This is a genomic window from Planococcus sp. BI3, assembly GCF_056680115.1.
The window spans coordinates 2,905,640-2,963,310 of record NZ_CM155266.1 but is presented as its reverse complement, the minus strand read 5'-3'; the positions used below and the strand labels follow the sequence as shown (position 1 = coordinate 2,963,310).

Annotated in this window: 49 protein-coding genes and 1 riboswitch (2 of these 50 running past the window's edge); of the genes, 13 read left to right on the top strand and 36 right to left on the bottom strand. The window is 44.8% G+C overall.

Going from position 1 to position 57,671, the window contains the following annotated elements; translation table 11 throughout:
* From AC1MEO_RS14865 to AC1MEO_RS14840, 6 genes are all read right to left on the bottom strand, one after another.
* Positions 1 to 1,456, bottom strand: the 5' portion of a protein-coding gene (locus AC1MEO_RS14865; RefSeq protein ID WP_480331674.1) for a DUF2357 domain-containing protein. 233 nt of this gene lie to the left of the window's left edge; only the first 1,456 of its 1,689 coding nucleotides appear in the window; the start codon lies at positions 1,454 to 1,456; its stop codon lies beyond the left edge, outside the window.
* A complete protein-coding gene (locus AC1MEO_RS14860) occupies positions 1,440 to 3,392 on the bottom strand; it encodes an McrB family protein (RefSeq protein WP_480331672.1) in 1,953 nt (650 codons plus the stop codon). The genes AC1MEO_RS14865 and AC1MEO_RS14860 overlap by 17 nt, the downstream gene beginning before the upstream one ends.
* Entirely contained in the window at positions 3,382 to 4,542 is a 1,161-nt protein-coding gene (locus tag AC1MEO_RS14855; protein ID WP_480331670.1) for a hypothetical protein, read from the bottom strand. The genes AC1MEO_RS14860 and AC1MEO_RS14855 overlap by 11 nt, the downstream gene beginning before the upstream one ends.
* 197 nt (positions 4,543 to 4,739) lie before the next feature.
* The gene (locus AC1MEO_RS14850) at positions 4,740 to 5,216 is read right to left on the bottom strand and encodes a methionine sulfoxide reductase (protein ID WP_480331668.1); all 477 of its coding nucleotides are present in this window, start codon (positions 5,214 to 5,216) and stop codon (positions 4,740 to 4,742) included.
* A 134-nt stretch (positions 5,217 to 5,350) separates the two neighbouring features.
* Positions 5,351 to 8,275: a DEAD/DEAH box helicase gene (locus AC1MEO_RS14845; protein WP_480331666.1), complete on the bottom strand. Its 2,925-nt coding sequence runs from the start codon at positions 8,273 to 8,275 to the stop codon at positions 5,351 to 5,353.
* Between the two features lie 33 nt (positions 8,276 to 8,308).
* On the bottom strand, positions 8,309 to 8,713 hold the full coding sequence (locus AC1MEO_RS14840) for a (deoxy)nucleoside triphosphate pyrophosphohydrolase (protein WP_480331664.1): 405 nt from the start codon (positions 8,711 to 8,713) through the stop codon (positions 8,309 to 8,311).
* 287 nt (positions 8,714 to 9,000) lie between these two features.
* Between AC1MEO_RS14840 and AC1MEO_RS14835 the strand changes: the two genes are divergently transcribed.
* Positions 9,001 to 9,378, top strand: coding sequence for a hypothetical protein (locus AC1MEO_RS14835; RefSeq protein WP_480331663.1), 378 nt, complete (start codon positions 9,001 to 9,003; stop codon positions 9,376 to 9,378).
* Positions 9,379 to 9,480: 102 nt separating this feature from the next.
* Here AC1MEO_RS14835 and AC1MEO_RS14830 read toward each other — a convergent pair whose 3' ends face one another.
* Complete coding sequence (locus tag AC1MEO_RS14830) at positions 9,481 to 10,467, bottom strand: 2-hydroxyacid dehydrogenase (RefSeq protein WP_480331662.1); 987 nt, start codon at positions 10,465 to 10,467, stop codon at positions 9,481 to 9,483.
* Positions 10,468 to 10,579: 112 nt separating this feature from the next.
* Here AC1MEO_RS14830 and AC1MEO_RS14825 point away from each other — a divergent pair, with 112 nt between their 5' ends.
* Complete coding sequence (locus tag AC1MEO_RS14825; protein WP_480331660.1) at positions 10,580 to 11,530, top strand: carbon-nitrogen hydrolase family protein; 951 nt, start codon at positions 10,580 to 10,582, stop codon at positions 11,528 to 11,530.
* Positions 11,531 to 11,595: 65 nt separating this feature from the next.
* Here AC1MEO_RS14825 and AC1MEO_RS14820 read toward each other — a convergent pair whose 3' ends face one another.
* From AC1MEO_RS14820 to AC1MEO_RS14785, 8 genes are all read right to left on the bottom strand, one after another.
* Positions 11,596 to 12,681, bottom strand: a complete 1,086-nt coding sequence (locus tag AC1MEO_RS14820) for an acyltransferase family protein (RefSeq protein ID WP_480331658.1) — start codon at positions 12,679 to 12,681, stop codon at positions 11,596 to 11,598.
* 32 nt (positions 12,682 to 12,713) lie between these two features.
* A complete protein-coding gene (locus tag AC1MEO_RS14815) occupies positions 12,714 to 13,436 on the bottom strand; it encodes a glycerophosphodiester phosphodiesterase (protein WP_480331656.1) in 723 nt (240 codons plus the stop codon).
* A gap of 16 nt (positions 13,437 to 13,452) precedes the next feature.
* Positions 13,453 to 14,277, bottom strand: coding sequence for a carbohydrate ABC transporter permease (locus tag AC1MEO_RS14810; protein ID WP_480331654.1), 825 nt, complete (start codon positions 14,275 to 14,277; stop codon positions 13,453 to 13,455).
* Between the two features lie 18 nt (positions 14,278 to 14,295).
* Positions 14,296 to 15,225 carry a carbohydrate ABC transporter permease gene (locus AC1MEO_RS14805; protein ID WP_480331652.1) on the bottom strand — a complete coding sequence of 310 codons (930 nt, stop codon included), beginning with the start codon at positions 15,223 to 15,225 and terminating at the stop codon, positions 14,296 to 14,298.
* Entirely contained in the window at positions 15,212 to 16,291 is a 1,080-nt protein-coding gene (locus AC1MEO_RS14800) for an ABC transporter ATP-binding protein (RefSeq protein WP_480331650.1), read from the bottom strand. Before AC1MEO_RS14800 ends, AC1MEO_RS14805 begins: the two co-directional genes overlap by 14 nt.
* A complete protein-coding gene (locus AC1MEO_RS14795; RefSeq protein ID WP_480331648.1) occupies positions 16,284 to 17,132 on the bottom strand; it encodes an HAD family hydrolase in 849 nt (282 codons plus the stop codon). Before AC1MEO_RS14795 ends, AC1MEO_RS14800 begins: the two co-directional genes overlap by 8 nt.
* Positions 17,133 to 17,192: 60 nt before the next feature.
* Positions 17,193 to 18,494 (bottom strand): ABC transporter substrate-binding protein, encoded by a 1,302-nt coding sequence (locus AC1MEO_RS14790; protein ID WP_480331646.1) that lies wholly within the window; start codon positions 18,492 to 18,494, stop codon positions 17,193 to 17,195.
* A gap of 186 nt (positions 18,495 to 18,680) precedes the next feature.
* Positions 18,681 to 19,295, bottom strand: a complete 615-nt coding sequence (locus AC1MEO_RS14785; protein WP_480331645.1) for a glycerol-3-phosphate responsive antiterminator — start codon at positions 19,293 to 19,295, stop codon at positions 18,681 to 18,683.
* 153 nt (positions 19,296 to 19,448) lie between these two features.
* On the opposite strand from AC1MEO_RS14785, the gene AC1MEO_RS14780 reads away from it, so the two are divergent.
* Both AC1MEO_RS14780 and AC1MEO_RS14775 read left to right on the top strand, forming a co-directional pair.
* A complete protein-coding gene (locus AC1MEO_RS14780) occupies positions 19,449 to 20,303 on the top strand; it encodes a metallophosphoesterase family protein (RefSeq protein ID WP_480331643.1) in 855 nt (284 codons plus the stop codon).
* Between the two features lie 461 nt (positions 20,304 to 20,764).
* A complete protein-coding gene (locus AC1MEO_RS14775) occupies positions 20,765 to 22,120 on the top strand; it encodes a hypothetical protein (protein ID WP_480331642.1) in 1,356 nt (451 codons plus the stop codon).
* 81 nt (positions 22,121 to 22,201) lie between these two features.
* Here AC1MEO_RS14775 and AC1MEO_RS14770 read toward each other — a convergent pair whose 3' ends face one another.
* On the bottom strand, positions 22,202 to 22,738 hold the full coding sequence (locus AC1MEO_RS14770; protein ID WP_480331641.1) for a glutathione peroxidase: 537 nt from the start codon (positions 22,736 to 22,738) through the stop codon (positions 22,202 to 22,204).
* A gap of 337 nt (positions 22,739 to 23,075) precedes the next feature.
* Here AC1MEO_RS14770 and AC1MEO_RS14765 point away from each other — a divergent pair, with 337 nt between their 5' ends.
* Positions 23,076 to 25,466, top strand: coding sequence for a putative bifunctional diguanylate cyclase/phosphodiesterase (locus tag AC1MEO_RS14765; RefSeq protein WP_480331640.1), 2,391 nt, complete (start codon positions 23,076 to 23,078; stop codon positions 25,464 to 25,466).
* A gap of 264 nt (positions 25,467 to 25,730) precedes the next feature.
* On the top strand, positions 25,731 to 28,121 hold the full coding sequence (locus tag AC1MEO_RS14760) for a putative bifunctional diguanylate cyclase/phosphodiesterase (protein ID WP_480331639.1): 2,391 nt from the start codon (positions 25,731 to 25,733) through the stop codon (positions 28,119 to 28,121).
* Positions 28,122 to 28,187: 66 nt separating this feature from the next.
* On the opposite strand, the gene AC1MEO_RS14755 is transcribed toward AC1MEO_RS14760, so the two are convergent.
* From AC1MEO_RS14755 to zwf, 8 genes are all read right to left on the bottom strand, one after another.
* Positions 28,188 to 28,793 carry a flavin reductase family protein gene (locus tag AC1MEO_RS14755; protein WP_480331638.1) on the bottom strand — a complete coding sequence of 202 codons (606 nt, stop codon included), beginning with the start codon at positions 28,791 to 28,793 and terminating at the stop codon, positions 28,188 to 28,190.
* A gap of 449 nt (positions 28,794 to 29,242) precedes the next feature.
* Positions 29,243 to 29,848 carry an NADPH-dependent FMN reductase gene (locus tag AC1MEO_RS14750; protein WP_480331637.1) on the bottom strand — a complete coding sequence of 202 codons (606 nt, stop codon included), beginning with the start codon at positions 29,846 to 29,848 and terminating at the stop codon, positions 29,243 to 29,245.
* 15 nt (positions 29,849 to 29,863) lie between these two features.
* Positions 29,864 to 30,847: a ring-cleaving dioxygenase gene (locus AC1MEO_RS14745; RefSeq protein WP_480331635.1), complete on the bottom strand. Its 984-nt coding sequence runs from the start codon at positions 30,845 to 30,847 to the stop codon at positions 29,864 to 29,866.
* A 68-nt stretch (positions 30,848 to 30,915) separates the two neighbouring features.
* The gene (locus AC1MEO_RS14740) at positions 30,916 to 31,350 is read right to left on the bottom strand and encodes a MarR family winged helix-turn-helix transcriptional regulator (protein WP_480331633.1); all 435 of its coding nucleotides are present in this window, start codon (positions 31,348 to 31,350) and stop codon (positions 30,916 to 30,918) included.
* A 245-nt stretch (positions 31,351 to 31,595) separates the two neighbouring features.
* Positions 31,596 to 31,934 carry an ArsR/SmtB family transcription factor gene (locus tag AC1MEO_RS14735; RefSeq protein WP_480331631.1) on the bottom strand — a complete coding sequence of 113 codons (339 nt, stop codon included), beginning with the start codon at positions 31,932 to 31,934 and terminating at the stop codon, positions 31,596 to 31,598.
* A 17-nt stretch (positions 31,935 to 31,951) separates the two neighbouring features.
* On the bottom strand, positions 31,952 to 33,727 hold the full coding sequence (locus tag AC1MEO_RS14730; RefSeq protein ID WP_480331629.1) for a SulP family inorganic anion transporter: 1,776 nt from the start codon (positions 33,725 to 33,727) through the stop codon (positions 31,952 to 31,954).
* Between the two features lie 193 nt (positions 33,728 to 33,920).
* The gene (locus AC1MEO_RS14725) at positions 33,921 to 34,484 is read right to left on the bottom strand and encodes an NADPH-dependent FMN reductase (protein ID WP_480331628.1); all 564 of its coding nucleotides are present in this window, start codon (positions 34,482 to 34,484) and stop codon (positions 33,921 to 33,923) included.
* Between the two features lie 157 nt (positions 34,485 to 34,641).
* A complete protein-coding gene (zwf, locus tag AC1MEO_RS14720) occupies positions 34,642 to 36,159 on the bottom strand; it encodes a glucose-6-phosphate dehydrogenase (protein ID WP_480331627.1) in 1,518 nt (505 codons plus the stop codon).
* Between the two features lie 380 nt (positions 36,160 to 36,539).
* On the opposite strand from zwf, the gene hxlA reads away from it, so the two are divergent.
* The 5 genes from hxlA (at position 36,540) to AC1MEO_RS14695 (ending at position 39,758) form a co-directional block, all read left to right on the top strand.
* A complete protein-coding gene (gene hxlA, locus AC1MEO_RS14715) occupies positions 36,540 to 37,181 on the top strand; it encodes a 3-hexulose-6-phosphate synthase (RefSeq protein WP_480331625.1) in 642 nt (213 codons plus the stop codon).
* 1 nt (position 37,182) lies between these two features.
* Entirely contained in the window at positions 37,183 to 37,737 is a 555-nt protein-coding gene (gene hxlB / locus AC1MEO_RS14710) for a 6-phospho-3-hexuloisomerase (RefSeq protein WP_480331624.1), read from the top strand.
* A gap of 170 nt (positions 37,738 to 37,907) precedes the next feature.
* A complete protein-coding gene (locus AC1MEO_RS14705) occupies positions 37,908 to 38,528 on the top strand; it encodes a cyclase family protein (RefSeq protein WP_480331623.1) in 621 nt (206 codons plus the stop codon).
* Between the two features lie 44 nt (positions 38,529 to 38,572).
* Positions 38,573 to 39,433 carry a Cof-type HAD-IIB family hydrolase gene (locus AC1MEO_RS14700; protein WP_480331622.1) on the top strand — a complete coding sequence of 287 codons (861 nt, stop codon included), beginning with the start codon at positions 38,573 to 38,575 and terminating at the stop codon, positions 39,431 to 39,433.
* Positions 39,405 to 39,758, top strand: coding sequence for a winged helix-turn-helix transcriptional regulator (locus AC1MEO_RS14695; RefSeq protein ID WP_480331620.1), 354 nt, complete (start codon positions 39,405 to 39,407; stop codon positions 39,756 to 39,758). Before AC1MEO_RS14700 ends, AC1MEO_RS14695 begins: the two co-directional genes overlap by 29 nt.
* Positions 39,759 to 39,887: 129 nt before the next feature.
* Here the strand turns inward: AC1MEO_RS14695 and AC1MEO_RS14690 are convergent, their stop codons facing one another.
* The 10 genes from AC1MEO_RS14690 to AC1MEO_RS14645 all read right to left on the bottom strand — a co-directional run bounded on the left by AC1MEO_RS14690 (position 39,888) and on the right by AC1MEO_RS14645 (position 51,068).
* Positions 39,888 to 40,733, bottom strand: coding sequence for an ABC transporter permease (locus AC1MEO_RS14690; protein WP_480331619.1), 846 nt, complete (start codon positions 40,731 to 40,733; stop codon positions 39,888 to 39,890).
* On the bottom strand, positions 40,730 to 41,728 hold the full coding sequence (locus tag AC1MEO_RS14685; RefSeq protein ID WP_480331618.1) for an ATP-binding cassette domain-containing protein: 999 nt from the start codon (positions 41,726 to 41,728) through the stop codon (positions 40,730 to 40,732). Before AC1MEO_RS14685 ends, AC1MEO_RS14690 begins: the two co-directional genes overlap by 4 nt.
* A 424-nt stretch (positions 41,729 to 42,152) precedes the next feature.
* Positions 42,153 to 43,343, bottom strand: coding sequence for a macrolide family glycosyltransferase (locus AC1MEO_RS14680; RefSeq protein ID WP_480331617.1), 1,191 nt, complete (start codon positions 43,341 to 43,343; stop codon positions 42,153 to 42,155).
* Between the two features lie 307 nt (positions 43,344 to 43,650).
* On the bottom strand, positions 43,651 to 44,394 hold the full coding sequence (locus AC1MEO_RS14675) for an SDR family NAD(P)-dependent oxidoreductase (RefSeq protein WP_480331615.1): 744 nt from the start codon (positions 44,392 to 44,394) through the stop codon (positions 43,651 to 43,653).
* Positions 44,395 to 44,625: 231 nt separating this feature from the next.
* Positions 44,626 to 45,675, bottom strand: a complete 1,050-nt coding sequence (cobT, locus tag AC1MEO_RS14670) for a nicotinate-nucleotide--dimethylbenzimidazole phosphoribosyltransferase (protein ID WP_480331613.1) — start codon at positions 45,673 to 45,675, stop codon at positions 44,626 to 44,628.
* 86 nt (positions 45,676 to 45,761) lie between these two features.
* Positions 45,762 to 45,935: riboswitch (cobalamin riboswitch) on the bottom strand.
* Positions 45,936 to 46,073: 138 nt separating this feature from the next.
* On the bottom strand, positions 46,074 to 46,484 hold the full coding sequence (locus AC1MEO_RS14665; RefSeq protein WP_480331611.1) for a hypothetical protein: 411 nt from the start codon (positions 46,482 to 46,484) through the stop codon (positions 46,074 to 46,076).
* A gap of 410 nt (positions 46,485 to 46,894) precedes the next feature.
* Complete coding sequence (locus AC1MEO_RS14660) at positions 46,895 to 47,251, bottom strand: ArsR/SmtB family transcription factor (RefSeq protein ID WP_480331609.1); 357 nt, start codon at positions 47,249 to 47,251, stop codon at positions 46,895 to 46,897.
* A 772-nt stretch (positions 47,252 to 48,023) separates the two neighbouring features.
* Positions 48,024 to 48,950, bottom strand: a complete 927-nt coding sequence (locus AC1MEO_RS14655; protein ID WP_480331607.1) for a glycine betaine ABC transporter substrate-binding protein — start codon at positions 48,948 to 48,950, stop codon at positions 48,024 to 48,026.
* A 65-nt stretch (positions 48,951 to 49,015) separates the two neighbouring features.
* A complete protein-coding gene (locus AC1MEO_RS14650) occupies positions 49,016 to 49,876 on the bottom strand; it encodes an ABC transporter permease (protein ID WP_480331605.1) in 861 nt (286 codons plus the stop codon).
* Complete coding sequence (locus AC1MEO_RS14645) at positions 49,869 to 51,068, bottom strand: quaternary amine ABC transporter ATP-binding protein (RefSeq protein WP_480331603.1); 1,200 nt, start codon at positions 51,066 to 51,068, stop codon at positions 49,869 to 49,871. Before AC1MEO_RS14645 ends, AC1MEO_RS14650 begins: the two co-directional genes overlap by 8 nt.
* 807 nt (positions 51,069 to 51,875) lie before the next feature.
* Here AC1MEO_RS14645 and AC1MEO_RS14640 point away from each other — a divergent pair.
* Both AC1MEO_RS14640 and AC1MEO_RS14635 read left to right on the top strand, forming a co-directional pair.
* The gene (locus AC1MEO_RS14640; RefSeq protein ID WP_480331601.1) at positions 51,876 to 52,295 is read left to right on the top strand and encodes a hypothetical protein; all 420 of its coding nucleotides are present in this window, start codon (positions 51,876 to 51,878) and stop codon (positions 52,293 to 52,295) included.
* A gap of 56 nt (positions 52,296 to 52,351) precedes the next feature.
* Complete coding sequence (locus tag AC1MEO_RS14635; RefSeq protein WP_480331599.1) at positions 52,352 to 54,391, top strand: putative bifunctional diguanylate cyclase/phosphodiesterase; 2,040 nt, start codon at positions 52,352 to 52,354, stop codon at positions 54,389 to 54,391.
* A 145-nt stretch (positions 54,392 to 54,536) separates the two neighbouring features.
* Here AC1MEO_RS14635 and bglA read toward each other — a convergent pair whose 3' ends face one another.
* Positions 54,537 to 55,970, bottom strand: coding sequence for a 6-phospho-beta-glucosidase BglA (gene bglA, locus AC1MEO_RS14630; protein WP_480331597.1), 1,434 nt, complete (start codon positions 55,968 to 55,970; stop codon positions 54,537 to 54,539).
* Between the two features lie 13 nt (positions 55,971 to 55,983).
* Positions 55,984 to 57,671: the 3' portion of a beta-glucoside-specific PTS transporter subunit IIABC gene (locus AC1MEO_RS14625; protein ID WP_480331595.1), read on the bottom strand. It continues 199 nt past the right edge of the window; 1,688 of the gene's 1,887 nt are visible here — the last part of the coding sequence; the start codon falls outside the window, past its right edge — the gene reads right to left on this strand; it ends in the stop codon at positions 55,984 to 55,986.

Here is a 57,671-nt window from a genome sequence, read left to right as displayed (position 1 = left end):
CATACGATGCTAACTGCTTCATAACCTTTGAAGCTTCTTTACCATCGCTGAGTAAAAAATCATCCCATAAAGTGTATCTTTTGCGATATTTAAAATCTATTACTAGTGCCCCTTTAAATTTCCCCTCTTGCCATACATCAATTCTACAATCCGGACGGTTATGGTGTAGATTGTATAAAGTCTGATGAAGATTTATATCTTTCTTGACCTTCGGCAGAATTTCATCGTAGTATATCCGTAAAATTATTTTGTCTTTTTGCAGCTCAATGACATCAAAATCCTCAGATTTCGGTGCAATAATATCATCCAATAAGGAACGATTTAACTTAAACCAATTTTTCTTCATTTGGTAGCCATCTTTGCTTATGAGAGATTCCACTACTTTCAAATAACCCCATGTTTCATATAAAACATCCGACCTCTTATAATGAAATTGTTTAGAAGCTCCTGCAGTTAGCTCTACTTCTTTTCCATTCAAAAAACGATATACCTTATAAAAGAAATTATAATTACCTAAAGTGAAAAATGCCATCGGCACAGCCTTTGATGTTTCCATTTTAACATTCAACATCCATTTCTCATTCAAGAATTGAAGTAGATGAAAATGTAAATCATTGACTTCCTTTTTTAAATCTCCATAGTCTGTTTTAAAATTAATATCACAAACAACTTTCATATCGGCTACGTATTTCAAAATAGTTAAAACTATATTTTTAAGCCAACTATTTTCATTCGTTTGATATGAAATTATAGATTGCGGGACCTGAATTGTGGACTGCTGTTCAGGATGTGCAGCAAGATATCTCATTGATTTATGGTCAGTTCTCTTTGCTTTTGCTTTCGGTACGATGGGATAGGATTTTTCTATTGAATATCTGCGATTCTTTGAAATATTACGCAACCCATTTATTATTTTACTTTTATTACTCAATAGAAATGAGTATTTCTCAACACTTTCTCTGCCAAATAACTCGGCTGCTTGATAATAATAAATACTTCTCTTTTCAGAAAAATCCATTGATAGCCCTTTTAGAAAAGATTCAATTTCACCAATCATTAACTGATGCTGATTTTCACTTACTTGCTTAGATGCCACTTTTACCCGGGCGTCATATTCTTTACCTTCAGAGGTTATAACTGTTAAGAAATAAGTTCCTGGGATAAAAGGATAACTTGAATTTTTCAAATCATAATCATAAAGTTCATATGGATTGCTTGATGGCACTATGTAAGTACCTTTTAAATCATCGTTAACCTGATTACTCGGAAGATTATCAATTCCATCCATATATAGCCTGTAACCGGGAGGCGCTTCAAATATCAAAGATAAGTTAGTATTCTCCATTAGATCGGTTGCTTCTTTTAAATAATCTGGATCAGAGGCTGAAAGAAAATATTCGCAAAATATTTTCTTTTTTTTATTTTCAATGAATGCCACATTAAACTGTGTATCCATGTCTCATTAGCTCCTTAGATTTATTCAATAGTTTCTTTCTGGTTCGTTCAAATTTAGAAACAGAGCTGTATTGATCTAAAAGATTGATAATCTGAGATTGAACGATAGAATCTGTTTCTAATTCATACGTTCCAACCAGTGTTTTTATAACATCTTCAGATCCACGGAGTTTTGGCAAAATCCGCTGAATAAGTTGGATATCGATTGCATCGCCGCGAGATATAGGAGAATTCGACAAAGGTGAAAGATTCTTTATGTAACGGTCAATATGCTTTACCACACGAGGCCCTATTCCCATATCTTCTGACACTTTGTTGAGCAGCAAGTGAATTTTCCACAGTAATTCAAGTTCATCCATATTCAGTAAAACTCTTTTATCCACTTGGACAAACTGTTGAATATCATAGGCAGGTTTATTAATTTCTGCTTTTTCTCCAGGCTTTTCTGACTCATTAAGCAGATTCATAAACGGCTCTACTTTTAATTGAATTAAATTTGAACGATCCAATACTTTATCACTAAAATGATGCGTACTTTCATCAAAATTCACAGTGCCAACAAAAATAACATTGTCTCCTATAAGAACTTCCGGCGTATAATCGATTCCATTATAAAACCTGTTCTGTAAATCAGAGTTGTATAATCTCAAGCGCCTCTTTCCTTTCTCCATCTCCAGTACAGATAGAAACTGAGAAAAATAGTGTTCAACTTTAGCTAGATTCATTTCATCAAAACATACCAAAAATGTGTTAGTTGGATTATTCTGCGCTTCAACAAGTAATTTCACTAATCCTGTGTCGGCTGCTCTATAAACATTGTTTATAATGTCCGGATAACCAATCAAGTCTGAATCGTCTGCCCATGTAGGAGATACTGGAACCATCAGGAAATTTCCCACATCTAAATTCAAGGCTTTTTGATAGGCATTTACTAATTGTGATTTCCCCGTTCCACTCATACCTGCTAATATCACAAGTCCGCCAGCTTTTACTGATGTATGGAAATTATATATATCTTCTAAATTGTAATCTAAGGTCATTTTTTTCGCTTCAGCTATAAACTGGTTTAGGAATTCATTTTCCATCTGGTCTTCTACTATACCAGAATCAATGGCCAGCTCAGGAACCAAGGAGACGATTTCCGTTTCCGGTTTTGGATAGGATTCTTTCTGAGCCTCATTCTGAAAACCGGTTTCTGTCGTCCCTCTTAAGAGCTGCATAATTTCATACTCTAAATCTACAGAAAGAAATGCCACTTCTTTATGAAAGTATATTTCTTTTACTATTTCCGCTGGGAGTACAGCATTATTTAATATTGTGTCTCTTTTGTAGAAACTAAAGCCACCGTGTGCATACCTGTGCGTTTCAAATTCACCAAAAGCGATATATTCGTTGTCTTTGGTTTTGTACAATACCATTCTTGGCGTATCATCAGCTTCTTGGGAAACAAACTCATTGCGTCCTATAAATTTGTCCTCTTGCAATAATCGAATAAATTCATCTTTTGAATAATCCTGCGCAGATTTCTTTTCGTTCTTTTCAGTGTATAGCGGAATAGGGAAAAAACTCATCTCTTTTGCAAAAGAAGTTTTCTTTAATAACAGTTCAATATTTTTTGTCGTGAAAAACTCATCCGTTGGAGTAGATTTTTTTTCAACTTGAAATACGACTAAACTTTCTTCCAAAAAATCTTCCAAATTGGTGGTCCGCCGTAAATCCTCTAAAAATTCATCTTCAAAACCATGATTTATCAAATCACTTCCATAACTAGTGATTTCCTTTTGACTATTAGGAAAACTATGGGGAGGATTCGATAAGATCTTCAGGTAAAACTGCAGATCATTATTGTTATTCACAAAAATGTCTCTGCCAGAATAACGATCTGTACCATTTGATAGAACTCCTAAAATATATGGACTCCAAAGTTTAGTTGACATTTGCTGGTCCCTCCAATGTTTTTCTCAATTCCATAAATGTTTCTATCGGTTTTATAATTCTCAATATTTCTATAGGTGCTTTTTTCTCAAATTCCTCATATGAAAACCTCCATTTCAATAAATAAATCGATGTAAATTCTTCAACGCTATCAAATAATTCCTGAAAACTTTCATGATTGAAAACCACTACATCATATAATGTGTTAGCCATAATTTTTTTGTTTTTCGGGTCTCCTAAGAGCGCAATTTTTTCTTTTTTAATCTCTTTTTCTTGTTTTTGGGTTGTTAATCCACCATTACTGGATAGATTAAATTTGTCGTTCTCTTCTTTCAATAAGTTTACTTCATCAATTATTCTCTCCCTCTCCTTTACTTCATCGGTGATAGCCTCTTCCTTCGCCTTTTTTTCCGTTATGAGAAGACCATTCAACCTATTTATTTCATTTTGTTTTAAAGTGAGTTTTTCTTTCATTTCCTTATCGACAACCTCTTCTTTCATCTTTTTTTCATTTAGAAGAAGGCCATTCAACCTGTTTATTTCGCTTTGTTTTAAAGCGAGCTTCTCTTTCATTTCCTTTTGCAGCAACCTGAGATTATTCGATAACTTTTCTTTTTCAACTTCCAAATTGGCAAGTTTCTGTGTCAGCTTTTTCTCTAATTTTTTCACTTCTTTATTTTCCGGATTCAGTTCTTTTGGAGTTTCAGCCTTTTCATCGCTCAATATTTCTTTAGTTGAAAACGAGATTTCAGGCCCTCCCCCATTCCTTTTTTCATATAATTCAAAAGCTCTTTCATAATGATTCTGCAAGAAAAGAGAAAGAGCTTTTTCTTTTTTGGGTATCTGTTCATCATCAGAAAAACTAATTAAGTTTTCTTCTGTAAGATCTCCTTCAATCTTCATAATCCATTCGAATGGAGGAAAAATTTCGCTGTCTCTTAGTTTGATTCTTGTAGGTTTGATTAATAACTTATTTTTTAAAAATAATTTCGGGAGCTTCTTCCCCTTTATCCTCCTTATTTCCATCCCAATTCCGTCTAGAATAAATAACATTTGATCGGACGACAGATTTTCTATCATCCATTCAATAAACTCTTTTTCCGCTAACATCTCTAACCTTGATTCTTTATAGTCCTCTGTCGATTTATTCAAAATAATACATCTCCTTTATGAGATTTTACCTTTTTTATACATTTTTTGATACAGAAGAAAATAAAAATTTAGTTAATTAGTATCTATAAAGTATCTAAAAAATAGTTATATTAGCATAAAACATAAAAAACCCCAACAGATTTCAGTAGCATCTGCTGGGGGTTACTCACCATTAAATTATTACATGATGATCCTCTTCATACAGTGATATCCTCACTGAAAAAATCATGTTCCCTCTTATATTCTTTCCAGTCATGCGACCCGCGGACCCAGCCGCCGATCACCGCGCCCATCGCCATCATCGGCGAATCGAACTCGGTGTCTTCCATCAGCAGGAATTGATGCTCGAATGGCACAAGCAGCCTATCCAGCACCAAATTCTCCCGCAGCTTCATGTATTTTGGGGGGCATTTCGGTGAAGTCGAAACCGCAAACTTGGAGCCCCGCTGCACCACGAATTTCTCTCCTCGGTAAAACCCCGTCGCATCCGCTCCGCGTTTGGAGGTGATGGAAAAGATTTCAGGGGCTGGCTCCTTCTCCGCATAGAGCTGCAGCATCCCCGCTTCAAACGGATCGATGGTCTGTTCTTCACCGGTTTGGACATCCAACTCCAGGAATTGATAAAGCTCGCCTTCTTGGGGGTGCTGGATCTTCTTAATGTAGTACTCCTTCATTTTTCGTCCTCCTCTATAGTAATCCTGGACTCTCGCTGGGATAGCGGGTGTCTGGTTACTATAGAGATAGAGTAAGAGATTGAAAAAGGATACATTTGCAGCAAAATAAATCGATCCACCATCCAAAGACTAACTCAATTTTCTTCACTTGCAATATAGTGATACAACTTCCCTTCCACCGTGTTTTCCAAAGCTAAATGCATATGAACTACCGGGATGTCTTTCAGGTTTTTATCTTTCATTAACGCTTGCTCTACACTTGTCTTCTCTGGAAGACCTTGTCCAAGATAGTAAAAATCTCCGCCTTCGTCATCATCTTTTTTGATGAATAAATGAAGCTCAACATTGTTTTCTGCAGCGTTAATAATGGTTTGTACTTCTGCAGACGCTAATGTACGGTTACTCCGTGTCGACCACTTGAAGATTTCTGGACTGATAAAACCTTCTGTATAGGCAACACTCGATTCTACTTCGCCGTTTTTATGGTAGGTTACGAAAATCGGACATGTGCCATGTTTCGTTTTGTATCCATACATTGTTGAGCTTTCATCACTGGCCCAATTCAATAAGCGACACGCGTCTTTTCGGGTATATTTTTTAAAGAGCGTCAAGGATTGATCACATCTGTAGCTTTTGCTTAGTTCTTTCGCACTCATGACGATATCCATTAGCATTGCCTTGAAGCTTGTATTCCGATTCAAGCTCTCTTGAATTTCTTCATTGAATTGAATGGTATTGGTATCAAAGACCACAAGTGGCTTATTGCCGTATTTTTTTCGAGGGCCTTGATTGAAGAAACTCAAGTCCATGACCCGCTGCACCGAAGCTAAGGTTTCTGGATCAGTAGAGCAGTTATGGGAGATTATGTAGTGTTTATAAGCTTCCATAGTGACTTTTTCATTTTTCAGCAATAATTCGAGCAGCAGGATTTCATGTAGGCGCTTCCCGTTTAGGATTTCCTGAGACAACATAGTTAGTACTTGATCTTCATAACTATTTAACACTGGTTCTATTTCTTTTAATTTTAGTAAAAATCGATAATAATTTAAAAAGAGATTGTAGCTTTTTTTATTATTTTTATGAGTTTTTACGATAATCATAGGATCAATAGAGTTATGTAGAAGAAAGTCCTCGAATCTAGGAATTTTCCCCAGTCTATTTTTCAATTCAAAATAAGCTTCTCTTAAAACTTTAATGTTAACCAGCTTACCCTGACTAATCGAAGTGAATATTCGGTTTTTCGCAATCTCTTCAAAATTCACAGTAGAAATCCCTTTGATATAGCTCGTGTCTTTCATTCGGCGACGAATATTGTCTTTGTTTTGCGAACGTTCACCGGACAAAGCTACAGGAATCAGGTAATTATTTTTGTAGTTTCCGATAAAATCGATGATTGTCACAAACTCTTTGGATCCATGTTTTCGAAGTCCTCGCCCAAGCTGTTGGATAAAGATAATGCTCGACTGCGTTTGTCTCAGCATGACCACTTGGTTGACGCTTGGGATATCGATTCCTTCATTGAAGATATCAACAGTCAAAATATAGTCAATGACGCCATTTTCTAGCCGTTCAACTTGTAGAATGCGCTCTTCCTGAGAATCCTGACCGGTCAATGCGACCGTTTTTAATCCACGTCGATTCAGTTCTTCTGAAAGTTTTGTCGCTTCTTCTTTTCGGCTGCAAAACATGAGCCCTCGTACTTTGTCACCCGAATGTCCGTAATAATTGATCTTCTGTATAATATGATCCACACGTTCTTCGGTTATCAACTTCGAAAAAGCCGTAGCTTCATCAATAACGCCTTCTTCATACTCGACGTCTGTCACGCCAAAATAATGAAACGGACAAAGCATGTCTTCTTCCAACGCTTCCTGTAAACGAATTTCGTAGGCCACATTGTAATCGAACAGCTCATAAATATTGAAGTCATCGGTGCGTTCAGGCGTCGCAGTCATTCCCATCAGAAACTTTGGCTGGAAATGCTCAATGACTTTCTGGTACGATTTCGCACCCGCTTTATGTACTTCATCAATCAAAATATAATCAAAAGCTTGCGGATCTAATTGACTGAGCGTTGCTTCCTTAGAAATGGTTTGAATGGTCGCAAACAAATAACGCGCATCTGTCTCTCTCAGATTGCCAGAAAGAATCCCGAAATCTTTCTCTATCCCACCTAATATTCGAATAAAATCAGATTTAGCTTTTTGAAGAATCTGCTCTCTATGAACGATAAATAACATTCTTTTTGGCGCGAAATTCCGCACGTCAAAAGCCGATAAATAGGTTTTCCCAGTACCCGTCGCTGAAATGACCAAACCTTTGTCATTTCCAGCTTCTCGTACTGCTTGTATTTCTTGAAGAGCAGCTTTTTGCATTTTATTTGGCTTGATGTGGAGGGCTTCTTCTAGCGGGTTTTCTGTATACACTTCCGGGAACTCGGCCACATTGGTTAGTTCTTTACGGTATTCCATTGGGACATAGGATTTCTCATAATTTGTAATCCATTGTTCTGTCAGTGATTGCGCATTTTCCCAAACCTCTTCGAATTGCTGGTAGAAGTGAGAAACCAATTCGCCATTTTCATGCGAACTCAACTTGACGTTCCATTCGTAGTTAACTTTTAAAGCTTGCGCTGTTAAATTGGAGCTCCCGACGATTAAGGTTTGGTGCGTTTCATGTGAAAAAATATAGCCCTTAGAATGAAAGCCTTTCATACTCGACAACCGGACTTCCACATTATTAATTTTCATAAGCTCTTTGAATACTTTTGGTTGATTGAAATTCAGAAAAGTTGAGGTTAATATTCTACCTTTGATTCCTTTTCGGTCAAGATCTGACAAATGGGTTTTTAAAGTCGCCAAGCCACTTTCAGTCACAAAAGCTACAGAAAAGAGAAACGATTGACAGCCATCCAGCTCCTCAGTGATGGAATTTAATACGGTCTCATTTGTCTTTGTGTTATTGATCAGCAAAGTTGGCTTAAAGCGTTCTCCACTTGGTTTTGTTTGATCGATGAAACCTTTGTAGATAGAGTCTTCTAAATTCTGAAGAAAATTCATTTCCGTCCCCCGCTTTTCTCTCAACTGCTTCTCTTATTTCTGAGCTTGGTACGTCCGCTTTAATTTTTGGATAGCCGGTATATCTGCCGGAGCCCAGTCAAGTTTCTCTAGCTCATGCGCTTCTAACCATCGAATCGCAATATGCTCCGTTAACACAGGCGTTCCTTCAACTAATTGACAATAAAACGTAGTCAAATGAACAATGCCGAAATCGTATTCGTGTATCGTATGCTCTACTTGTTCACCAATCTCTATTTGGCAGTGCATTTCTTCTTGAATTTCTCTTTGTAGCGCTGCTTGAGGCGTTTCCGTTTCTTCTATTTTTCCACCTGGAAATTCCCACAGGCCGGGTAAACTTTTTTCCAAGCCTCGCTGTGCACATAAAATCATATTGCCGTTTGTAATTACTGCTCCAACGACATGTATATTTTTCTTCATATTTTTTTCACCTGCTTCTCGAAATTTAACGTTATTCCTAATTATTAAATACTCAATTCCCTTTATTCTAACATTTTCCCTTCATTAAATATTCTTCTTAATTATTTAAATTGAAATAATTGTAAATAACCAATTTTGCTTTGAGCTGCTTTTACATTAGTACAAGTCATATTAAATAGGGGAATAATCTCCACGTCGACAATCTTATTCCCTGTAATACCCAATCTTTTTTTGTTACACTTGCCAAAAGGCAAAACTTATCTGCCATCACCGAGAGGATTTTTTGTTTGAAAACATTTTGGCTTATCGTTGCCGTATTATTGGTTAATTTTTGTGTGCTTCTGGTCGATGATTATTTCCCCGGGACACTTGCTGCGCTCGGTATTCCTTCCTGGATTCTTTTTGCGGTTATTGCACTGATGATCGTACTCAGTGCGTTCACACTCAAGCCGCAGCGGGAAAAGAAGCGGTATATGTTCATTTTTCCGGCACTCATGATTGTGGTGCCGATGATTGTACTCGCCATATTGACCGCGCTTGGCGGAGAAGCGCACAACAGCATTTCGCTCACGAGCCCTATTCTGTGGATCGGCGCTGCTGTGACGCTGTGGATTTTCTGGATTGAGTATGTCCGGGCTTCCAAAAAAGAACCAGAAGACACATAAGTTTTTTACAATCCACACAAAAAGGCCAAAGAAGCTGAAATCAGTTCTTTGGCCTTTTGTATGGAGTTGGGTTGTTTTATTCGCCTAAAGATATTACCGTCATTATTCCTCCAGCAACCCCTGCAATTCCTTCACGACATTCTCAGGAACTCCAGTGGTCACGCCCGCAACTAAATTCTCCGCCGCTTTCATAAGCATCGCTGCACGGGTCCTTTCTGTGGCCGATCCGATATGCGGAAGAGCGACGACCTGCTCCATCTGCAGGAGCGGATTGTCCGGCGAGACCGGTTCCTGTTCAAAGACGTCCAGTCCCGCTCCCCGAATCTCCCCATTTTCCAACGCTCTAATCAAGGCTTGTTCATCCACTACTGCCCCTCTGGCACAATTGATCAAAATCGCACTGCCCTTCATCTTTTCAAATTCTTTTTCACCCATCAAGTGATGCGTCTCAGCCGTCAATGGCACGATCAGGACGACGAAATCGGATTTCTCCAACAAGGTGTCCAGATCGCTGTAGACGATGCCGTACTTTTCTTCGAGTGCGGGTTTCGGGGTTCTGCTGCTGTAGAGGACCTCCATTTCAAAACCGAACCGCGCCCGCCTGACAATCTTCTCACCGATGCGGCCCATGCCGATAATGCCCATCGTCGCGTGGTGCACATCGGTGCCGAAGAATTGCCGGGAATCCTTTTGTGTTCCCCATTTCCCTTGTTTGACGAAGTTGTTCAGTTCGGGCACACGCCTAGCCGTGGCAAGCACCAGGCTGAATGCCAGATCCGCCACCGTTTCATCCAGCACAAAAGGCGTATGCGTGCCAAGCACCCCATGCTGTTTCATGGCTTCGAGATCAAAGGAATCGTAGCCGACCGCTGAATTGCTGATGACTTTTAGATTGGGTGCCTGCTCCAGCAATTCATGCGTGATCGGCGCATGTTGTACCAGCACCCCTTCGACGTCCTTTATTTCTTCTATTAAAACATCCAGTGGGATCGCCCCTTCTCCCTGCCATTTCCTGTAGTCGCAATGCTTTCCGATATATGCTTCCACTTCTTTTGAAATCTTTCGCGCAATATAAACTTTCGGTTTCATGTAGCTCCTCCTATTGGTTACAAATTTTCTTTATCTGTTATATTGAACTGATTGATTTATATAAATATTATAACAATGATAGAATTGAATTAGACACGAGAGGATGAGATCGATGGAAAAATCCACTAAATTCAAAGTAGCCGTCGTCCAAGCGGGCTCGGAAATCATGGACAAGGAAAAAGGCGTGCTGAAAACCGTTCGCTTGATTGAAGAAGCAGGAGCTCAAGGCGCCAAAATCATCGTCTTCCCGGAAGCGTTCATTCCCGCCTATCCGCGCGGCATGTCGTTTGGTGCAGTTGTAGGCAGCCGCTCCCCCGAAGGCCGGAAAGATTTTAGGAAGTATTGGGACAACTCCATCACGGCACCCGGCCCTGAAACGGAAGCGATCGGCAAAGCCGCGAAGCGGGCGGGAGCTTATATCGTCATCGGCGTCATCGAAAAAGACGCTGCCGGCAGCCAAGGCACGTTGTATTGTACGGCCCTGTTTTTCGGTCCGGACGGCGAACTGCTCGGCAAACACCGCAAGCTGAAACCGACTGGCTCTGAACGGCTGATCTGGGGCCAGGGGGACGGCAGCACCTTGCCGGTATTCGATACACCCTACGGACGCCTCGGCGCTTTGATCTGCTGGGAGAATTATATGCCGTTGGCGCGTGCGGCCATGTATGAAAAAGGCATCCAGATCTACGTAATGCCAACTGCTGACGCGCGGGATACGTGGACAGCGACCGTTCGCCACGTCGCTGCGGAAGGCCGCTGCTTCGTGCTGTCCTGCAACCAGTATTCAACAAAATCCATGTACCCCGAAGAGATCTCATCCCGGGATGAGTTCAAAGATTTGCCGGAGGAAATGTCCCGAGGCGGCAGCTGCATCGCCGGTCCGTTGGGAGAATTGATCGTCGAGCCGGTGTACGGCGAAGAAACGATCCTGTACGCCGAACTCGACCTGGACCAGATCGCTGAAAGCCAGTTCGACTTTGACGTATCCGGCCATTATTCGCGCCCGGATGTTTTTCAGCTGTCGGTCAATGAGAAGGAACAGAAGACGGCGGTTTGGGAATAAGTCTAATTAAAAAGAAGTGCTTCCGTTTTGGAGGCACTTCTTTTTAGTCATTTCAAGAAAACTCTCTATCCGTCCCTATGTCTGTGCGGCAGCCAAATCAGCTGATTGGCTGTCTTGAAAAAGGAGTAAATATCCTCAAAGAAATGAACCACTCCTTTCCCTTCCACCACCGGCTTGGCCAAAAGAACGACGATTCCCGAACTGACAAAAAAGACGATCATCGGCCAGACAATCATTAAGACTACGAAAAATAACATGCCAGGTTCCCTGGGAAAAAGAGGGATTTCTATAAGCACTCTGACGAAAAATAGATGGAGAAGGTAAATATACGCCGTACGCCTTCCAAGATGGGTAAAGAACATGTCTTTTTTGGGTACCCATGGTAAAAAAGCCAGGATGCCGAGCAACATCACCACATAGAAGATCAAACGGGTTGCGGAGCCTTCCATGGCCGATTCTGCAATGTTGGCATAGGAATGCCGAGCCAGAAGAAAATTACGAGCCTGCTCCAAGGAAAAGAGGGAGAGAATCACTGAACTCGTTAGGATACTAAAAACTGCCAAGACTTTCGCTTTGCTTTTCTTGAACCATTCCATCTGCTCTTTTTTCAAATAATGCCCTATGAGGAACAAAGGAAAAAATACCAAAGTTCTGGAGATGCTTAAATATTCACCTGCCACATCAACCCATCCGATGCCAATCGCCAGAAGAAATGCGAAGAAAATCGGATGCTTGAGTTTGGTGAAGGGGAAAAGAAGTAAGTTCCAGGCAAGTAAGCTCAATAGAAACCACATGCCGAAACTTGGCGCAAACAAATTGGTACCCAGTTGCATCCAGTTGCCGGCAAGGCCTTCCATTCTCAGATAAAAGACTTGAAAAATTAAATAAGGAATGAAAATACCAACTGCGAGCTGCTTGATAAAAAGAGGTGCGTCGCGGTGAAAATACTTTGTGAAGTAACCCGTCAGAAGGATAAGAGCCGGCATTCGAAAAGAAGTGAGAAAATTATTGGTAAAGAAAAGAACGTCATTTTCTTCGCGGACTGGACTGATTAAATGGCCAAGGACGACCAGCGCCACAAGAATAAACCGTGCATTATCAAAATAAGGATCTCTTTTTTTGATGCCGGCAGTTGGTTGACTCTTGTTCAACAAAAGCACCTCTTTTTCCAATCAATGACTTGTTAAAAACACTCTGCCCATAAGCGTTCCGGGTGGTTGGTAGTTAAAGCGATTTCTCCATCCAGTGCGAGAATCCTGTCGGCTTCAAACTTTTCATCCACAGTCCAGACGACAATGTCCGTTCCGTTTAGGTTTAGGCTGTCCACTATTTCCTGATCGACATATTCATGATTAAGAGAGACGGCTGAAGCACCAATTTCATTGATTTGGTCAACCAACAGCAGCGGAGAACCCGACAACACCAGTGTGCATTCCACTTGCGGGTCGAATTCCATACAGGTTTGCAGACTTTTATGATCGAATGAAATCAACTGGCAATGTGCTTTGGCCGTATGCTTTTGAATCAGCTCCATCACCTTTTCTTCAAGCCCCGCATAGGAGCCCGCTGCCTGCTTCAGTTCAATCAACAGCTGTTTTTTGCCGACAGTAAGCGCCAATACTTCATCCAGCGTCGGAATCTGCTCCTCTGCAAATAGTGGGGAAAACCAGCTTCCCGCATCCAGTTCTTTGATTTCGGCGGCTGTTTTTTCTTTCACATAGCCTGAACCGTTTGTGGTCCGGTCCACTTTAGCATCGTGAATCACAACCGGGACACCATCCTTCGTCAAATGCACATCAATTTCAATACTGTCAATTTTCGGTTCATCGAGTGCCAGTTTGATGGCGCTCATTGTATTTTCAGGAGCTTTTCCAGACCAGCCCCGGTGAGCGATAAGTATTCCCACGAAAAATTCCTCCTCTTTATTTGACGCCTGTATAGACAAACGCACGGATAATATGCCGCTGGGTGAAGAAGAAAATGACCAGGATCGGCAGTACCAACAGCAAATTCCCTGCCATAACGATATTCCAGGAAGCACCGCCTTCAACTTGGCGCAGCATGGCAATGCCAAGCGGCAATGTGCGGGCATTTTCGGTGGTCGTCATGACCAGCGGCCAGAAATAATCATTCCAATGGGCAATAAAACTGAACAATGCGAGTGTGATAAGGACCGGTTTCGCGAGCGGCAACATAATTTTTCGGATAATCTGCCATTCGGAGGCATCGTCCAATCGCGCCGCTTCGAGTAATTCTTCCGGCACTTGCATGAATGACTGCCGCAATAAAAAGATCCCAAAAGCGCTTGTTGCAAACGGCAGGATCAATCCCCAGATGGTGTCGAGAATTCCCCAGGAACTCAAATTCAAGTAAACCGGCAGAAAGATCAATTGGCTGGGAATCATCAGGCAGATCATGGTCAATGCAAAGAAAAAGTTTTTCAACGGAAACTCGTACCGCGCAAACGCATATGCAGCCGGAATGATTGTCGCAAACTGAAGGATAAGGATTGCAAAAGTCACCACGACACTATTGATAAAATATTTCAGGAAAGGCCCTGAATTCCATGCTTCGACAAAGTTCTGCCATTGCAGTGTTTCCGGAATCCATACCGGCGGAAACGTCATCGTTTCACCGAGTGTTTTAAAAGCGGTGCTTGCCATCCAGACAAACGGCACGGCAAAAATGATGAACAGCAGGACTAACGCTACGCCGTTGATGACTTTTAAGTATGGTGTTGTTTTCATCTGTTTCCCCTCACTTTTCTATCTGTAATGTACTCGTTTGCTCAACACCTTGAAATAAACAACGGTCAAGACACTCAGAATGATCAGCAGGATGACACCAGCCGCTGAAGCATAGCCGATTTTAAAGAACTGGAACCCGTTTTGGTAAATATAATAGACAAACGTATTCGTCGAGTTAATGGGTCCACCCGCCGTCATGAGATTGATCGTCTCAAATACCTGGAAGGAGTTGATCACGCCGATAATCGTCAGGAAAAACAGTGTCGGGGACAGCATCGGAACCGTGATACGCAAAAACCTGCGCCACGCTGGTGTGTGGTCAAGTTCCGCCGCTTCGTATAAATCCTTCGGAATACTCTGCAGACCCGCGATAAAGACCAGCGTATTGAAACCGACACCTTTCCATACCGCCACGAGAATCAAAGAAGCCAGCGCGTAATCAGGGCTTGTCAGCCAAGCAATAGAGTCGATTCCAACCAGATTCAGGAACCAATTCAGCAACCCGTAATCTGCATCCATGATCCACATCCATAGCATGGAAACGGAGACCAGCGAAATGATATGAGGACTGAAAATCGATGCCTGTATGAAAGAATAGACAGTTCCGCTCCGATTCAGCCAGGTGGCCAGCAACAGCGAAATCCCAATCGTCAGGAACACCGTGAAGAACGTATAGATAAATGAATTGGAGATGACTTCCCGAAAATCCCGGTCATTCAGCAGATGGCTGAAATTCGAGGCTCCGACAAAATCTTTTGTCGGGCTGACGAAATTCCAGTCATGAAAGCTCAAATAGATCATGTAGCCGATCGGGTAGATGAAGAACAGGCAGAACACCAGGATTGCCGGAGCAATCATGGCATAAGGACGCAGTTTCACCCACGAAAAGAGGCTTTGCTGCTCCGTCTTTCTGTCCTCCATGTCCAGCTGTGCTTTAGCGAATGCCATTCACTGCCGCCTCCTTTTCTGCCGAAAACTCAATTTTCGGCAGCGCTGTTTTATCAGCAGCGAAAGGATACAGCTTTTCCATCGGAATGGTTACAAAATAGCGGTCCTGGCGTGGCAACGGAGCCGTAAAGCTCCGGACATTCATAACACCGATGCTGTTTTTCACCTTATAAATCGTTTCGGCCCCCAAGGTTTCAAGCGTTTGGATTTCACTTTCCAGCTCGATGGTATGGGGCACGGATGCCGCTGCCGTCGAAAGGCCGGCATGTTCCGGCCGGAAACCGATAAATTGTACATCTTCCGGTATCGAATCGATGACACTGGAAAACTCCTGCTTGTTATACACATTCATCGGCGGCTGTCCGATGAACTCCGCGGCGAACATATTTCCGGGATTCTGGTACACCTCAATCGGGGCCGCTTTTTGCTGGACCACTCCATGGTTCAAAATGATAATCTCATCACCCATCGACATCGCTTCGACTTGGTCGTGCGTCACATAGACAAAAGTCGTCCCGAGTTTTTCATGCAGCTGAATCAGTTCTGTCCGCATTTGCGTGCGGAGTTTAGCATCCAGGTTGGATAATGGTTCATCCAGAATAAAGACTTTCGGTTTTTTGACCATCGCGCGTGCCAATGCCACCCGCTGGCGTTGGCCGCCAGACAGCTTATCCGGCTTTTTGTTCAAGTGGTCCGTCAAACCGACGATTTCTGCGATTTCTGCGACCAATTGCTGTCTTTCCTTTTTCGGGACTTTGCGGTTCGCCAAGCCAAACTCGATGTTGCCTTTTACCGTCATGGTTGGGTATAGTGCATAGTTCTGGAAAACCATGGCAATATCGCGCTTGTTCGGAGCCAGATCATTGACCAGCTTGCCGTCGATCCAGATATCTCCTTCTGTCTGCTGTTCAAACCCGGCCAGCATCCGCAGAATGGTGGATTTCCCGCATCCGGAAGGTCCGACTAAAACGGTGAATGAACCATCTTTGATGGTCAGGGAAATATTTTTTACAACCTGGTCTTCATTGAATGTTTTTGAAATATTTTCAAGTCTGATTTCAGCCATATGCCTCTTCCTTTCCGTTTTCCGCGCCCGCTTCCTCATGGAAGTTCCGGATCACTTCGACCAACTCATCGATGGACTTGACCGATACCGACCAAGGGGTTTCATCCTGGTGGTCATATTCGCTGATCAGGCACGTATGCCCGCCCGCTTTGTGGACGGGATGGAGGTCGTTCCACGGATGATCTCCAATCGACAGTATTTCATGCGGCTGATGCCCTTCCGACAGCAGTTTGCTGAAAAGTTCCTTTATGCCATTCGGTTTTTTCCCATCAAAGTAAAACTCATCGAACACGTCGCCAATCTCCAGAAAATCCACAAACTCCTGCCCGGTCGGCAACGGCGAATTGGTCATCAGGATGATCCGCTTACTTTCCAGTTTCTCGATTTCATCAAACAAGTCGGTCCTTTTGATGATGCGGTAAGCTTCCGTCAGCATTTCCGCCCGCACATCAATAAATGCTTTTTTCAGCACCTCCGCAGGAATTTTCTTTTTAACAGCCATCAGCTGACCAATCCCCCATGGATCCCCTAAATAAGCCAGCGCACTTTCTTCCTTTTCAGCCATTTCTATTTCAAGCCCCTCCCAATCGTAGGACACCAAGGGCTTGAGATCTTGATGACTGAAGAAACTCAAATCGGCCGGATCATATAAGAATCCCAATTTAACCGTTGCTTTGCCTTCCAGAATGTCGTATGCCATAGCTATTGTCTCTTTGATTTCCGCATCCGGATAAGTACCTGCCATCATCTTTGAGATATAGCGGCCCATGAATGAGTAATCCTGGTAAAGGGTTCCATCCATGTCGAAAATCAGTACATTAATATCTTTTAACCAGCGCATATCGTTACCTCCTCATTAGACGAAAAGAAAGCACTTTTCAGCGCTTTCTTTTCAATTTTTTTATTTCAGGACAGCATTCGCTTTTTCAGCTGCCGTGTCCAGCACTTCTTGTGTCGGGATGCTTTCATCGAGAATGCCGCGCGTCATTTCATCAATCAAAATTTTGACTACTTCCGGGTAATTTTCAGCCATTGGACGCGCAGTTCCGTTTTCCAGCTGATCAACAGCCACTTTGAATTGAGGTTTTTCTTCATATAAATCCTGCATTTTGTCAGATTCTGCAGCAGTCACACGGCTTGGTAGGTAGCCTGTGTATTCAGATGCGTAAGCCGTTTGTTCCGCTGCCGTCATGAATTTGATAAATTCCCATGCAGCCTGCTGCTTTTCTTCATCCAAACCGTTTGTCATCACCAAGTTCGCCCCGCCAGTCGGTACTTTCGCTTCTATGCCGCTCGGCATGAAGTAGGTATTCAAATCAAATCCTTTTTCCTCGGAAAGCTGAAGAAGGTAAGACAAATCGGCAGTTGAAGAAAACAGCATACCTGAATGGCCGTTAACAAAGTCCTGTTTCGCTTTATCGCCCGCTTCTGTACCTGAAGATAATTTTAATGTGCCTTCATTCGACATCTTTCTCCAAAGGTCAAACGCTTCTACCCCTTCTTTGCTGTTGAATGTTACTTCCGTGCTGTCTTCGTTCATCATGGAACCGCCAGCCTGAGCGATAAACGCTTCGTAGAACCAGATGTCGATTGGGAGTGACATACCCACTCTGCTTTCACCGTCTGTAAATGCACTTGCGTATTCTTCAAACTCCTGCCAGTTTTTCGGACCAGCCGGATCCAGTCCGACTTCTTCCGCCAACGTGGTGTTCATGTACAAGATAGGCGTGCTTCTCAAATACGGCAAGCCGTATAATTTGTCATCAACGTAGGAGTTCCCCATAAGTCCCTGGTTAAAATCGTCCATTTGGATTTCCTCATCATTTTCAATGAAAGAAGTCAGATCCTGCGTCATTCCTGATTTCGCAAAAACACCCATTGAAGCAATTTCATTCTGTGTGACTTCAGGAGCGTTTCCGGCAGCAAAAGCCGCTTGTGTTTTCGCATGCAGTTCATCATAAGTGCCCTGGAATTCTGCATTCACCTGAATTTCATCTTGGGATTCGTTAAACTGCTTGACCAGGTTTTCGTTGTTTTCACCGATTTTATCGCCCCATGCATACCAGTAATTCAGTTCGACTTTATCATCTGATGGTTCTGTGGAATCCGCCGCTGCGCTTCCCTGTTCTTCGCCTGAACCGCCGCATGCAGCCAATACCAAAAGTGTTAACGCCAATACCAATAAAAAGCTGAGTTTTCTCATTTCCCTGCCTCCAATTTCTTTTTTTAGCGTACAGATGACTAAAGGACAAAACAAAGAGACCCCAAATAACCTTTCCGCATTTCGCGAAGTTATTCGGGGTCTCTCTCAGCGCACCCAGTCATCTATCTACTTTTCAATTTGATTATATCGCCCACTTGTTAATGTGGTGTGAAAAAAATGTAAAAATCATCTTAACAATTCAACCGCCGAAAAATCCTCCGCCCACAGCGCTTCATTGGACGTGCTTACAGCCATTGCCCCCGCTTCGAGTGAAGCCCTCACATGTTCGGGCTTCGACAATAATCCTCCGGTGATAACCGGTATATCCAACAGTTCCGAATAGGAGCGGATAACGCCGTAAAGTGTAGCCGGCATGATTTCAATGATATCCGGACCCGGCTTCTGCTTGTTATCCAGCACATTGCCGTATACTTCCGAATCGATCATGAACACCCGTTGCACAACAAATAATTTTCGCTCTTTCGCTTTTTTGATAAGTCCCTGTTTAGTCGTTATGATTCCAAACGGCTTGACATAATCAGCGATGAAATCCAGGCCTTCGTTGTTTAAAAGCAAGCCACCAATCTTTTCGGCATGGACCAGGACCGGAATGCCTTCGTCTTGGAACACATCGACATACCGCTTTACATTCATAATGGAACCCGTCAATAAAAATACAGCACTGATGCTGTCCTTATGGGCCAGTACCTTTTCGATTCCTTTGGGGCTTTTTACCGCCGCAATTTTCTTATGCTGGTGCAAGCGGCTAAGCATTTCTTCATTATTCCATTTTCTTTTCATATTATGCACCTCTCTTCACTGCTTCCTTATTTATTATAGAAGTTTCTTAATCGGCAAAGCGAAAGATTTACAAACCTTAACAACTTCTTAAAAGCAGCTTAGCAATCATTTGTAATACTTGGGAAGATAAACGAATGAGAGGGGATGGAGAATTTGAAAATTGCGGTAATTGGTGATTTGCATTATCCGGCACTGGAAGAGGGCTATGTATCTATCGAAGAAGAACGAAAATTGTTTTACGAAACATTTCTAGAGCGATTTTTTTCGATTCCGGCAGATTTGTATGTATCAATCGGGGATTTGACCAACTTTGGATGGAAAGAAGAGCTGGAAGATGTCTATTCCATTATCGACCGGCACCAGAAGCCGTTTGTCCATGTGTTGGGAAATCATGATGTCTATGGATTGACGCGCAAGGAAGTTCTTTCAGTTACTAAACAGCAAAGGTACCATGCCATCACTGCGGATTCGGCCGTATTGGCTTTTATCGATACTGCCCGAGAACAGGATTTTGAAGTTTGGGGCGGCACGCTGGATACCACGCAGCTCGACTGGCTCGGGGGCGTTATCGAAGAAAGCGGTGAACTTCCACTTATCGTCTTCGCGCATCATCCGGTTCATGCCACCACTACCAATTCGGAAAAAGAAAACTTAAGTATCCATTCCGATATCCCTGTCTGGGAATTGTTAAGTAAAAAGAATAGAAGCGGATTATACGTGAACGGGCACAACCACTTTAATTCCAGTGCTGTAAAAGAACAATGGAACTTCCTGCAGATTGCAGCTGTGCTGGACGAGCAGGCAGCACGCGTCATTGAAGTGTCTGAATCCCATATCTCCATCGATGCAATCGACCTGTATGATCCGGCACAATACCAGCGGGCGCAAACTATCGGCAATGCTATCAATCACTTCCAGTTGAACCCGCAACGAGCGGATAACGATCGTGGAACACGTCAACTGATACCTTTACCGGACCGTGTAAAGATTCAAGCCGAGATAGAATAAACTGCTTACATTCCGGAGCGAAGAGTGTGCAAGTGATTTCACCAGCTCCCCCCTGTAATTCTTCCTTTCGCGTGATTTCGAAAAAATTTTCATTTCTCCCTTGCTTGAAAAGAAGGTTTGATTGAATTCAGCTGTCGGTCAATGTGAAGGAATAGAAGACGGCTGTTTGGGAAGAATAAAACTAAAGGTTTCCACTTTCTAAGCGGAGCAATAAAGACAGAAGAACCGCCCTTATCCCCCAGGGCGGTTCTTTTGATGAAATTTACTGAGGAGCAGTAGGCCTCATGTCTTTCATTCAGCGCATCATCGTGAAGAGTAAGGAAAGATGCTTGTCTAGATCAATTTCCTCAGGAAACTCATCGTCACTCCAACCCTCAGCACATTTATCAAGACGTCCTGGAAGTTTTCTGTCAAACTGAATGGAAGTACTATTTCCGTATCTTTCCAAAGGAGTCCTCTATATGAAACCGGTCATTCGGCCCCTCAGCACCCTGCTCATGGGTGGAATCTATCTGCTGTCTTTTTTTATCCCTATTCCATATGCATCTTTTCTGATCAGCCTGTTCGCGCTGGCCGTGCTTGTTTCCTATTTCCCTTACCTTGCCCGGACACCGAAAATCCTGATTTCGGTGCTGTTTGCTGCCGGGTTGCTATTGGATCCCAGCGCGGAAGGCGTGACGGCATTTTTCCTTGCGCTTCAGACCAATGCCAACCTTCTGGCGATTTTCATTTTTGTGCCCTTGCTGGCGATTCCGATTCAACAGGGACAATATCTTAAGTACATAGAAGTCATTTTTGCCTATTCCATCAAGAAAACGCACCAGCTTTACCTGTTCACGACAGTGGCTGCCGGCAGCGTCGGCGCCGTCATGAATATTGGAACCCTGCCGATCCTCAATGACCTGACAGACACTGCATCGTTCAAGCCATTCGATGAAGTCCGCCTGAAAGCGCTGAGCCGCGGATTTGTGATGGCGTTCATGTGGTCGCCGTATTTCATTTCCATGGCATTGGTGCTTTCCTATTTTGATGTCAGCTGGCTGCAGCTCTTCCCGGTCGGCCTCGCTGTCACTGGGGTCATGATGGCCATCGGTTTTCTTCAGGAACGGAAAATCAGCCGCCCCATCCCCGAATCCGCTCATGTGCAGAGCACTGTGACACTTAGCGCCGCCAAACGGAAAGTGCTTGAACTCGCCCTGATCCTGCTGGCCATCACCGCTGCCATCCTGATCATCGAACGCCTTACCGGCCTGTCGGTGCTGGCGATCGTCCCGTTGACCGCGATTGTTGTCTCTGCCGTATGGTCATTGTTGATCGGCACGCTTCGGGAGCTTTTTGAAAACCTCCAGGGCTATGCCAGCGGAAAGATCGTTTATATGGGAAATGAATTATCGATTTTCATCATTGCCGGCGCTTTTGGTGCCGCGCTCTTGAACAACGGTGCCGCTGACTGGATCCGTTTTCTTCTGGAGACCTTGAACATCACCCATGTCCTGTTGCTCATCCCGGTGATGGCGCTGCTGATGGCCATCCCGTCCTGTATCGGCGTGCATCCGATCATCACCGCCGCCATCCTGGCCATCACGTTAAGCAATTCTCCCCTGTTTGCGGACGACCATCTGTATTTGGGCCTCGGCTTGTTGGCCAGTTGGATGCTCGCCATCCTGGTTTCGCCGTTTTCCGGACTGAACCTGATGCTGGCGGCCATCAGCAGAAAGTCATCGGTCTATATCGCCTTTAAGATGAACTTCAAGTTCGCCTTGCTGACCTGGGCAGTCTGCTATGCGGCCATCGCCGCTTTGTATGCCATTCTGTAGATTGGTCTATGTACACTAAATCAAAAAGCACAGCAGGACCGGTGATACCAACCGTTCCTGCTGTGCTTTTTCACTTCTATCTTATTTAGAGGCCTCTGCTAACTGCTCAATGATCTGCTCCATCGCCTTCGGTTTCACAGCCGGCGCAAAACGATGAACCACATTTCCTTTGCGGTCAATCAGGAATTTCGTAAAGTTCCAGTGGATATCGGAGCTCTCCAGCATATCCCGGTCTTCTCTCTGCAACTTGCCTGCCTCGTCAAAATCCTCATCGGCAGGAGCCTGTCCGCGTAAATACTGATAAAGGGCATGAGCGCCTTCACCATTCACTTCGGTTTTTTGGGCAAGCGGAAAGCTTACACCGTAGTTGATCGAGCAGAATTCTGAAATCTCTTCATCTGTCCCCGGCTCCTGTCCGCCAAACTGGTCACACGGGAAGCCGATGATTTCAAACCCTTTTTCTTTATGGGTTTTGTACAGCTCTTCCAATTCTTCGTATTGAGGGGTCAATCCGCATTTACTGGCTGTATTCACAATCAGCAGCACATCGCCCTGGTATTTTTCGAAATGTATTTCTTCACCAGTTGATAATTTTGTTTGGAACGAATAAATCGACATGAATATCCTCCTCTTTCATGGGTGCTGGACACCTCGGCTTTAGCCGGCCCTGAAAAGCTGATGCTCCCATCTATCGTACAATTATTTCATACAGTCCCAGTATCCTGCTTTTCGGCGGCAGTTACAAACTTGATGGACTGTCAGAAGGCAAGAAACCCTCTCAAAAAGTAGGATATTTGGCTTTTCCTTTATAAATAACAATGAATAATTTGCACGAAATTATTATTATCTTCAATATACTGTTTCTTTCTCGAGCTGGATTCTCTATAATAAACCTAATTGACACAGAATTCTATAAATTCAGATTTATTAAGACAATTCCGCTATTCCAAATGAGGTGAAAAGCATCACTTTTTCCACTACCCAAAAGTTATTTTCCTGTTATATCGTTTTTCATATAACCATCTACTATGCCTGGATTCTCCTCGGTGACAGCAGCCATTCGCTGGGCATCAACCTGATTTCATTGCTGGCTCCGCTGGTCGCTGGAACTGTTCTTTTCATCGTCTATTTGAAATCGCTGGGCAAAGGCTATTTCTGGCTGCTGGTTTCACTGGGGTGCTTCAGTAATGCCGTTGCCAAAGGCATTTGGCTGTACAGCCACAACATCGCCCTTTCGGAAGTCAACTACCCCCAGTGGTCGGATCTGTTTTATATCCTTCATATCGCACTTTATTTATCGGCATTCGCTTATCAGCTCTGGCAGGAAAAAGAAAACTCCTATCAAATCAAGTTTCTTTTTGATATGGCCATCATCGTCGTTGTATTTACGGCGCTCAGCTGGCATTTCCTGATTCAGCCGCTGCTGTTATCGGATTCTGCATCTCCCCTGCCATTTGCGTTATCAATCGGTTATCCGGTGGGGGATCTATTGCTGCTGTTCGGTGCTGTCAGCTTCTACATCGGCTCGGCCCACTTTTTCCCCCGCCGCGTGCTGGCTTTGATCATTGCGAGTTTGATTGTCCAAGTCTTTGCGGATACTCTCTACCTCTACTCAAAGATTGCCGACAGCTACGCTGCAGGAACGCTTTATGATCCGCTATGGTCCCTCGCTCTTCTGCTGATGGCGCTTGCCGGTTTGCATGCCCTTGAAACGGAAGGGGAAAAAGTTCCAATCCCAACTTATGAACCCGCTGACGGACGGATTTCCATGCGCATGCTGCTTCCTTATTTCAGCCTGGTGCTGCTGTTTGCCATCATGGTTGCCGAGCAGAAAAGCGACATGAACGGATTGATTGCCGGAGCCGGCGCATCGGTTATTTTGACTATCAGGAGGCAGGTCTTCACGCTGCGGGACAACCGGAAACTGTTGTTCAGATACCACCAGCTGACTTCTGCACTTGAGCAAAAAATCAAACAGCGAACAGTGGAAGTCACTTCCAAGAACGAACAGCTGGAAGAGGCCATCCATCAAATGAAGCACATGGCCTACCACGATGTGTTGAGCGGCTTGCCAAACAGAAGGCTGTTTCTGGAAAAACTGGAATCTGCGATAACCGATGCCAAAAACAGTTCACAGAAACTCGCTGTCGTCTTCATCGATCTGGACCGTTTCAAAAATATTAACGATACATTCGGCCATGAATTCGGGGATTTATTGCTGCAGGGATTTTCACAAAAAATCAAAGAAAACCTGCGCTGCAATGACATCATTTCCCGACAGGGCGGCGATGAATTCACCCTGATCCTGAACAATATTTATGCCGAAAAAGATATTGCGCCGATGATTCACAGGCTGCAGGCGTCCCTCGCAGAGCCGCTGACCATCAATGGACAGCAGCTGCATATCTCCATGAGCATCGGCATCGCGGTCTATCCCAAAGACGGAGAGACGACAGATGAATTGCTGAAGCATGCCGACAGTGCCATGTACAGTGCCAAGGAAAAAGGCAAAAACAACTACCAGTTCTTTTCAGATGACATGGCTTTCACCGCTTCCCGAAAAATAGCACTGGAAAACGATATGCGACATGCCATTGCCAACGGAGAATTCATCCTGCATTACCAGCCGCAGATTCGGACCGCAACAGGCGAAGTCATCGGCATGGAAGCCTTGATCCGCTGGCAGACAGCAGACGGCCGCATCATTTCTCCGGGAGAATTCATTCCCCTGGCGGAAGAGACCCGTTTGATTCTGCCCATCGGTGAATGGGTGCTTTCTACAGCCTGCGAGCAGGCAAAGAAATGGCATGACTCGGGCTATCCCGAGTTGAAACTGGCTGTCAACTTGTCCCCTCTTCAGTTTCTGCATGATGACTTGATGGGTACGGTCCGGCAGGCGCTGGAAAAGACAGGCTTTTCCGCGTCCTCGTTGGAACTGGAGATCACGGAAAGCGTCGCTGTCGATGATGCGGAAAAGGCAATTTCCCGGATGCAGGCATTAAGAGAGTTGGGTGTGCGGATTGCCATCGATGATTTCGGCACCGGTTATTCCTCGCTGAGCTACCTAAAACGGTTTCCGCTCAACAACCTGAAGATCGCCCAGCCGTTCGTTCAGGACATGGCCACCAATTCTCACGACAAATCACTGGTCAAAGCCATGATTTTCATCGCCCATAGCCTGGATATGCTGGTCATCGCAGAAGGCGTGGAAACTGAAGAACAGCTGGACTTGCTGAAACGGCTGGACTGTGATGAAATCCAGGGCTACCTTTTCAGCAAACCGCTGACAGCCGAAAAGTTTTCAGAGCTTCTAGTGAATGGACCCTCTTCGCTGAAATTGGTTTAGCAAATTTGGAGTCAAAAAGAAGGAAAGACGCTGTCTGACAAGCGCCTTTCCTTCTTTTTGTCTTGTTATTTTTTTATTTCGGCCTATCCAGTGGATTCTCTTTTGTGAACATAAGTTAATACATTTTCACTTAATTGTTATTATCTGTAATATGCTTGTTTCTTTTATCCCTAAAGTTCTCTATAATGAAATCAAATATCAACAAAATCTTTAGATTCGGAATTTTTTATGTATTTTTTTATTTTGACTGAGGTGAAAACTATCATGCTTTCCCATGCAAAAAAACTGTTTGCAGTTTATATCTTTTTTCATATCGTCTTCTACTATGCCTGGATTTTTTTCATTGGCAGCAGTAACAGTATATATGTTCCGGGCATCAACCTCATTTCCTGGCTGGCTCCCCTTATTGCCAGTATCATGCTTTTTATCGTCTATCTGAAGTCCCATAACTCAGACCGTTATTTCTGGCTGCTGGCTTCATTGGGATGTTTCAGCTATACCATCGCTGAAAGCATCTGGCTATACAGCCACAGCATCTCCCGTATAGGAGTCAGCTACCCCGGATGGCCGGACCTTTTTTATTTTCTCCAAATCTTTTTCTATTTAGCGGCATTTGCGTACCACATCTGGAAAAAAAAGGATAACTCCTATCAGATTAAGTTTCTTTTTGACATGGCGATCATCATCGCGGTGTTTACGGCGCTCAGTTGGCATTTTCTGATTCAACATCTAATCTCAGGAGAGCCTGTTTCCCCGGTTCTGATTGCCGTCTCAATTGGTTATCCTTTCGGGGATTTGTTGCTGCTGTTTGGCGTGATCAGCTTCTACATTGGTTCGGCCGACTTTTTTCAGCGGCGCGTGGTGACTTTGATCGCTGCCGGTTTAATCATCCAGGTCTTTGCGGACACTCTTTATCTCTATTCAACCATTGCAAACAGCTATAGTGTCGGAATGTTTTATGACCCTCTGTGGTCTCTCAGTCTGCTGCTGATGGCGCTTGCCGGTTTGTATGCACTTGAAACAAAAGGCCAAACAATTTCAATAGCTGCTCCTTCATCCGCCGATTGCCGGATCTCCCTGCGCCTGATGATGCCTTATCTCTGCATGGTGGTGTTGTTCATCGTCATGATTTTTGAGCAGAAAGGCGATATGAATGCCTTGATTGCCGGAGCGGGCGCATCGGTCATTTTAATCATTACGAGGCAGATCTTCACCCTGCGGGACAACCAGAAACTGTTGTTCAGATACCATCAGCTGACTTCCGTACTCGAGCATAAAATTGAACAGCGAACAGTGGAAGTCACCTCCAAAAACGAACAGCTGGAAAAAGCCGTCCAACAGATGAAACATATGGCCTATCACGATGTGTTGAGCGGCTTGCCAAACAGAAGGCTGTTTCTGAAAAAACTGGAATCCGCGATAACGGATGCCAAAAACAGTTCACAGAAACTCGCGGTCGTCTTCATCGATCTGGACCGCTTTAAAAACGTCAATGACTCTTTCGGCCATGAGTTCGGGGATTTATTGCTGCAGGGATTTTCACAAAAAATCAAAGAAAACCTGCGCTCCAATGACATCATTTCCCGACAGGGCGGCGATGAATTCACGTTGATTTTAAACAATATTCATGCGGAACAAGATATTGCACCAATGATCCACAGGCTGCAGGCGTCCCTTGCAGAGCCGCTGACCATCAAGGGACAGCAGCTGCATATCTCGATGAGCATCGGCATCGCAATCTATCCCAAAGACGGGGAGACGACGGATAAATTGCTGAAGCACGCTGACAATGCCATGTACAGTGCCAAGGAAAAAGGCAAAAACAACTACCAGTTCTTTTCAGACGATATGGTCTTTACCGCTGCACGAAAAATTGCACTGGAAAACGATTTGCGCCGCGCTCTAACCAATAAAGAATTCATCCTGCATTACCAGCCGCAGATCCATACCGAAACAGGTGAAATCACCGGTATGGAAGCTTTGATCCGCTGGCAGACAGCAGACGGCCGCATCATTTCTCCGGGTGAGTTCATCCCCCTGGCAGAGGAAACCCGTTTGATCCTGCCCATCGGTGAATGGGTGCTTTCTACGGCCTGCGAGCAGGCGAAGAAATGGCATGACCAGGGCTATCCCGAGTTGAAACTGGCTGTCAACTTATCTCCTCTTCAATTTCTGCATGATGACTTGATGGACACGGTGCGTCAGGCGCTGGAGAAGTCCGGTTTTCCAGCGTCTTCTCTCGAGCTGGAAATTACGGAAAGCGTCGCGGTTGGCAACGCAGAAAAAGCCATCTCCCGGATGCAGGCATTAAGGGAGTTGGGTGTACGGATTGCCATCGATGATTTCGGCACCGGTTATTCTTCGCTGAGCTACCTGAAACGGTTTCCGCTCAACAACCTGAAAATCGCCCAGCCATTTGTACAGGACATGGCCACCAATTTCTATGATAAATCACTGGTCGAAGCCATGATTTTCATCGCCCATCGCCTGGATATGTCGGTTATCGCAGAAGGCGTGGAAACCGAGGAGCAGCTGGAATGGCTGAAACGGCTGGACTGTGATGAGATCCAGGGCTACCTTTTCAGCAAACCGCTGTCAGCCGAGAAATTTTCAGAGCTTCTCGTGAATAGGCCAACTTCGCTGAAATTGGTTTAGCGGATCTTCTGTAAATCTATAGACAAAAGGAGGAAAGGCGCTTGTCAGACAGCGTCTTTCCTCCTTTTATTTCGGTCGTTCCAGCGAAAAAATCTCTCCGATGGCAGCATAGTTGGTCCCGGCCAGCCGGCTGACTGCACCCAGGCCTCTTGGGTCGATGCGGCCGTTTTCGTAAATGGCCTCATCCACATGGAACTGGACAATTTTGCCGATGAACAAATCACTGCCGGGGCCGTCGCCGCCCAGCTGCACGGATTCCACCAACCGGCATTCCATTCGGATTTTCGATTCCTGGACGCCCGGAACCGAAACCACTGCACTTGGCACCTGGGTCAGGCCCGCCATGTCCACTTCACTTTCCGACGGCGGCAAGGAAGCCGCGGTTTCATTGATTTTCCCGACATTGTCGCGGTCCACAATATGCACCACAAATTCTCCATTCGCATAAATATTGCGTGCCGTATCTTTTCGCCCACCCGCCGGCCGTTGAATCGACAGCGAGACCATCGGCGGGTTGGAGGAGACGATGTTGAAATAGCTGAACGGCGCACCGTTCACCACGCCCGGCTCTGATTGCGTCGTGACGAATGCGATGGGACGTGGGATGATCGAGCCGATCAACAGCTTATAGTTGTCGCGTTCCCCGTTTTGTTCCGGATCAATTAGAATCATCTTTACCTGCTCCTTTTCTGATGGATTATGTTGAATTAAAAGCTTGCTTTCATTATTCGCTTCGGTCGCATTGACACAGCTCCTGCAAGAAAGCCGAGTAGAACACTTATCTTATTGCTCCATTCGGCGTTCGCCTGCTCCTAAGCCGTACCGGCGCTGGAGAGTTCTCATAGATATGGAGCAAAACAGCGAAGACTCTATCCCTATCCATAGCCTAGCTTTAAAAATCGTGCTCCTTCGTGCTGCGCACTACGTCGCAAAGACATTTTCCTCGCAAGCTACGGCTAATGTCTTCGGAGCTGTTTTGCGGAATATAGGTTAAGATAAACCATTAGTTTAACTTGTTATAGCTTACTTACCTTATCCATTCCCTCTACATCTACATTGTAGCTAAAAAAACAGAATGTGCGGATGTTCCTGCACATTCTGTTATTGGATTGATATTCGGATTAGCGGATTGTTTTCAATGCCGTTGACCACGGGATGACCTGATCCAGCATCTGGTTCACTGAATCTGCCTGGACCGGTGCTGCTTTCAATTCCGCTCCGTTTTCGAAGTCCGTGAACAGCGACAACGCCGGGTGGACGCGGACGTCTGCTACAGACAATTCGCCCAGGATACCGCGCAAATGTTCTGCTGCACGTGCACCGCCGACGGAACCGTAAGAGACGATCCCTGCCGCTTTGTTGTTCCATTCGACGCGCAGGTAATCAAGTGCATTTTTCAATGACCCTGTGATCGAGTGGTTGTATTCCTGTGCGATAAAGACGAAACCGTCCTGTTTCGCGACTGCTTCGGACCAGGCACCTGCGCCTGAAGCGTCTCCGCCAGTTTCCCCAAGCAATGGCAATTTATAGTCCGCAATGTCGATGATTGTATAGTTCGCGTCTCCGCGTTTGTCTGCCAAATCTTTGACCCAGTTTCCTACCTGTGGGCTTAAGCGCCCTTCGCGTGTTGATCCTAAGATGATGCCGATGTTCAATTTTGTCATTGGTGTTTCCTCCTCTGGTTGGTTTTCTTGCGATGTTCCGAATAATCTACTGAAAATGCTCATATTATTTCCCCCTGCTTACAGATATTCTTTTTCGATGGTGCGTGTGCTGCGGACGGTATCGATCGGCCGTACCAGGTTTTCAATCTGGTCGCGTTTCGGCTCCAGGAATGGCGGCAAGGATAAGTTTTCCCCTAAGGTTTCGTAAGGCTCATCGCCCATGAAGCCCGGTCCATCCGTGGCCCATTCAAACAGGATGCCTTGTCCAACCCGGACATAAAGCGACTCGAAGAAGAAACGGTCGACGTAGCCGGATGTACCAAATCCAAGGTTTTGCATGCGGTCGATCCATTCTTTCAGGACACTTGTATCTTCCACGCGGAATGCAGCGTGGTGGACAGTGCCGAAGCCCTGGCGTCCCGACGGCAATAGTTTATTGTGCTCGACGATCACTTGTGCGCCATTTCCGCCTTCGCCTACTTCGAACAAGTAGAAGGAACCTTCTTTTGCGACTTGGCGCATCAGCATGGCTTTTTCCAATACTTCTTTGAACGAATCGAATTCCGCGATACGGATGTGGATCGGCCCAAGTCCTGTGATGGCGAATTCCAATGGCACCGGTCCATTCTGCCATGGTGTGCCGGCTGCCACTCCTTCATTGTGTTCATCCGATACCAACATGTACTGCTGGTCATCGAAATCGACGAACGACAAGGTTTTCTTGCCGAAAACATCCTGGATGCCTTTATGTTTGACTTCGTATTTATCAAAACGTTTGATCCAGTAGCTCAACGCCTCATCCGTCGGTACACGGAACGCAGTCTTGTAGATTTCGTTGGTGCCGTGAGTGCCTTTCGGGATGCCAGGAAAATCGAAGAACGTCATATCGGTTCCGGCCGATCCTTTATCATCGGCGAAGAACAGATGATAGGTCTGGATGTCATCCTGGTTCACGGTTTTCTTGACCAGGCGCATGCCCAGCACATAAGTGAAAAATTCATAGTTTTTTTCGGCGCTGCTGGTGATGGCCGTTACGTGGTGCATTCCTTTTAATTCATTCATAGTATCTCTCCTCAAATAGTAGTAGGTATGATTATTATCTCGATTTCGAGATATAGGATTAAAAAAATTTAAATATCTTGTGATTGATAGCCAATTTTCTTGACGGTTCGGATCATTTCTTCCATTTCCTGCTGGTCCATTCCCTGGAACGCCTGATTGATCACCTGTTCATGCTTCGGAAAAATCTCATCCATCAATTGCCGGCCGCCAGCCGTCAGTTCTGCAAAGGTCACGCGCCGATCTTCCGGACACGCTTTGCGGATGACATAATTTTTAGCCTCCAGCTTATCGACGACGTAGGTGATGCTGCTGCTTGCAATCAACACTTTTTTGCCGATCAGCTGAATCGGCTGCTGTCCTCGGTGGTACAGCAATTCCAGCACCGAAAATTCGGTCGGGTTCAGCCCGTACTGCGCAACATCTTTTTTGATCAATGCGTGAAGAGCGTCGGTTGCCCGCACCAGAACAGTTAATGCTTTCAAGTTGAGATTCGGCATATGCATTTGATTCACCTCATTTACCTTGAATTAATTTATCTTTAATTCGAGATAATCATAACACGGGCATTTTCCGGCGTCAACCATTGGAACCGAATTATCTTTTTCTCCATGGAAGATGCATCTACATTCACGCTCACGGCTTCCACAAATCCCCGATTATTGCATCAGGACGGCAATAAAAAAAAAGGAAATGGGCAACAATCTCCCCATTTCCCTTGAAACAAACGGCCATTCCCGCCTGATTTCTTTTATTCTGTTTTATCCGTGTAATTGAGCCGGTCCAATATCGTGATTTTTTCCGATAGTTGATTATTGAAGATTTTTCTTGCCACATCCAATAATTCAACAATCAGGGGGTCCTGCAAGGAATAGATGACGCGGTTCCCATTCTTGATGCTTGTGACCATATTTCTCGACCTCAAGACGGTCAGTTGCTGCGATACTCTCGATCCTTCACTTTCAGCTAATTGCTGGATTTCATTGACGCCTCTATCTCCTTGCGCCAAAATTTCAAGAATCTGAATCCGGAGCGGATTTGCAAGCGCCTTAAAAAATTCAGACTTGAATTGCTGCATTTCCGTATCCAAAATATCCCCCACCCTCTCTATAGCTGCTTCAAGACTTTTTCTTCCTTATCTGTTTCCATCTGAGGGAATTCGATTCCAGCCGATAGAGCCGTACATTCCTTGAAGGCAAAATGCTCGCAGCCCAAACATTTATTTTTGTCGAGCTGCTTTATGGCAAAGTTGATGGCTTCACCGGTATGTTCAAAGAAATGCTCTTCTCCAGCATAGTCATACAACCCTGTTTTTTTCATTACACTTATCGGATGCGGTTTCATGCCCGAAATCAGGACGATGCCGTGTTTTGAAAAATCCTTGATGATGCTGGACAAATAGGATTCACCTGTTGTATCCATAAACGGAACTTTTCCCATCCTTAATAACAGCACTTTCGGTTTGTAATTGATGGTATTCATAATGGATTGCTCAAACGCCTGAGCTGAACCAAAGAACAAGGGCCCTTCCACATTATAGATACTGATTTGCGGGCAATCGTGGATATCCGTCACCATATGCTCGCCCATTTTTTCATCTTTATGATCCGGGTCGGGCAACACTTTGGCTGTAATAAGCAGTTCACTCATTTGTTTGGTGAATAAAAGGACCGCAAATAACAAACCGACTTCTACAGCGACTGTAAGACTGACAAAAACAGTCAATAAAAAAGTGGCGACCAACACCAGTGAATCTGCTGTTTTGGTTTTCAGCAAGCTTACAAATATATGTCTTTCACTCATATTCCAGGCAACAATCATCAAAACAGGCGCCATGCTGGCCAATGGAATCGTCGACGCATATGGTGCAAAAAGAATCAGCACCAGAAGAACAACCACACCATGGACAATCCCTGAAATAGGAGAAACGGCGCCATTTTTTATATTGGTGGCGGTTCTGGCAATAGCGCCGGTAGCAGGAATACCGCCGAACAAAGGCGTAACCATATTCGCGACCCCTTGCCCCATCAACTCCCGGTTGCTGTTATGCTTTTTGCCGCCGGTCATGCCATCCGCAACTACAGCGGATAATAGGGACTCAATCCCACCCAACATCGCAATGACAAAGGCCGGGCCGATCAGCAGTTGGATCCGTTCGAATGTGACTTCAGGAAAATGGAATTTCGGTAGCGTATTTGAAATTTCCCCGAAAGTTGAACCGATTGTCGCAACTTGGCCTGGGAAAAAAACAGTCGCAACTACAGCGGAAACCAATAAACCGATTAAAGGACCAGGAACTTTCGGCAAAATCTTAGGAGTCAGGATGACCGTAACCAAACAGACGACAGCAGTGAAAATACTGTATAAATTAATCGTTCCAATGTTGAGGAAGATTTCTTTCACATTCGCCAGGAAGGATTCGTGCTTTTCCACACCCGTCAATCCCAGGAAGTTAGCCACCTGGCCTATGAAAATAATGACCGCAATCCCGGATGTAAAGCCGATTGTGACTGGCCGTGGTATATATTTTATCAACGAGCCCAGCTTAAAGATCCCCATTAAGAACAGGATGATGCCGGCCATAAATCCTGCCAACAGCAAACTTTCATACCCATAGGCGATGACGACAGCAAACAGAACCGGGATAAACGCTCCGGTAGGGCCGCCAATCTGAAATTTAGATCCGCCGAATATCGAAATCAGAATACCTGCAATAATTGTTGTGTAGATTCCGTATTCCGGATTCACTCCTGAAGCGATAGCAAAGGCCATGCCCAATGGAATCGCGATAACTCCCACAACTACACCTGCTAAAAGATCTTTTTTGAAGCTTTGGAATGAGTAGCCTGCGTATCTTCCAGTGAAAAGTGACTTCTTCTCCATATAAAGACCTTCTTTTCATTTTATCGCATATCTGATTATTTGAATACTGCGCAAACCAAATATATACCTCATAAAATCAATTGTCAATCTTTCCGGAGTTTCTGCAGCTCTTTTTTTCACAAAAAAATAAGAAAGAGAAGTCCGGACTTTCGGATTTCTCTTTCTTATTGTTTATAACACTATATTGTGTTCTTTATTTATTGCGGAGCGGCTCAAACGCATTGGTCCATGCATTGACCTGATCGAGCAATGTCGTAACAGACTTTCCGTGCACATCTGCCGGCTTGAATTCATTCATATTGACAAAATCCGTAAACAGCGACATTGCTGGATGGGTTCTGACGGAAGCCACTTGCAGCTCCGCTAAGATGATGCGTAAAGCTTCAGCTGCCCGTACACCGCCGGACGAGCCATAGCTGACAATGCCAGCTGCCTTATTGTTCCACTCTATATACAGGTAATCGATGGCATTTTTTAATGCTGAGGTCACGCTGCGATTGTATTCCGGACAAATGAAGACATAGCCATCAAGTTCCGCAATTTTTTTAGCCCACGGAATGGCTTCCGGGGTTTGGTAATCCTGGCTGTAGGCGGCAGAAATCGGCTCTGCGTACATCGGCAAATTGTAATCTTTCAGATCCACGATTTCGTATTCCGCATCTCCGCGTTTGTCCGCAATGCCTTTGACCCATTCCGCGACCTGCAGGCTGTTGCGCCCCGGGCGTGTGCTTCCTGTGATAATACCGATTTTCGTCATGGATAATTTCCTCCTCAATTTGTGATCATGCCTTAGCTCTGTGAACTTTCACTCCTTGATGCCCTTTTATCATAAGGGAAAAATCTCTCAGTTTCAAACGAAATGTCCGAATATTCTTTCAGCATTCAGCTATACAACACCTTTTCCAGGTGAATTGTTACCACCACTTGTGTTGGTCGGCCAGCAATAACTCATCCGCAACTTTCGGGCCTCTTGAACCTGCGGGATAGAAATGCAAAGGCAGCAGGTCTTCTTGGAACGCTTCCAGTACCGGCTGAATCCATTCCCATGACAGTTCCACTTCTTGCCAGTCAGCAAAAAAAGTTGAATTGCCGCGCAATGCGTCATATAGCAGCAGCTCATAGGCTTCCGGCTGGTGTTCTGAGTTGGTGGACAAATTGGTCCAAACAGGTTTGAACTGATTACTGGAAGCATCTTTTAAGTTTATCCGCAGCGAAATGCTGTCATTTGGACTGATTTCAAGCATCACCAAATTGGGAGAGGCTCCTTGCAGTTCGAGTGAATCCATCGCCTTGTTCTCAAACTCGATGACGATTTGTGTCGACTTTGCCTTCATTCGCTTGCCTGTGCGTATATAAAAAGGAATCCCTTTCCACGATGGATGATCGATATCGATTCGTGCTGCAAAATAAGTGTCGTTCTTTGAGAGTTCGCCGACTCCCGGCTCTTCTCTATAGCCGGCAACAGCTGCACCGTCAATTTCTCCAGGCTCGTATTGGCCCCGGACAATGTTCCGGTATGCATTTTCTTTCAGAATCGGCTGAAGAGATTCCATGATTTCGGTCTTTTTAATGCGGCTCTCATTTCCCATGAGGCCATCTGGCAAGTGGATGGCCGTCATCATCACCAGCTGCAAAAGGTGGTTCTGGACCATATCGCGTACAGCTCCTGCATGATCATAATAATCAGCACGGTTTTCCACCCCTACCGTTTCGCTTGCTGTAATTTGGACATTTGAAATTCCATCATGATTCAGCAGCGATCCCAACACCGGATTCGCTAAAACCAAGGTTCTTAGATTCTGGACCATGGGCTTGCCAAGATAGTGGTCAATTCGGTAGATTTCATTTTCATTGAACACTTTTCTCAAATTCTGATTTAATGTTCTTGCCGTTTCCAGATTCTGTCCAAATGGCTTTTCGACAATAAGCCGATTCCATCCCTTGCTTTGCGTTACTCCACTTGTATAAAGGCTCGAAGTGATCACATCGATCAGACTCGGTGCCACAGACAGATAAAACAGCCGATTTTGTGGAATGCCAAGTTCGTTTTCCCTTTCCTCAACAAGCTCGTTCAATTGATGATATGAATCCCGTTCAGTTGCATCAAATATGCCATAGCGGAATTTTTTTAAGAACTCCTGCAAAGAATCCGGTTGTACCGATCTTCTGGAATATGCATGGAGCGCTTTTTCGACTTTCGATTGAAACGCTTCATCTGAATAACTCTTTCTTCCCAACCCGATGATCGAGACCGTTTCCGGCAATTTCTCGTCCAGATATAAATTATAAAGCGCAGGAAACAGTTTTCGCTGAGCTAAATCTCCTGTTGCTCCAAATAACACAAAAGTCATATCTTGCATTACCCATCCTTTTTGGATTTCAACCGGTTCATCTATAAAATTAAATTCTTCTGTCAGACTCTTGGTGACCATATTCAAAACCCTCCCGCTCTATCGATCATGGTTTTCAAACACACCTGATCATAAGCAACAGCTTTCATTATAATGACTTGTATCACTTAATGAAAGTACGCAGTTTGAAAACACATAGTCACAAATACTATACTGTCGAATTCCACTCATAAAAGCTGTTCAGATTCTCTAATGGTTTGCCCCTTGTCTCGGCAAGTGATATAAATAACAAAGTCATCTCCCTTCCATAGTTTTAAAACTTGATACTCCTGCTAATCCCTATGAGCACTGATGGTATACTTTTTGTCAGTATGTGCGATTAAAGTGCGTACTTCACAAAATCAACAGTAGGCCTTACACTGAGCGAGACAGAAAATAAGAAACCGAGGAGATACACATACATGAAATTACAATTAGCTTTAGACTTAGTGGACATTCCACAAGCAATCCAACTGGTTAAAGAAGTAGAGGCGTTTATCGATATCGTTGAAATCGGAACTCCCGTAATCAATAAAGAAGGCTTAAAAGCAGTTTCAGAAATGAAAGCAGCATTTCCAAACCTGGAAGTTCTTGCAGACGTGAAAATTATGGACGCTGCAGCTTATGAAGTATCGAATGCGATTGCTGCAGGTGCGGACATCGTCACAATCCTTGCACAAGCAGAAGATTCTTCAATTAAAGGCGCAGTAGAAGAAGCCAAAAAACAAGGCAAGAAAATCCTGGTGGATATGATTGCCGTAAAAGACATCAAGACACGCGCTGCAGAGCTTGACCTGCTTGGAGCAGATTATATCTGTGTCCACACTGGATACGACTTGCAGGCAGAAGGCAAAGATTCATTCGAAGACCTTCGCACAATCAAAAGCGTCGTGAAAAACGCACGCACAGCTGTAGCTGGCGGCATCAAACTGGAAACATTGCCGGAAGTCATCAAAGCACAACCTGACTTGATCATTGTCGGCGGCGGCATCACAAGCAAAGATGACAAAGGCGCAGAAGCTGAGAAAATCCAGAAGCTGATCAAAGAAAGCGTAATGGCGTAACATGAACACCACAGGCTTTACCGCTGCCATACTGGACGAACTCGAGCGCACCCTTACGCGCATTGATGATGCACAAGCTGAGGAGCTGGTGACCGGCATCCTGCAGGCGAAAAAAGTTTTTGTGGCAGGCGGCGGCCGCTCCGGCTTTATGGCGAAAGCATTCGTCATGCGCATGATGCACGTCGGTCTGGATGCATACGTTGTTGGAGAAACGGTGACGCCGAATTTGGAGCCGGATGATATTTTCATCGTCGGTTCCGGTTCTGGCGAAACCCAAAGCCTTGCAGCGATGACGCAAAAAGCCAAAGCCATCGGTGCAACAGTTGTGGCCATCACAACAAATCCTGAGTCTACAATTGGCAGTCTCGCAGACATCACCATCCCAATCCCTGCTCAAGCAAAAGCAGACGGCACCAGCGGCAAATCCATTCAACCGATGGGCTCGCTGTTTGAGCAGTCGCTTCTTCTTTTCTATGATGCGGTGATTCTGAGATTCATGGACAAAAAAGGGCTCGAATCTGATACCATGTACGGTAGGCACGCTAATTTAGAATAAAAATGAATAAGTCTGAGCCTGAATTGATGAGGCTCAGGCTTATTTTAATTGTTCAGCTGGCATGGCGGGTGCAGACAGTCCTCGAACTCAAGCGTTCCCGCTGGACAGCCGCCTAAATAACGTGGCAAGCTGAAGCTAGTAAACTTTGCAGTAACGGAAGGGTTGATTGGATGAAAATGTATGATGTAACAGGTGAAACGTTTGAAGGTATGGCCGTCTATAAGGACAAACCGGAAAAACAGCCAAAAATAAACCAGCTGACAAACGGCTATGTGACTGAAACGCGCTTGGAGATGGATGTCCATACGGGTACCCATATCGATGCACCGCTTCATATGATTGTAGACGGAGAGACATTTGAATCGATTTCTCTGGACAAGCTTGTGGGTGCGTGCAAAGTGGTGGATGTGACGGGTGTAGAAGGCGGAATTTCAAAAGCCGACCTGAAAAGATTCCAAATTCAAAAAGACGATTTCATTTTGCTGAAAACGAAAAACTCCTTCGAGGAACACTTCAATTTCGATTTTGTTTACCTTGCAGCAGATGGCGCAGACTATCTTGCAGAACTGGGGATTCGGGGAGTTGGAACAGATGCGCTTGGCATCGAAAGAAGCCAGGAAGGCCATCCGACGCACAAGACCTTATTTGCGAATGATATCATCATTATAGAAGGTTTGCGTCTGAAAGAAGTTCAGCAAGGCGACTACTTCATGGTAGCAGCGCCGCTGAAGCTAGTCGGAACGGATGCTGCGCCTGCTAGAGTGCTGCTATTTGAAGACCTGAACTTTTAATCACTTTAGAAACCCGGAAAAAAGGAATTTCAAGGAGAGAGACTATGTATAAAATGATTGCCATCGATCTTGATGGAACACTCTTCACCGATGAGCTGACCATTTCACCAAATACCGTGGCAGCCATCCAACGGGCGATCCGAATGGGCACCGTGGTAACGATTGCTACCGGAAGGATGTTTTCTTCTGCAAAACTCATCGCCGAACAGTTGGGGATCCATGCCCCGCTGATCACGTACCAAGGTGCCATGATCAGAGTCGCAGGCGAAGCGGAAGCATTGTACGAACGCCCTGTCTCCCCTGACATCGCGGAAAAGCTGATCAACATCGCCCGCGAGAAAAACATTCACCTGCAAGTCTATCAGGACGATATTCTTTACGGTGCTGCGGAAACGGATAAGTTGAGTACTTATGCTGAAGCTGTCCAAGTACCGTACACGGTAGAACCGGACCTGATCAGATTGGCCGAAAAAGGATTCACGAAACTGCTCTTTATCGATGAGCCGGAAATTTTGGATCCCCTGCAGCAGGAATTGCAGCTGCTATTCGGAGAGTCTGCCTATATCGCAAAATCAAAGAAAACTTATCTGGAAGTGACACATCCGGAAGCCAATAAAGGAAGTGCCCTTTTGTTCCTGGCGAACAAGCTCGGCATCGACCGTTCGGAAATTATCGGAATCGGTGATAACCACAACGATTCCGAACTTTTGAAAGCAGCCGGTTTCGGGATCGCGATGGGCAATGCAGTCCAGGAAGTGAAAGAACTAGCTGATTACACCTCCCTCTCGAACAACGCTGAAGGCGTACTCCATGCAATCAATAAGTTTATTCTAGAACCGGCGGATGCTGCCGCCACTCAGGAAGGAAGAAAAGAATATGCCCAACTTGGGAGAGAAAAGCTTTAACTGCGAAAAGGAACTGACCCTTTCGATCATCGGCGGAAAGTGGAAGATGCTGATCCTCTGGCATTTAGGCAAAGAAGGCACAAAACGGTTCGGTGAACTGAAAAACCTGATGCCCGGCATCACCCAGCGCATGCTAGTGACTCAATTGCGGGAACTGGAAGAACATTTGATTGTGCACCGTGAAATCTATCCCGTCGTCCCTCCGAAAGTGGAATACTCCCTGACCGATCAAGGAAGAACCCTTATTCCTATTCTTGACTCCATGTATGAATGGGGCAAGGATTATATGGAGAATCACTTGGATACGAAAGTGGAAAACAGCTGAAGGATTAAGTAAAAAGCGGATTGCATTTCTATGCAATCCGCTTTGTTTTATGATTTTTAAATTTTGCAGGTTAAAGTGATGGTGTAAATCGAAATCTAACCGGTCGTTTGGCGGATGACGGTCCACTAGTCACTCTTTGTTTCGATACAAATACATTGTCAGCGGCGCGAAGATTACTACAAAAACAGCGGATACTACGACTACCCAGCCGATTTGCTCCCACGTGCCATTGCCATGCATCAAGCCTCGGACAGCTGTCGCCAGAATCGAGATCGGGTTGATCTGCACAAAGCCCTGCAGCCAGGACGGCAACGTTGCCGGGTCGACGAAAACATTGCTGACAAATGTCAAAGGAAAAATAATCATAAAGCTCATCATCATCAACGATTTTTCAGAACGCATCACGATGCCCGCAGCTGTCCAGATCCAGGAAAAACTGAATGAAAACAGCAGGATGACGAGTACGGCACCGAAAACGCCCATTGCCCCTCCTTCTGGCCGGAAGCCAAGCATAAGCCCCAACCCGATCATAATGGCGGAAGCCAATGAATAGCGGATGACGTCAACGAGCAAGGCACCGACCAACGCAGAAGGCAGCCAAATCGGCAATGTGCGGAATCGGTCGAATATGCCTTTTCGGATATCATTGTTCAAATCGATGCCTGTATACATCGTAATTTGTGAGACGGTCATGACGAGTATTCCTGGCAGCAGAAATTGCAGGTACTCGCCTGTCGATCCTGCAATGGCACCTCCGAACAAATACGTAAACATCAGCAAAAAAATGATCGGAAACACTGTAACATCAAACATCTGCTCAGGGACATGCTTAATCCTCAAAAGCGCCCGCTGTGCAAATGCCATAGTCGAAGCAAAGGCATTTGGCGGGTTTGGCCGTTTACCGGAAGCAATTGCATTCAAGGGATGGACGTCTTCTTCCTGAGTTGAGTTGCCGTGTTCCAACTGCATGCTCATGAGTTCCCCTCCTCCACGTTCGGTTGTTCGTTGACGGATTGCCCGGTCAAGGTCAGGAACACTTTATCAAGGCTCGGCCGGCCAAGTGAAAAATCACTGATGGCAACTCGCTCTCGGGCAAGCACTCCAAGCGCTTCAGCAACAAGAGACGAATCCTGCACTTGTGCACTCAGCGATATTCTATCCGAAGCCACATGAACCGGCGCGCCAATTTTCTCTTCAAGAATGGCTATCGCGCGCTTTCCATCTGCAGCATGAACCAGCTGAACATTTAAGGTACCGCTCCCGACCGAGGCCTTCAGTTCACTGCTGGTTCCTTCCGCAATGATCTTGCCTTGATTGATGACGGCAATTCGATCTGCCAGCTGATCCGCTTCTTCCAAGTTTTGAGTCGTCAGCAACACCGTTGTCCCGGTCTGCACAAGCGCCCGGATAATGTCCCAGACTTGGTTGCGGCTCCGCGGATCCAGTCCGGTCGTCGGTTCATCCAGAAACAATAGATCTGGCGTCACAACAATGCTTGCGGCTATATCAATGCGCCGCCTCATCCCCCCTGAATAATTTTTCACCTGCCGTTTTGCTGCATTTTCCAAACCAAATGCGGCCAGCAATTCCATGGCTCTCTTTTTTGCTTGCTTGGCCGTGTAGCCCATGAGCCTCGAGATCAGCACCAGGTTCTCAATGCCGGTCAAATCTTCATCAATAGAAGCATATTGGCCAGTCAAACTGATGCGGCTTTTGATTGCAGCGCTTTCCTTCTTCAAGTCATGGCCAAAAATGTAAGCATTCCCGCTATCCGGCTGAACGAGCGTCGCAAGCATTCGGATTGTTGTCGTTTTCCCTGCACCATTAGGCCCTAAAAAACCGTATACCATTCCTTTTGGAATAACCAAATCCACACCATCTACAGCACGTTCTTTTCCATATACCTTAACAAGTCCCTTCGCTTCTACAGCCCAATCATTCGTCTGCCGCTTCAACTGTTCATTATCCATGATCCCCACTTCTTTCGTTTTAAGGGTGCACAAGCCAGCATTCTATTGTAACTCTTATTATAACTGAATATTCGGACATTTAAGCCTAAAATGAGGGAACAGAAATCACCTGACAGACACCAGCAATTATTTTGTTTTAGCAAAGCCGAGTTCTAACTCTCTCCCTCATTATAGAACAAGCGTTCTATAATTTCAATGTTAAACAATCTCCCTAAAAAAATATGCACAAATAATTCTGGAGATTTGTGCAAAGAACTTGCCGTGCCGGCACATTCGCTGCTTAGCGGTATTCCAGAATATTGCTAGGCCGAGCATTTGTCTGGATACTCTGCTTCAAAAGATGGTCACTTTGGAAGCAGAGCTGGCTGTGAGAGCCTTACGGAACAAGAGGAGACGTGATTTGACCAGCGCCTCCTCTTGTTTTTCATTTTTCTACGTTCTTTTCCCCGATAGTGTCCAGGATCACTTGTGCGGCTCTGACCGCTCCGCCAGCCCTCTTCAAGGTGCTGGACAGACTTTGGGCATTTTCCTGATAAGACCGATGCGCAAGCACCTCATCCACCGTTCTTTTCAACTCTTGCGGCTGCGTCCCTTTCAGGAAGACGCCTGCGCCCAGCTCAGCCACACGGTCAGCGACCATTCTTTGTTCGCTGTGCTGGGGGAATAGCACCATTGGAACGCCAAAATACAGGCTCTCACTGACACTGTTCATGCCGCAATGGGTAAGGAATACATCGGTTTTTTGCAGTACCGCGATCTGATCGGCCGAATGGTGTATGGTGAAATTTTCCGGGACGGTTCCAAAAGACGACAGGTCCGTTTTTTCACCGACCGACATCACGACTTCGTAGTCTGCGGATGCAAATGCCTCGAGACAATTGCGGTAAAACTTCGGATTCGAGTTCAGGACGGTTCCCAGGGAGATGTAAATCTTCTTTTTGTCTGTTCCACCCTTTTGCTGCGGTGGATGTTCTCTAATAGAAGGTCCCACAAAGGCAAAGCGTCCGGAAAAAGTATCCGCCAATGGCTGGAATTCCTTCGAAGTGTAGACGATGGTGTCCGTATCATTGTCATTTTCGATCAAAGAAACAAAATTCTTCACCTGAAAGCCGTGGCCGTTCAGTTCTTTTATTTTGCGATGGATCTTCGGCATGCCGAGCAGCAGCCGCCACATCTCCGGGAATCCCCGTTTCATCGATTTCGCCGTGTGTTCATTAAAAGCAAATGAAGTGGTCGAACAGATGTAGGGAATCTCCAGTTTGCGAGCGAACAGCTTGCCCCACGCGGCGAGCGAATCCGAGACGATGCAGTCGGGCTGAATTTCCGTCAGTTCCTGAACAGCCTTTTTTTCCAAGGCAATGGTGGTATCGATGATCATTTCAATCAAGGCGCCAAAATCCTTGCCGGCTTTCTTCTCAAGCTCTTTCTCGGTAGCCTTTGGCAAAAACTCATCACAGGCGATAAACACAGCGCCTGCAGCTTCAATCTTTTCCCGGAATTCGGCAAAAGAATAATACCAGACTTGATGGCCTCTCTTCGTCAGTTCCGCCACCACCGGAATGGTCGGATTCGTATGGCCGTGTGCAGGCAATGAAAAAAAGACGATTTTCCTCATTCAGTCCCACTCCTTTGGTTTCGTGTTCTCCAGCTTTTACGGCTCCAAAAAACGCTCCTCTTTTGGGCAGTCGGCTTCTTCATCCGGATTCCAGTTCAGTTGCGGCTTTTGGGGCAACAGCCGACGATTCATAGCGACCATGTTTTATCTTCTTACACCCACTATATACTGGGTTTTCCATGAAATCCATCAACGGTTCGGTCAATTTCCCGTAAAAAATACAAAAGGACCTTCGACACAGTCGAAGGTCTTCAAAACTCTAGAATCGAATTGCTTTAAATTAAGCTCGCGCTATTATATCTGCAGCTTATAGATCTGAAATCATTCCGCCATCCACAACGAATTGTGAACCGGTTGAATAACTTGAATCCTCAGATGCCAAGTAAATCACCAGGTTCGAAACTTCTTCCACTCGTGCACGACGGCGCAGGGGAATATCCTGTTCCAATTTCTTGATGATTTCTGCTACATCGCCTTGTTCAGCCATCGGCGATTCAATAACGCCCGGATGCACTGAATTCACTCGAATGTTGTATTGGCCAAGTTCAGCTGCTGCACCTTTTGTCATTCCGGTAACAGCATGTTTTGAAGCACTATAGGCAATCGCAGTTGGGGCACTGACCAACCCATCAACCGATGAAATATTGACGATTGAACCAACTCCGGCTTTCTTCATATAAGGAAGAACCGCTTTCATTCCCAAAAAGACACCCAGCTCGTCAATTTCGAACGTCAATCTAAAGTCCGCTTCTGTCAAATCTTCCAATAGTTTAAAGATGCCGACGCCGGCATTGTTCACCAATACCGTGACTGGTCCGAATTTTTCTTCCGTCGTTTCCAACACTTCTTTCCAGTTGTCAGCTTTTGACACATCCAGTTTCAATGCCAGTGCATTGTCCCCCAACTCGTCTGCCAGTTTTTGGGCCGCTTCTAAATTGATATCCGTGATGACGACTTTAGCCCCTTCTTCAATAAACATACGTACGTGTGAAGCACCCATTCCTTGTGCTGCACCGGTAATGAGTGCGACTTTGTTTTCCAGTTTTCCCATTATCAAAAACTCCTCTTTGAATCTATTTTTTAGTAGCGATTGATATAAGCACGCTTCTAAAAGCGCTTCCATTACTAGTCTACTCTTGATCTCTTTTTATCTCTAACAAAATGCCTCAGTTTCGAGATATTATATCGATCAAGTCTTGTAATCACCATTGTTCCCAAGAAGCGATCATTTCTTATAACTCTGGATTCACAAGAAAATCACTGTTTCGATCTTTTTCCCCCATCAAATCTCAAGGCCAACTTCCGAAAAAGTCGCCATTTCTTTCAACATGTTGCAGGCCGCTTCTACAATCGGAAAAGCTAAAGCTGCACCCGATCCTTCTCCAAGGCACATGTCCATATTCAGCATCGGCCGAATGCCCAGCAGCTCACTGGCCCTTTTGCCGCCCGGTTCAGCGCTTGCATGCGAGGCGATCAGATAGCCTTTCACTTTCGGTTCAATCAAAACAGCAAGCAGCGCCGCCACCGTGGAAATATAGCCATCCAGCACAACCGGCACCTGGTTGGCTGCCGCTCCGATCATGACACCTGCCATGCCGCCGATTTCCAAACCGCCCACTTTGGCAAGCACATCAATGGCATCACGCTTATCCGGGCGGTTAGTTTCAATCGCTTGCCTGATGACGGCTGCTTTGTGCGCGATTCCGCCGCGGCCCGTTCCTGCCCCGTTGCCGGTTATCTCTTCCGGCGGAATATTGCCCAGAACAGATAAAATGGCCGTACTTGGCGTCGTATTGCCGATGCCCATTTCGCCAGTCCCCAGCAGATTGGCGCCTTTCAGGATTTCCGCGTTTGCGATTTCTATCCCCACTTCCAGCGATCGGATAGCTTCTTCTCCTGTCATCGCAGATCCTTGTGCGATATTCCCGGCACCTTGCTTGATTTTCCGGTCGATCACTCCGGCATCGCTTGGAAATTCTCCTTTTACACCGATATCCACGGTGACAATTTTTGCGCCGGACGGCTTCGCCAATACACCGACCCCCGTTATGCCTTTTGCAATGAACATCGTCTGTGCAAACGTCACTTCTTGAGGATTGGAAGAAATCCCTTCCTCGTACACTCCATGGTCAGACGCCATCACCACAATCGCTTTTTGGTCTACTGCCGGATACAGTGCGCCATATATTCCAGCCAGCTGTACAGCCAGGTCTTCCAGCTTTCCGAGGCTATGCGGCGGCTTAATCAGGCTGTCCACCCGTTCCCGCGCCTTTTCCATCATTTCCTGATCCAATCCCTCAATACGCCGGATCGTTTGCTGTAATAAATCCATCTTTTTCTTCCCCCTTCTAAAATAAAAAGAAAAAGCCCTCAGTTTATTTGCGTTAACAAATAAACTAAAGACTTTTCCATGATCTATAAGCAGAACATAAGCAGGCAGGTCTCCTGGCTCCGGATCATCATTCTACAGGCCTTCCCAGACAAAATCCAGTGGCTTTTCCATAAAACTCCCCATTACAGTGGCGGGACCGCTGAAGATTTTCACTCCATTCCCTATTCTCCCCGAAGGGCACCTCTTACTGTTATTCAATTTATGTTTCGTTAAGCTTACACTGGATAATCTCAGCCAGTCAAGCTTGCTTTGAAGAGCGGAAAGGCAAACCCTAATGCCTAAGCCATTTTTTCTATTATGGGAATTACATAAGCCAGCAAAAGAATAGCATTCAGACGCTAATAAAGCTTTTCAGACTCCTCTTTGAAAGAGTCATTGTCCACTTTCTGTATCAACACTACCGCTCCAGTTGTTCCATCTATCATGTAACAGGGCTTGATTTCCATTAAGAACCAACAAAGTTCTCCAGGGCTGCCTGCTTGCGACATCTGCCTATAGTTCTTCACCGTTCCATCAAGAACTTCTTTGACGCTGCGCAGCTCTACATTTTTGCCGGCTTCCTGCAGCGATTCCATATAATTCATATTATTCTTCCAAAACGTTTCAGACACTCCGGCTTCCTGGCAATAAGCCATCCATTTTTCATTGGATAGCAAAATATGCCCGGTACCGTCCAATAATATTGCAAATTCATCTATTTCATTAATTGATATATTATCTTGCCTGGGCAACAAGTCCATTTTAGCCACCTATTCTTTCCCCATTTATCCAATCGTACTCCTGAACGAATTAATGGAATTCAAACGGTACAAATAATAGCAGCTTCCTATCTTCAATGTCGCACGAACATAAAACTGATGAAATTAAACAAAGATGGAATTAATGGAATCTGTATGCAGAGCAACCAAACCAATCGTGGATTCCTTTTCCACTTTGCCTCTCCATTTATTCGATTCTCGGTCTAGTAAAAAGGGGCGGATTCGAAAGATTTTCTTTTTAATAATATGAATGCTGCCCACAAAATCCAGGTGGTATAGTCTGAATAAATTAAAGCAGAATGACAACCGCTCGCCGGTGAGAAATATCAGCTCTTTTTTTCGAATAAAGCACTTGGGCATTGATAACATCTGTTGGACCAATGACAAGCATCATTTTTATTTCAGCTATTTGTTTTTTGGTTTTCCATTCCTTCTTCTTCCTCAAACTTATCGAACATCGAAATGGTATTCACCAGATGATCATTAAATATCTGTCGAGCAACTTGGAGCAAATCGCGAATCATCGGATTTTTTAACGAATAGATAACGCGGTTTCCGTCTTTGGTGCCTGAAACAATATTTTTATTCCTTAATATCATCAGCTGTTGGGAAACGGCTGACCCTTCACTCCCGACCCTGCTTTGGATCTCGTTAACACTTTTTTCTCCCTCAGATAATATTTCAAGTATTTTAATTCTTAAGGGATGGGCCAAGGCTTTAAAAAAATCAGCTTTGAACTGCTGCACTTCCAGATTCAAAACAAATCCAGCTCCTTTTCGTAAAATTATTGCGTTATTGAAAGTATCTCCCCCCCTCTAAGAACTAGGGGGAATATGGAATTATTTCCATTTCCAGATTCCTCTCCAGAAGTTTTTGAAAAAGCCGCCGAGCCATACTCTTTAAATTGCCGGTTAAAAAGAAATGCTGCCGCCTACTCTTTCTAAAACTCCTAACATCTTAATATTCAACTATTTGAATATAAAAAATATACATAATTAATTCGAATTTGTCAAATAAGTTGGATGGGATGCGGGTCGCAAAACCGAACAAAATTCGACGTTCAATCGCATCAAACGTCCTATGCCCATCTTTTGCAAATGTAGGTCCAGTACCATTATTTCCCCTTACGGAAGTAACAGTACCGCTAGAGATTCACACTCCATTCCCTACTCTTAAGGCAGGGCACCTCTAACTTTGAGCCATTTAGTACCGCATTGGCATTGCCGTAAAAGCAGGGATCTTGCAAATAAAAATAAAGCAGCCTGAGTTCGTTTGAATATCGAACAAAAGCTGCTCCAGAAAGGACCATTTACCCAAGTAGATACAACAAGAATTTTTTCGGGATAAATAGAGATCTATTCTCCCTAAACATTTGGAAACTTTTTTCAGCGGGGTCTGCAGTCTTGTTATTGGCCGGTTGTTGCAGATCCCGAGCAGGAGGAAAGGATAACCAGAAACAAATAAAACCCCGAATGGCGACACTTATTAAGTGCCTGCCATTCGGGGTTCATTCCCTGCTATAAGAATTACTTATTCAGCCGGTGTTAAATCTTCGATCGAATCGATGTCCATATAAGCTGGAACAACAAATCCGATTTTAGCGCCTTCAAGGTTAACCCCAAGATCGACTACACTGTCGCCATAGGTTTCAAACTGAGTAGCGTGAGTTCCAGGCAACCATGCAGCTACCATTCCATCTGCTTGGCCTTCAGAAACAGCCTGCCACATCACTGCGTTATCAAGTGGCGTCAATGTCACGTCAAAACCTTGGTCTTCCAAGACTTTTCCGACAATGTTCGTTGAAACGACTTCTGTATCCCATTCCACGTAAGCCAACTCAATTTCTGTGCCGTCCACTGCTTCTGTACCGGCTGTCCATTCAGCAACTTTATCACCGTTTTCTTCTATCCACGCTGTTGTAACTTCTTCAACATCCGCGCCTTCTGAAATTTCCAGCATGATGCTTTCAATATCAGCAGACTCCCATTGGAACTGGTCAAGAATGGCATAAGCTTCAGGTTTTTCTTCTTCTAACCCTTCACGTACCATTGTGTTGATCGTTTCAGCATCGCCGAATACACCATTAGGATCTTCAAGGTATTTCAAATCATACTTCTGGAACTTCCAATGCGGGCTCCATCCTGTAACGATGATCGGTTCTTCGTTATCGATCGCTTCGCCTAAAGCTGTTGCCATCGCGCCGCTTGAAGAAGTGACAACTTCCCAGCCTTCAAGGCTTTCGTACTCTTCTGTTGCAGCTTCAGATGCGGCAACTACGCCTGCGCCTGCTTCAATCCCTGTAATTTTATATCCTAATTCTTCACCGTAGTCCACGTCTTCAGAACCGGAACCTTCAGATGTGTCAGAAGCTGCTTCTTCATTTCCACATGCTGCTATGACAAGTGTCAGCATAAGCACGAACATAAGCCCTAAATGTTTCCATTGTGATTTGAACATAAAATAATCAATCTCCTTTTTCTTTAAAATTTATTGGCACTTTTCTTTCAGTAATTCCAGCCCTCTTAGCTTCTCGCTCTTTTCTGTCCAGTGAAACTTTGCGTAAAGCGGTCGATGATGATTGCCAGGATGACAATCCCCAAGCCTGCTACAAATCCAGTTCCTACATCAGCCCGCTGCAAGGAAGAAAGAACTTCCCTGCCGAGACCCGGTGCACCGATCATTGATGCAATAACGACCATCGACAGCGACAACATAACCGTTTGGTTGATGCCGGCCATAATTGTTGGTTTGGCCATCGGCAATTCCACTTTAAAGAGTTTTTGCGAACCCGTGCTGCCGAAAGCTTCAGAAGCTTCCACCAGTTCTTTTGATACTTGCCGTATTCCGAGGTTCGTAAAACGGACAGTCGGAGGAGTGGCGAATATCAATGATGCGAAAATGCCGGGAACCATTCCGATGCTGAAAAATGCGACAGCCGGTATTAAGTAAACAAAAGCCGGCATGGTCTGCATAAAGTCAAGAGTAGGCGTAATGATGCTTTCCGCAATTTTGCTTTTGGACATTAGGATGCCTAGCGGAACCCCGATAATTATCGACAACAAACTTGCGACAAGAACCAATGTAAATGACAGCATCAATTCTTCCCACAACCCCTGATTCCAGACAAGCAGCAGGCCGATAAGAGAAAATGCAGCCAATCCGAATCGTTTCCCACTGATTAAGAATGCCAGGACGGCAACGATCAAGATTACAATTGGCGGCGGAACCGCGGCAAGCATGTCTGCCAAGGTTTCCAAGCCGTCCGCAAATTCATTTTTAAGGGGATTGAACAGAAATGCGAATGCATCTGAGATCCAATCCGTGAAATCTGAGACTAACGAAGCTAACGGAAGTTCCGGTATATTTTCCATGAAATTAAGCATAGTTGCGATTCACCTCGCTTTGGCCAGCAAGTGCCGAAATGACGGCACCGCGTACGATGATGCCAAGCAATTTTCCGTCTTCCACAACCGGAATCGGCACCGGGGAATTATGGCTGATTTCAAATATGGCATTCATTAAGGTGTCTTTCGTGACTGTCGGTGCATCGGTCTTCAGGATTCCCTCGAGACTTCTCACTTCAGCTGTCAACGCCACAGAAGCGTCATCGGCTGTTACGTAGCCTTTCAGGTTCCGCTTGCCATCTGTCACGTAAATGCTTGATATGCCTTCTTCTTTCATTCTTTCTAAAGCGACACGCGGGCCATGTTTGTCGATATTGATCGTTTCAGGGCGTTTCATGATATTGAACGCGGTCAATACTTTTGAGCGGTCGACATCCTGAACGAATTTTTTAACATAATCATTTGCCGGATTCACCAAGATTTCTTCCGGTGTACCGACCTGCACGATAGAACCGTCTTTCATCAACGCAATTTTATCGCCGATGCGCAAAGCTTCGTCCAAATCATGCGTGATGAAAATGATGGTCTTCTTCATGGTTTCCTGCAGATCCAATAATTCATCCTGCATTTCTTTTCGGATCAGTGGATCAAGTGCGGAAAATGCTTCGTCCATCAGCATGACTTCCGGGTCGTTTGCCAGTGCTCTGGCTAGTCCGACACGCTGCTGCATGCCCCCTGAAAGCTGGGATGGCACTTGTTCTATGTATCCGCCCAAGCCGACCATTTCCAAAGATTCTTTTGCTTTTTTGTGCCTTTCCGCTTTATCGACCCCTTGAATTTCCAAGCCATAAGCGGCATTGTCCAACACGGTCAAGTACGGGAAAAGAGCAAAGTTTTGAAACACCATACTCATTTTTGTCCGGCGTACTCTGCGCAGGTCTTTTTTGTCCATCGCTGCGAGATTTTCACCGTCTATGTAAACTTTTCCTTCTGTCGGATCGATCAACCGGTTCAATAAACGGACCAAAGTCGATTTCCCGCTGCCCGAAAGCCCCATGATGACAAAGATTTCGCCGGCCTCCACTGAAAATGAAGCACGATTGACGCCTACTGTGCTCCCCGTCAACTTCAGGATTTCTTCTTTCGACTTTCCTTCGCTGAGCAATTTCAACGCTTGTTTGGTATTTTTACCGAATACTTTCGATAATCCTTCTACTTCAATAATCGACATATCTTGCTCACCTCTCTGCTATTCAATTTATTGCATGGATAGAAGAGCAGTTCATCGCATCTATTCATCTATCTTCCATAACAACTGTATTCACTCAATTACTAGGCCTTTTGGAAACCCTATCCTAATAAAAAATGATTTATTACCTATTATTTCCATCAACCGAATTATCACTTGTCCCACTATACGCACAATTTCCTATCATTACAAATGTTGCAAGGAGATTTATCTCTTTAAAAAGAAAATTTTGACGTCTTCAATTTCTCTTAGAACCACCTATGATTTCTTTCATCCTTTTGTTTATTTTTTATAGAAAGACGCTCTTGGCAGTGGTTAGAGCCGGATAAAAATGTTAATTTTTTGATTTTGTTTTTTTGAAACAGTCCATGGAGCTATACCGCGAAAAATTTTTTATTTTTTTTTCAAAAGTCGATTTTCTGCGCTTAATGACAATTATTTCTTTGGAATTCCCCATTTAAAATTCCAAGTCAGATAAGTTAAACCAAGAAACCTGCTTTGCTCCCATCCTGCGGGCGCGAAAGCGGAGCTGGCTTATAGAATATGAATATCAGCAGGCACAGAGCAGGCGTACAGCTTATGAAGTTCAAGGCAAGTGAAAGTAGCTTATTAGTACGATTTCAGCTCTAAAACTTATTTAAATTAGTTATATTTACCTATTAATAATTATACAAATCAAGGATATAATACCTCTTTCATGGAAATTAATTACTGCCAATATATTTTTTAAGAATAATTGTTTTTGACTTCTTAAAAGCTGTATTCAAACTTGAAAGAGAGGTCACCCCATTGTTTATTTTTAGAAAGAAACCTTCTTTAGCTGATGCTGATATTGAGAAGTTGAAGAAATTTGTAGGAAATACAATCGAGGCAATGCTTTTGACAAAAGAAGAGACGCTCAACATATCAGAAAGATATAAGTTAGTTTTGGTGTACTCTTGGGGAGGCGATTATATGGAAGGTTCCATTTTTCAGTGGTCCAGTTTTCAGTTGTCTGAAAAAGGGTTGCGGAGTTTAACCAAAGCCCCCTTATATACTGCAAAACATTATTTCAATAAAAAGAACAACTCTATTGAGCATATTGACGATAAAGAAATCAAAGCCATGTCCCATTCTGAACTTCTCCTTTTTAATGGTTTATGTAAACTGATTCAAACATTTGAAGTCGAAGTAAACTCTTCCAACCACTATTGTTGTGTATGGAAATAACAAGTTTTATCAGGAATCGGTAGGACAATAAAACATCAGGCGAAGGATGGGATCTGTTGGACAAAAATACTGGACTACTTCAGGAATTGATAAATACAAATAACGAGTTCCTGATTGCTATTGATGGGAATGGCCTGATTCTTCGAGTAAACCAGGCATGGCTGGATTTCTGCACCGATCATGGCGTAATAGAATCCTTATGGAAAATAGGGGCTGACTACCTTGGGCAAATGGAACGGACCGACAAAGAAAAAATCCATCATCCCCTCAAGTGTTTACTGGCAAAAGAGATAAGCGAATACAAACAGATGGTCCCGTTCCCTCTCGGAAATGGCGATACTCAATGGTTTCAGGTCAATGCGCGGAGAGTTAAAGGTTCTTTTGGCCATTTGCAGGGCGCCATTGTGAACCCTAAGCCTATTACGCTTCATGCTACTCAGCCCATCACGGCAGAAACCATCCTGGAAAGCATGTCAGACGGATTTTATCTCTTGGATGATCAGTTTCATGTCGTTTATATCAATGAGGTCGCGGAAGATTTGCTTCAGTGTGAACGGAGAAATGTCATTGGACGAGGGTTGTTGGAGCAGTTTGCAGGCGCGATCGGCACCGCATTCCATTACCAATATGAACGGGCATTGAAAGAAAAGATCACCGTAGAATTTGTCGAGTATTACAAATCACTCGATGCGTGGTTCCAGGTCAAAGTCTGCCCGTTGGAGAAAGGCGGCCTGGCGGTATATTTCCAGGATGTCAGTGACCGGAAACAAACAGAAGAACAGTTGCTGAAATCTGTTTACCACGATTATTTGACAGGGCTGCCAAATCGTAAATCCCTCAATCAAACCACTCGCTTGCTGCTGGACCAAGGCGAAAAGATTTCGATATTCCATATCAATCTGGATAATCTAAACTTTATTAATGCAGTTCATGATTACACTACCGGCGACGATATCATAAAAAAAGCGGCAGAAGAATTAACGAGGCTAATCGGAGACAAATCCCAGCTTGCACGTATGGACGGAAACGAATTCATTATCCAAAAAGAAGACGGGCCAAGAGATGAATTGGCACTGTTTGCTGAACAAATTGAAAACATCTTTTTTAACCCCCTTGTCCTGGAAAATGAACAAGCAATTCAGGTCCATGTCAGCATCGGTATTGCTTGCTGCCCCTCTGATTCACCAAAATTGAATGAAGTTTGTTCGTATGCTGAAATGGCTATGCGTGAAGCAAAAACAAATCGTGGCTCTTCTTATGCCTTCTTCCATCCAACGATGAGGACTTTACACAACCGCAGATCAACCCTCCAAAAAGGACTAGCCGGCAATCTGAAGGAAAATGGCTTTTACTATACCCTGCAACCACAGATTGAAGGGAATACAGGAGCTATTGTCGGTGTTGAAGTCCTTTCGCGATGGATTCATCCCGAACTTGGAAGCATTTCGCCGCCGGAATTTATCCAGCTAGCTGAAGAAACCGGTGATATTATTCGATTGACCACTCACTTGCTCAACGAGGTCTTTGTTCAATTGAAAGATTGGGAAGAAAGATTTGGCTGGAATTTGCGTACTGCTTTTAATATGACTCCTTCTCTTCTCAACAATCCAACTTTCTTTGATCATTTCTTTGACTTGATAGATCATTATCAAGTCGATCCTACTTTGATTGAAATTGAAATTACCGAGCAGGCAGAATTGACCTATTCATCGAAAACACTGGAGACCCTGATTCTCTGTAAATCCAAGGGAATTTCCATCGCCATTGATGATTTTGGAACCGGATTTTCGATGATTTCGTACTTAACCAGTTTTCCGATCAATAAAATTAAAATCGACAAATCCTTTGTTGAAAAAATTGGGCAGGACCGAAAATCAGAGGCAGTTTTAAAGTCGCTCATTCACTTGGCCAAAAGCATCGAATGTGACTTGGTGGCTGAAGGTGTCGAGCGGATTGAAGAAGCGGATTTTCTACGCGCTAACGATTGCAGCGTTTTCCAGGGGTATCTATTCGATAAACCATTGAATACCGGAGATTTTGAAAAGAAATATCTACAGGAACGCTTCAAATTTCCTCATGCAAATAACCGATGCTGACCTATTCCAGAATAAAACCGAAAAAAATGTGCTGCAAAAAACTCCCCCTTCCCCATCTACAAGAACGATTCATAGAAATGAAAAAAGGAAAGAAGCTGCACATCAGCTTCTTTCCTTTTAACAGTGTGATCAATTTGTATTACAGTTATTCGCCATTCGTTTGAATCACGTTTTTATACCACTCAAATGAGTCCTTTTTGGAACGCTTCATGGAACCGTTCCCTTCGTTGTCACGGTCAACATGGATCATGCCGTAGCGTTTTTTCATTTCACCTGTTGTAAACGAAACGATGTCAATGATGCCCCATGGTGTGTAGCCCATCAGCTCAACGCCATCATACGTGACTGCTTTTTTCAAGGCTTCGATATGGGATCTTAAATAATCTATTCGCTGCGCATCGTGGATCGAACCGTCTTCTTCCACTGTGTCAATGGCACCAAAACCGTTTTCGACGATGAATAACGGAATCTGGTATCGGTCGTAAAGACGGTTCAAGGCATACCTCAAACCCGTTGGATCGATTGCCCAGCCCCAGTCGCTTGACTGGATGTAGGGATTTTCCACGCCATTCGGCAATCCACCATTGACGATGTTGCCAAGATTGTCATTTTGGACGTCGCTCTTCACGGTGGTGGACATGTAATAACTAAAGCCCAGGTAATCGACTTTGCCATCTTTCAGGATTTCGTCGTCACCCGGTTCAATTTGGATGGTATAGCCTTCCCGCTCAAATTCTTTTAACACGTAATTCGGGTAAAAGCCGCGTACATGTACATCCGGGAAGAAGTAGCGCTGTCTCATTTCCTCTTCCGCGAGCATCACATCTTCCGGATTTGAAGAATACGGATAAATCGGCACATGGGAAACCATGGCTCCGATCAGAAATTCAGGATTAATGGCTTTTCCTTTGGATACGGCCAATGCGCTGGCGATCAATTCGTGATGGCCGGCCTGGTACATCACTTCTTTGGCATTTTCTCCTTTTTCCACGACCACCCCCGAGTTTGTCCACAAGAAAATAGGGTTGTTGACATCCATCTTGTTGTTGATTTCATTGAACGTCATCCAGTACTTCACTTTGTCCCGGTAACGGGTAAAACAAACTTCCGCGAATTTGACGAAATGGTCCACAACTTTACGGCTTCGGAACCCGCCGTACTCTCTTGCCAAATGGAGCGGCATTTCAAAATGGGAAAGCGTGATGACCGGTTCGATTCCGTGCTTCCGCAATTCATCAAACACATTGTCATAGAACTTCAACCCTTCTTCACAAGGCTCTGCTTCGTCGCCTTTGGGGAAAATCCGGCTCCACGCGATGGACGTCCGCAGACACGTCAATCCCATTTCGGCAAACAAAGCGATATCTTCTTTGTATTTACTGTAGAAATCTATGGCTTCATGGTTTGGATAAAACTTATCCCCTTCAATGGTTTCTGTGATTTCACGTGCCACACCATGCGCACCGGCTGTCATGACATCCACAACGCTCGGCCCTTTCCCGCCTTGGTTCCAGCCGCCTTCAAATTGATGAGCAGCTAAAGCGCCGCCCCATAAAAAATCATTTGGTAATTTACCCATTTTATCTCTCTCCTTATTTAACTACTGTCAGTAATTTGTCGCCTACAAGGCCGTCCAGAATATTTTCGATGATCACTTCTTTGTAAGAATCCGTGTTCGTGATAATCAGCGGTGTTGTGATCCTGATGCCTTCGTTTTGGATGAATTCCCGGTCGAATGTCATCAGCAGATCGCCTTTTTTGATTTTTGCGCCGTCTTCCACATGAAGTGTGAATGGTTTTCCTTTCAGCATAACCGTATCCAGGCCGACATGCACAAGCAATTCAGCACCAGAATTTGAACGTAAGCCGATGGCATGTTTGGTCAAAGCGATCATCACCACGGTTCCGTCAAACGGCGCATACAATTTATTGTCCAGCGGCTCTATGGCAACCCCCTGGCCCATCGCACCTGAACTGAACACTTTATCCGAAACCTCCGAAAGCGGAATTACCTGTCCTCTCAACGGTGCATGGATGGACTCTTCATTTAAATTCTGCAAATCCAGTTCGGGTTGCCGAGTTGCCGGTTCTTCAGTAACTTTTTCCGCTGCATTCTCACCAAATCCGAAAATTTGAATCAAGACGATGGGCAGAACAATGGCAATCGCAGAACCGATCAGGATTCCCCAAATTGATGACGGGAAGTCCGGGCTGATTCCATTGACGATCGTTAACGGACCAGGCAAACCCGCGTAAGCAAAGTAGTTCGGGTTGAAGAAACTTGCCGTTACGGCACCTGCAGCACCCGCGATGCTTCCGAAGATGAATGGTTTCTTGAACTTCAATGTAATCCCGTAAATAGCCGGTTCCGTAATACCGAACAAGCCGGTTATTCCTGCTGAAACACCCAGCTTCTTGGTTTCCTGGCTTTTCGTTTTAAGGATGACGCCCAGTACAGCACCGATTTGGGCGATGACCGCAATGGTTTGGTACGCCTGGAAAGAATCCCTGCCATACAAGTCAAAATTCGCCAATACCATGGGCGTTACACCCCAGTGAATACCGAAAATGACGAGGACCTGCCAGAATCCTCCGATGAGCGCCCCCGCTACAGCCGGCGCGTTTTCCGCCAAGAAGTTATAGCCATTCGCGATTCCGTTTGCACCTAATGTCGAAAGTGGCCCGATTAACAGAATCGTCAACGGCACCATAACGACCAGGCATAGGAGTGGAACAAACAACGGCCGGACGACTTCGTGTATGCGTTTACTTAAGAATCGTTCCAGGTGGGACAAGATCCAGACCAGAAATAATGGCGGCAATACAGACGATGTGTAAACTGTCTGGGATAAGGCCATTCCAAGGAACGTGATGGCTTCTCCTTCTGCAATTCTTCCGGCCATCTCTGTCCAGGTCGGGCTGACCAGCGCCGCACTCGCAGCAACGGCTATAAACGTATTGCTCTTAAAATGCTTTGACGCTGTGATGGCGATGAAAATCGGTAAAAACGTAAACGGCGCCCACGAGATAAAGCTGAACACTTCATAGGTTCCGGTTTCTGCAAAACTGGGAAACAACAAATTCAGTAAGATCAACGACCCCTGCAATATACCGGCTGCCGCTAAAATATAAATGAATGGCGCAAAAACAGCTGACATCGTTGCAATGACGCGATTTAAAATGGTCCCTTTGTTTTCAGTGGCATCATCCTCAACATCCAACTGCACCAAGTTTGAAAACTCTTCGAAAACTTCCCCCACATGCTGGCCGATTACCACTT

Coding starts and splice junctions, on each gene's coding strand:
- AC1MEO_RS14860 (WP_480331672.1), bottom strand. CDS start 3,392: ATGTCAACTAAACTTTGGAGTCCATATATTTTAGGAGTTCTATCAAAT.
- AC1MEO_RS14850 (WP_480331668.1), bottom strand. CDS start 5,216: ATGAAGGAGTACTACATTAAGAAGATCCAGCACCCCCAAGAAGGCGAG.
- AC1MEO_RS14845 (WP_480331666.1), bottom strand. CDS start 8,275: ATGAATTTTCTTCAGAATTTAGAAGACTCTATCTACAAAGGTTTCATC.
- AC1MEO_RS14840 (WP_480331664.1), bottom strand. CDS start 8,713: ATGAAGAAAAATATACATGTCGTTGGAGCAGTAATTACAAACGGCAAT.
- AC1MEO_RS14830 (WP_480331662.1), bottom strand. CDS start 10,467: ATGAAACCGAAAGTTTATATTGCGCGAAAGATTTCAAAAGAAGTGGAA.
- AC1MEO_RS14825 (WP_480331660.1), top strand. CDS start 10,580: ATGGAAAAATCCACTAAATTCAAAGTAGCCGTCGTCCAAGCGGGCTCG.
- AC1MEO_RS14810 (WP_480331654.1), bottom strand. CDS start 14,277: ATGAAAACAACACCATACTTAAAAGTCATCAACGGCGTAGCGTTAGTC.
- AC1MEO_RS14805 (WP_480331652.1), bottom strand. CDS start 15,225: ATGGCATTCGCTAAAGCACAGCTGGACATGGAGGACAGAAAGACGGAG.
- AC1MEO_RS14800 (WP_480331650.1), bottom strand. CDS start 16,291: ATGGCTGAAATCAGACTTGAAAATATTTCAAAAACATTCAATGAAGAC.
- AC1MEO_RS14795 (WP_480331648.1), bottom strand. CDS start 17,132: ATGCGCTGGTTAAAAGATATTAATGTACTGATTTTCGACATGGATGGA.
- AC1MEO_RS14790 (WP_480331646.1), bottom strand. CDS start 18,494: ATGAGAAAACTCAGCTTTTTATTGGTATTGGCGTTAACACTTTTGGTA.
- AC1MEO_RS14785 (WP_480331645.1), bottom strand. CDS start 19,295: ATGAAAAGAAAATGGAATAATGAAGAAATGCTTAGCCGCTTGCACCAG.
- AC1MEO_RS14775 (WP_480331642.1), top strand. CDS start 20,765: ATGAAACCGGTCATTCGGCCCCTCAGCACCCTGCTCATGGGTGGAATC.
- AC1MEO_RS14770 (WP_480331641.1), bottom strand. CDS start 22,738: ATGTCGATTTATTCGTTCCAAACAAAATTATCAACTGGTGAAGAAATA.
- AC1MEO_RS14760 (WP_480331639.1), top strand. CDS start 25,731: ATGCTTTCCCATGCAAAAAAACTGTTTGCAGTTTATATCTTTTTTCAT.
- AC1MEO_RS14755 (WP_480331638.1), bottom strand. CDS start 28,793: ATGATTCTAATTGATCCGGAACAAAACGGGGAACGCGACAACTATAAG.
- AC1MEO_RS14750 (WP_480331637.1), bottom strand. CDS start 29,848: ATGAGCATTTTCAGTAGATTATTCGGAACATCGCAAGAAAACCAACCA.
- AC1MEO_RS14745 (WP_480331635.1), bottom strand. CDS start 30,847: ATGAATGAATTAAAAGGAATGCACCACGTAACGGCCATCACCAGCAGC.
- AC1MEO_RS14740 (WP_480331633.1), bottom strand. CDS start 31,350: ATGCATATGCCGAATCTCAACTTGAAAGCATTAACTGTTCTGGTGCGG.
- AC1MEO_RS14730 (WP_480331629.1), bottom strand. CDS start 33,727: ATGGAGAAGAAGTCACTTTTCACTGGAAGATACGCAGGCTACTCATTC.
- AC1MEO_RS14725 (WP_480331628.1), bottom strand. CDS start 34,484: ATGACGAAAATCGGTATTATCACAGGAAGCACACGCCCGGGGCGCAAC.
- zwf (WP_480331627.1), bottom strand. CDS start 36,159: ATGGTCACCAAGAGTCTGACAGAAGAATTTAATTTTATAGATGAACCG.
- hxlA (WP_480331625.1), top strand. CDS start 36,540: ATGAAATTACAATTAGCTTTAGACTTAGTGGACATTCCACAAGCAATC.
- hxlB (WP_480331624.1), top strand. CDS start 37,183: ATGAACACCACAGGCTTTACCGCTGCCATACTGGACGAACTCGAGCGC.
- AC1MEO_RS14705 (WP_480331623.1), top strand. CDS start 37,908: ATGAAAATGTATGATGTAACAGGTGAAACGTTTGAAGGTATGGCCGTC.
- AC1MEO_RS14700 (WP_480331622.1), top strand. CDS start 38,573: ATGTATAAAATGATTGCCATCGATCTTGATGGAACACTCTTCACCGAT.
- AC1MEO_RS14695 (WP_480331620.1), top strand. CDS start 39,405: ATGCCCAACTTGGGAGAGAAAAGCTTTAACTGCGAAAAGGAACTGACC.
- AC1MEO_RS14690 (WP_480331619.1), bottom strand. CDS start 40,733: ATGAGCATGCAGTTGGAACACGGCAACTCAACTCAGGAAGAAGACGTC.
- AC1MEO_RS14685 (WP_480331618.1), bottom strand. CDS start 41,728: ATGGATAATGAACAGTTGAAGCGGCAGACGAATGATTGGGCTGTAGAA.
- AC1MEO_RS14680 (WP_480331617.1), bottom strand. CDS start 43,343: ATGAGGAAAATCGTCTTTTTTTCATTGCCTGCACACGGCCATACGAAT.
- AC1MEO_RS14675 (WP_480331615.1), bottom strand. CDS start 44,394: ATGGGAAAACTGGAAAACAAAGTCGCACTCATTACCGGTGCAGCACAA.
- cobT (WP_480331613.1), bottom strand. CDS start 45,675: ATGGATTTATTACAGCAAACGATCCGGCGTATTGAGGGATTGGATCAG.
- AC1MEO_RS14655 (WP_480331607.1), bottom strand. CDS start 48,950: ATGTTCAAATCACAATGGAAACATTTAGGGCTTATGTTCGTGCTTATG.
- AC1MEO_RS14650 (WP_480331605.1), bottom strand. CDS start 49,876: ATGCTTAATTTCATGGAAAATATACCGGAACTTCCGTTAGCTTCGTTA.
- AC1MEO_RS14645 (WP_480331603.1), bottom strand. CDS start 51,068: ATGTCGATTATTGAAGTAGAAGGATTATCGAAAGTATTCGGTAAAAAT.
- bglA (WP_480331597.1), bottom strand. CDS start 55,970: ATGGGTAAATTACCAAATGATTTTTTATGGGGCGGCGCTTTAGCTGCT.